At 67.5% G+C, this 55,654-nt stretch carries 52 protein-coding genes (2 of these 52 only partly in view); 21 read left to right on the top strand and 31 right to left on the bottom strand.

Features of this window, described 5'->3' with window-relative positions:
* Both AVE30378_RS10525 and AVE30378_RS10520 read right to left on the bottom strand, forming a co-directional pair.
* Positions 1 to 260, bottom strand: partial view of an amino acid permease gene (locus AVE30378_RS10525; protein ID WP_165360148.1) — the 5' end (the start) only. It extends 1,228 nt beyond the left edge of the window; the window shows 260 of its 1,488 coding nt (coding positions 1-260); the start codon lies at positions 258 to 260; its stop codon lies beyond the left edge, outside the window.
* A 219-nt stretch (positions 261 to 479) separates the two neighbouring features.
* On the bottom strand, positions 480 to 1,979 hold the full coding sequence (locus AVE30378_RS10520) for an AMP nucleosidase (protein ID WP_422393612.1): 1,500 nt from the start codon (positions 1,977 to 1,979) through the stop codon (positions 480 to 482).
* 345 nt (positions 1,980 to 2,324) lie between these two features.
* On the opposite strand from AVE30378_RS10520, the gene AVE30378_RS10515 reads away from it, so the two are divergent.
* On the top strand, positions 2,325 to 2,924 hold the full coding sequence (locus tag AVE30378_RS10515) for a C40 family peptidase (protein WP_129240796.1): 600 nt from the start codon (positions 2,325 to 2,327) through the stop codon (positions 2,922 to 2,924).
* A gap of 76 nt (positions 2,925 to 3,000) precedes the next feature.
* On the opposite strand, the gene AVE30378_RS10510 is transcribed toward AVE30378_RS10515, so the two are convergent.
* Complete coding sequence (locus AVE30378_RS10510) at positions 3,001 to 3,771, bottom strand: SDR family oxidoreductase (RefSeq protein ID WP_129240795.1); 771 nt, start codon at positions 3,769 to 3,771, stop codon at positions 3,001 to 3,003.
* 205 nt (positions 3,772 to 3,976) lie between these two features.
* Here AVE30378_RS10510 and AVE30378_RS10505 point away from each other — a divergent pair, with 205 nt between their 5' ends.
* The 5 genes from AVE30378_RS10505 (at position 3,977) to AVE30378_RS10485 (ending at position 8,877) form a co-directional block, all read left to right on the top strand.
* Positions 3,977 to 4,669, top strand: coding sequence for a c-type cytochrome (locus tag AVE30378_RS10505; RefSeq protein WP_129240794.1), 693 nt, complete (start codon positions 3,977 to 3,979; stop codon positions 4,667 to 4,669).
* The gene (locus AVE30378_RS10500) at positions 4,666 to 5,586 is read left to right on the top strand and encodes a c-type cytochrome (protein ID WP_129240793.1); all 921 of its coding nucleotides are present in this window, start codon (positions 4,666 to 4,668) and stop codon (positions 5,584 to 5,586) included. Before AVE30378_RS10505 ends, AVE30378_RS10500 begins: the two co-directional genes overlap by 4 nt.
* Positions 5,587 to 5,679: 93 nt before the next feature.
* Positions 5,680 to 6,312, top strand: coding sequence for a guanylate kinase (gene gmk, locus AVE30378_RS10495; RefSeq protein WP_129240792.1), 633 nt, complete (start codon positions 5,680 to 5,682; stop codon positions 6,310 to 6,312).
* A 44-nt stretch (positions 6,313 to 6,356) separates the two neighbouring features.
* Positions 6,357 to 6,560, top strand: a complete 204-nt coding sequence (gene rpoZ / locus AVE30378_RS10490) for a DNA-directed RNA polymerase subunit omega (protein ID WP_006219679.1) — start codon at positions 6,357 to 6,359, stop codon at positions 6,558 to 6,560.
* A gap of 22 nt (positions 6,561 to 6,582) precedes the next feature.
* Complete coding sequence (locus AVE30378_RS10485) at positions 6,583 to 8,877, top strand: RelA/SpoT family protein (protein WP_129240791.1); 2,295 nt, start codon at positions 6,583 to 6,585, stop codon at positions 8,875 to 8,877.
* A gap of 166 nt (positions 8,878 to 9,043) precedes the next feature.
* On the opposite strand, the gene glnQ is transcribed toward AVE30378_RS10485, so the two are convergent.
* From glnQ to glnH, 3 genes are all read right to left on the bottom strand, one after another.
* Positions 9,044 to 9,772 (bottom strand): glutamine ABC transporter ATP-binding protein GlnQ, encoded by a 729-nt coding sequence (glnQ, locus tag AVE30378_RS10480; RefSeq protein WP_129240790.1) that lies wholly within the window; start codon positions 9,770 to 9,772, stop codon positions 9,044 to 9,046.
* Positions 9,769 to 10,425, bottom strand: coding sequence for a glutamine ABC transporter permease GlnP (gene glnP, locus AVE30378_RS10475; RefSeq protein ID WP_129240789.1), 657 nt, complete (start codon positions 10,423 to 10,425; stop codon positions 9,769 to 9,771). Before glnP ends, glnQ begins: the two co-directional genes overlap by 4 nt.
* An 88-nt stretch (positions 10,426 to 10,513) precedes the next feature.
* A complete protein-coding gene (gene glnH / locus AVE30378_RS10470) occupies positions 10,514 to 11,266 on the bottom strand; it encodes a glutamine ABC transporter substrate-binding protein GlnH (RefSeq protein WP_129240788.1) in 753 nt (250 codons plus the stop codon).
* A 165-nt stretch (positions 11,267 to 11,431) separates the two neighbouring features.
* Here glnH and AVE30378_RS10465 point away from each other — a divergent pair, with 165 nt between their 5' ends.
* Complete coding sequence (locus tag AVE30378_RS10465) at positions 11,432 to 12,472, top strand: C45 family autoproteolytic acyltransferase/hydrolase (protein ID WP_129240787.1); 1,041 nt, start codon at positions 11,432 to 11,434, stop codon at positions 12,470 to 12,472.
* Positions 12,473 to 12,649: 177 nt separating this feature from the next.
* On the opposite strand, the gene AVE30378_RS10460 is transcribed toward AVE30378_RS10465, so the two are convergent.
* The 3 genes from AVE30378_RS10460 to nudC form a co-directional block, all read right to left on the bottom strand.
* Positions 12,650 to 16,270: a hydantoinase B/oxoprolinase family protein gene (locus AVE30378_RS10460; RefSeq protein WP_129240786.1), complete on the bottom strand. Its 3,621-nt coding sequence runs from the start codon at positions 16,268 to 16,270 to the stop codon at positions 12,650 to 12,652.
* Positions 16,271 to 16,363: 93 nt separating this feature from the next.
* Complete coding sequence (locus AVE30378_RS10455; RefSeq protein WP_129240785.1) at positions 16,364 to 16,873, bottom strand: winged helix DNA-binding protein; 510 nt, start codon at positions 16,871 to 16,873, stop codon at positions 16,364 to 16,366.
* A gap of 130 nt (positions 16,874 to 17,003) precedes the next feature.
* Positions 17,004 to 17,774: an NAD(+) diphosphatase gene (gene nudC, locus AVE30378_RS10450; RefSeq protein ID WP_129240784.1), complete on the bottom strand. Its 771-nt coding sequence runs from the start codon at positions 17,772 to 17,774 to the stop codon at positions 17,004 to 17,006.
* A 278-nt stretch (positions 17,775 to 18,052) separates the two neighbouring features.
* Here nudC and AVE30378_RS10445 point away from each other — a divergent pair, with 278 nt between their 5' ends.
* The 4 genes from AVE30378_RS10445 (at position 18,053) to AVE30378_RS10430 (ending at position 22,231) form a co-directional block, all read left to right on the top strand.
* Positions 18,053 to 19,027, top strand: a complete 975-nt coding sequence (locus tag AVE30378_RS10445) for a TRAP transporter substrate-binding protein (RefSeq protein WP_129240783.1) — start codon at positions 18,053 to 18,055, stop codon at positions 19,025 to 19,027.
* 7 nt (positions 19,028 to 19,034) lie between these two features.
* Complete coding sequence (locus tag AVE30378_RS10440) at positions 19,035 to 19,535, top strand: TRAP transporter small permease (protein ID WP_129240782.1); 501 nt, start codon at positions 19,035 to 19,037, stop codon at positions 19,533 to 19,535.
* Positions 19,528 to 20,829, top strand: coding sequence for a TRAP transporter large permease (locus AVE30378_RS10435; protein ID WP_129240781.1), 1,302 nt, complete (start codon positions 19,528 to 19,530; stop codon positions 20,827 to 20,829). Before AVE30378_RS10440 ends, AVE30378_RS10435 begins: the two co-directional genes overlap by 8 nt.
* 331 nt (positions 20,830 to 21,160) lie before the next feature.
* Complete coding sequence (locus AVE30378_RS10430) at positions 21,161 to 22,231, top strand: porin (protein ID WP_129240780.1); 1,071 nt, start codon at positions 21,161 to 21,163, stop codon at positions 22,229 to 22,231.
* A 262-nt stretch (positions 22,232 to 22,493) separates the two neighbouring features.
* On the opposite strand, the gene AVE30378_RS10425 is transcribed toward AVE30378_RS10430, so the two are convergent.
* The 13 genes from AVE30378_RS10425 to AVE30378_RS10365 form a co-directional block, all read right to left on the bottom strand.
* On the bottom strand, positions 22,494 to 23,201 hold the full coding sequence (locus tag AVE30378_RS10425) for an ABC transporter ATP-binding protein (protein WP_129240840.1): 708 nt from the start codon (positions 23,199 to 23,201) through the stop codon (positions 22,494 to 22,496).
* Positions 23,202 to 23,205: 4 nt separating this feature from the next.
* The gene (locus tag AVE30378_RS10420) at positions 23,206 to 23,928 is read right to left on the bottom strand and encodes an ABC transporter ATP-binding protein (RefSeq protein WP_129240779.1); all 723 of its coding nucleotides are present in this window, start codon (positions 23,926 to 23,928) and stop codon (positions 23,206 to 23,208) included.
* Positions 23,909 to 24,898, bottom strand: a complete 990-nt coding sequence (locus tag AVE30378_RS10415) for a branched-chain amino acid ABC transporter permease (RefSeq protein WP_129240778.1) — start codon at positions 24,896 to 24,898, stop codon at positions 23,909 to 23,911. Before AVE30378_RS10415 ends, AVE30378_RS10420 begins: the two co-directional genes overlap by 20 nt.
* A gap of 1 nt (position 24,899) precedes the next feature.
* Positions 24,900 to 25,751, bottom strand: a complete 852-nt coding sequence (locus AVE30378_RS10410; protein ID WP_129240777.1) for a branched-chain amino acid ABC transporter permease — start codon at positions 25,749 to 25,751, stop codon at positions 24,900 to 24,902.
* A 48-nt stretch (positions 25,752 to 25,799) separates the two neighbouring features.
* Positions 25,800 to 27,047, bottom strand: coding sequence for an ABC transporter substrate-binding protein (locus tag AVE30378_RS10405; RefSeq protein ID WP_129240776.1), 1,248 nt, complete (start codon positions 27,045 to 27,047; stop codon positions 25,800 to 25,802).
* A gap of 237 nt (positions 27,048 to 27,284) precedes the next feature.
* Positions 27,285 to 28,091, bottom strand: coding sequence for a putative hydro-lyase (locus tag AVE30378_RS10400; protein WP_129240775.1), 807 nt, complete (start codon positions 28,089 to 28,091; stop codon positions 27,285 to 27,287).
* A 107-nt stretch (positions 28,092 to 28,198) separates the two neighbouring features.
* Entirely contained in the window at positions 28,199 to 29,104 is a 906-nt protein-coding gene (locus AVE30378_RS10395; protein ID WP_129240774.1) for a LysR family transcriptional regulator, read from the bottom strand.
* A 48-nt stretch (positions 29,105 to 29,152) separates the two neighbouring features.
* Positions 29,153 to 30,502 carry an amidase gene (locus tag AVE30378_RS10390; protein WP_129240773.1) on the bottom strand — a complete coding sequence of 450 codons (1,350 nt, stop codon included), beginning with the start codon at positions 30,500 to 30,502 and terminating at the stop codon, positions 29,153 to 29,155.
* An 86-nt stretch (positions 30,503 to 30,588) separates the two neighbouring features.
* The gene (locus AVE30378_RS10385) at positions 30,589 to 31,272 is read right to left on the bottom strand and encodes a DUF2848 domain-containing protein (RefSeq protein ID WP_129240772.1); all 684 of its coding nucleotides are present in this window, start codon (positions 31,270 to 31,272) and stop codon (positions 30,589 to 30,591) included.
* 75 nt (positions 31,273 to 31,347) lie between these two features.
* A complete protein-coding gene (locus tag AVE30378_RS10380; protein WP_129240771.1) occupies positions 31,348 to 32,631 on the bottom strand; it encodes a TRAP transporter large permease in 1,284 nt (427 codons plus the stop codon).
* Positions 32,628 to 33,248 (bottom strand): TRAP transporter small permease subunit, encoded by a 621-nt coding sequence (locus tag AVE30378_RS10375; RefSeq protein ID WP_129240770.1) that lies wholly within the window; start codon positions 33,246 to 33,248, stop codon positions 32,628 to 32,630. The genes AVE30378_RS10380 and AVE30378_RS10375 overlap by 4 nt, the downstream gene beginning before the upstream one ends.
* A 162-nt stretch (positions 33,249 to 33,410) precedes the next feature.
* Complete coding sequence (locus AVE30378_RS10370; protein WP_129240769.1) at positions 33,411 to 34,457, bottom strand: TRAP transporter substrate-binding protein; 1,047 nt, start codon at positions 34,455 to 34,457, stop codon at positions 33,411 to 33,413.
* Between the two features lie 357 nt (positions 34,458 to 34,814).
* Complete coding sequence (locus AVE30378_RS10365) at positions 34,815 to 35,720, bottom strand: LysR family transcriptional regulator (protein WP_129240768.1); 906 nt, start codon at positions 35,718 to 35,720, stop codon at positions 34,815 to 34,817.
* Between the two features lie 86 nt (positions 35,721 to 35,806).
* Between AVE30378_RS10365 and AVE30378_RS10360 the strand changes: the two genes are divergently transcribed.
* Both AVE30378_RS10360 and fabV read left to right on the top strand, forming a co-directional pair.
* Complete coding sequence (locus AVE30378_RS10360) at positions 35,807 to 36,766, top strand: DMT family transporter (protein WP_129240767.1); 960 nt, start codon at positions 35,807 to 35,809, stop codon at positions 36,764 to 36,766.
* Positions 36,767 to 36,869: 103 nt separating this feature from the next.
* On the top strand, positions 36,870 to 38,060 hold the full coding sequence (gene fabV, locus AVE30378_RS10355; protein WP_129240766.1) for an enoyl-ACP reductase FabV: 1,191 nt from the start codon (positions 36,870 to 36,872) through the stop codon (positions 38,058 to 38,060).
* Between the two features lie 15 nt (positions 38,061 to 38,075).
* On the opposite strand, the gene AVE30378_RS10350 is transcribed toward fabV, so the two are convergent.
* The 3 genes from AVE30378_RS10350 to AVE30378_RS10340 all read right to left on the bottom strand — a co-directional run bounded on the left by AVE30378_RS10350 (position 38,076) and on the right by AVE30378_RS10340 (position 40,117).
* A complete protein-coding gene (locus AVE30378_RS10350; RefSeq protein ID WP_129240765.1) occupies positions 38,076 to 38,381 on the bottom strand; it encodes a hypothetical protein in 306 nt (101 codons plus the stop codon).
* A 77-nt stretch (positions 38,382 to 38,458) separates the two neighbouring features.
* Complete coding sequence (gene serB / locus AVE30378_RS10345) at positions 38,459 to 39,193, bottom strand: phosphoserine phosphatase SerB (RefSeq protein ID WP_129240764.1); 735 nt, start codon at positions 39,191 to 39,193, stop codon at positions 38,459 to 38,461.
* Between the two features lie 15 nt (positions 39,194 to 39,208).
* On the bottom strand, positions 39,209 to 40,117 hold the full coding sequence (locus AVE30378_RS10340; protein WP_129240763.1) for a LysR substrate-binding domain-containing protein: 909 nt from the start codon (positions 40,115 to 40,117) through the stop codon (positions 39,209 to 39,211).
* A 245-nt stretch (positions 40,118 to 40,362) separates the two neighbouring features.
* On the opposite strand from AVE30378_RS10340, the gene AVE30378_RS10335 reads away from it, so the two are divergent.
* The 3 genes from AVE30378_RS10335 to AVE30378_RS10325 are packed head-to-tail and all read left to right on the top strand — an operon-like array spanning position 40,363 to position 44,105.
* Positions 40,363 to 41,439, top strand: coding sequence for an ABC transporter ATP-binding protein (locus tag AVE30378_RS10335; protein WP_129240762.1), 1,077 nt, complete (start codon positions 40,363 to 40,365; stop codon positions 41,437 to 41,439).
* 13 nt (positions 41,440 to 41,452) lie between these two features.
* A complete protein-coding gene (locus tag AVE30378_RS10330; RefSeq protein WP_129240761.1) occupies positions 41,453 to 43,099 on the top strand; it encodes an ABC transporter permease in 1,647 nt (548 codons plus the stop codon).
* Between the two features lie 22 nt (positions 43,100 to 43,121).
* Complete coding sequence (locus AVE30378_RS10325) at positions 43,122 to 44,105, top strand: ABC transporter substrate-binding protein (RefSeq protein WP_129240760.1); 984 nt, start codon at positions 43,122 to 43,124, stop codon at positions 44,103 to 44,105.
* Between the two features lie 121 nt (positions 44,106 to 44,226).
* Here AVE30378_RS10325 and AVE30378_RS10320 read toward each other — a convergent pair whose 3' ends face one another.
* Positions 44,227 to 44,904, bottom strand: a complete 678-nt coding sequence (locus AVE30378_RS10320; protein ID WP_129240759.1) for an ABC transporter ATP-binding protein — start codon at positions 44,902 to 44,904, stop codon at positions 44,227 to 44,229.
* Between AVE30378_RS10320 and AVE30378_RS10315 the strand changes: the two genes are divergently transcribed.
* Entirely contained in the window at positions 44,903 to 45,550 is a 648-nt protein-coding gene (locus AVE30378_RS10315; protein WP_165360144.1) for an arylesterase, read from the top strand. The two genes, AVE30378_RS10320 and AVE30378_RS10315, sit on opposite strands and share 2 nt — an antisense overlap.
* 214 nt (positions 45,551 to 45,764) lie before the next feature.
* Here AVE30378_RS10315 and AVE30378_RS10310 read toward each other — a convergent pair whose 3' ends face one another.
* Positions 45,765 to 47,726: a SurA N-terminal domain-containing protein gene (locus AVE30378_RS10310; protein ID WP_129240758.1), complete on the bottom strand. Its 1,962-nt coding sequence runs from the start codon at positions 47,724 to 47,726 to the stop codon at positions 45,765 to 45,767.
* A gap of 353 nt (positions 47,727 to 48,079) precedes the next feature.
* Between AVE30378_RS10310 and AVE30378_RS10305 the strand changes: the two genes are divergently transcribed.
* Genes AVE30378_RS10305 through AVE30378_RS10295 form a run of 3 tightly spaced genes read left to right on the top strand, consistent with a single transcriptional unit; the run spans position 48,080 to position 51,073 of the window.
* Positions 48,080 to 49,372, top strand: coding sequence for a M20/M25/M40 family metallo-hydrolase (locus tag AVE30378_RS10305; RefSeq protein WP_129240757.1), 1,293 nt, complete (start codon positions 48,080 to 48,082; stop codon positions 49,370 to 49,372).
* 47 nt (positions 49,373 to 49,419) lie between these two features.
* Positions 49,420 to 50,169, top strand: coding sequence for a glycerophosphodiester phosphodiesterase (ugpQ, locus tag AVE30378_RS10300; protein ID WP_129240756.1), 750 nt, complete (start codon positions 49,420 to 49,422; stop codon positions 50,167 to 50,169).
* A 13-nt stretch (positions 50,170 to 50,182) separates the two neighbouring features.
* Positions 50,183 to 51,073 carry a 23S rRNA (adenine(2030)-N(6))-methyltransferase RlmJ gene (locus AVE30378_RS10295; protein ID WP_129240755.1) on the top strand — a complete coding sequence of 297 codons (891 nt, stop codon included), beginning with the start codon at positions 50,183 to 50,185 and terminating at the stop codon, positions 51,071 to 51,073.
* Between the two features lie 297 nt (positions 51,074 to 51,370).
* On the opposite strand, the gene AVE30378_RS10290 is transcribed toward AVE30378_RS10295, so the two are convergent.
* The 3 genes from AVE30378_RS10290 to AVE30378_RS10280 all read right to left on the bottom strand — a co-directional run bounded on the left by AVE30378_RS10290 (position 51,371) and on the right by AVE30378_RS10280 (position 54,108).
* Positions 51,371 to 52,807, bottom strand: coding sequence for a dihydrolipoyl dehydrogenase (locus AVE30378_RS10290; RefSeq protein WP_129240754.1), 1,437 nt, complete (start codon positions 52,805 to 52,807; stop codon positions 51,371 to 51,373).
* Between the two features lie 200 nt (positions 52,808 to 53,007).
* Positions 53,008 to 53,736 (bottom strand): glutathione peroxidase, encoded by a 729-nt coding sequence (locus tag AVE30378_RS10285; RefSeq protein ID WP_129240753.1) that lies wholly within the window; start codon positions 53,734 to 53,736, stop codon positions 53,008 to 53,010.
* A 171-nt stretch (positions 53,737 to 53,907) separates the two neighbouring features.
* Positions 53,908 to 54,108: a heavy-metal-associated domain-containing protein gene (locus AVE30378_RS10280; protein WP_129240752.1), complete on the bottom strand. Its 201-nt coding sequence runs from the start codon at positions 54,106 to 54,108 to the stop codon at positions 53,908 to 53,910.
* A gap of 124 nt (positions 54,109 to 54,232) precedes the next feature.
* On the opposite strand from AVE30378_RS10280, the gene cueR reads away from it, so the two are divergent.
* Entirely contained in the window at positions 54,233 to 54,625 is a 393-nt protein-coding gene (cueR, locus tag AVE30378_RS10275; protein WP_129240751.1) for a Cu(I)-responsive transcriptional regulator, read from the top strand.
* 22 nt (positions 54,626 to 54,647) lie between these two features.
* Here the strand turns inward: cueR and rlmD are convergent, their stop codons facing one another.
* Positions 54,648 to 55,654: the 3' portion of a 23S rRNA (uracil(1939)-C(5))-methyltransferase RlmD gene (gene rlmD, locus AVE30378_RS10270; RefSeq protein WP_129240750.1), read on the bottom strand. The gene runs 436 nt beyond the window's last position; the window shows 1,007 of its 1,443 coding nt (coding positions 437-1,443); its start codon lies off the right edge, out of view; it ends in the stop codon at positions 54,648 to 54,650.

Below are 55,654 nucleotides of genomic sequence, written 5' to 3'. Positions count from 1 at the left end.
CCCAGCGCGAAGCCGAAGCCGTCCTCGACGTAGCGGGCGCCGTAGGTGGAAAAGGATCCGGACACCGGCATGGCCGCGGCGAGTTCGCCCAGGCTGGTCATCAGGAAATAGACCATGATGCCGATCAGCACGTAGCCCAGCAACGCGCCGCCCGGGCCGGCTTTGGCGATGGTCGCGCCGGAAGCCACGAACAGCCCGGTGCCGATGGAGCCGCCCACCGCGATCATGGTCAGGTGCCGCGCGGACAGGGTGCGGCGCAGTTCGGACGGCCGGCCGGCCTCCGCCCCGCGCGTGCCGCCGGCGCGGCGTTCATCGTGTTCCGATGGTGCCAAAATGCATTCCTTCAGGTCATGAAGGCACGGGCGCGTTGCGCGCCGGGTGCCTTGGGATTTCCAAGCAACCGGCGAGAATAGCGCAAGAGGCCCTGACAGGCGAAATCCGGGCACCTGGGGGACGGATCAACCGGCCCCGACGCCAGCCTACTGGAAGGCCGTCTCCATGAAGGTGCGCAGCTTGCGCGAATGCAGCCGTTCCGGCGGCATGCCGCGCAGGCGCTCCAGCGCCCGGATGCCGATTTCCAGATGCTGGTTGACCTGGCGCCGGTAGAAGGCGCTGGCCATGCCGGGCAGCTTCAATTCGCCGTGCAGGGGCTTGTCCGACACGCACAGCAAGGTGCCGTAGGGCACCCGGAAACGGAAGCCGTTGGCGGCGATGGTGGCGGACTCCATGTCCAGCGCGATCGCCCGGGATTGCGCGAAGCGCTCCACCAGCTCCAGGTGGTCGCGCAGTTCCCAGTTGCGGTTGTCGATGGTGGCGACCGTGCCCGTGCGCATGATGCGCTTCAGGTCCCAGCCCGACAGCCCCGCCACCTCTTCCACCGCCTGCTCCAGCGCCACCTGCACTTCGGCCAGCGCGGGCACCGGCACCCAGGTGGGCAGATCGTCGTCCAGCACGTGGTCTTCCCGCACGTAGCCGTGCGCCAGCACGTAGTCGCCCAGCCGCTGCGAATCGCGCAGGCCGGCGCAATGGCCCAGCATCAGCCAGGCATGCGGCCGCAGCACGGCGATGTGGTCGGTGATCGTCTTGGCGTTGGACGGACCCACGCCGATGTTCACGAGCGTGATGCCGGAGTGGTCGCCGCGCACCAGGTGGTAGGCCGGCATCTGCGGCAGGCGGACCGCCTGGTCCTCGTCGCCCGGACCGCTTTCGCCGCGCCGCGTGATCCGGTTGCCCGGCTCGACCAGCATCTCGTAGTCTTCGTTGCCGCTGGCCATCAGGGCGCGGGCGCGCGCGCAGAATTCGTCCACATAGAACTGGTAATTGGTGAACAGGACGAAGTTCTGGAAGTGCGCCGGCGCGGTCGACGTGTAGTGCTGCAGGCGGTGCAGCGAATAATCGACGCGCTGGGCGGTGAACGGCGCCAGCGGCTTGGGCTCGCCTTCTTTGCCGCGCCAGGACCCGTTCACGATGGCGTCGTCCGTCACCGCCAGGTCCGGCACGTCGAACAGGTCGCGCAAGGGGCGCTTGAGCGCCTCCAGGTGTTCGCCTTCGACGTACGCGCCTTCGGGAAAGGCGAAATGCAGGGGGATCGGCGAATCGGACTCGCCCACTTCCACCGCCACGCGGTGGTTCTGCAGCAACTGGCTCACCTGCTCGATCAGATAATCGCGAAACAGCGCCGGCTGCGTGACGGTGGTCTGGTAGATGCCGGGCTCGGCCACGTGGCCGTAGGAAAGCCGAGTATCGATCGGGTCGTAGGTTTCCACGACGATGCGGATGGCCGGGTAATAGGCGCGGGCCCGCTCGCGGCCGTTGCTGGCGCCTTTCAGGACGTCGCGGAAGGCGGCGCGCAGGAAAGCGGTGTTGCGCGCGTAGATTTCGATCAGCCGATCCACCGCCGACACGGCGTCCTGGAAAGGCGCGAAGGGCATGGGATCGGGCCGGTTCATGGAGGACAACGGGTGTACTGCGTTCATCATCGAGCTTTGCTCCGCTTTCTTATGCGTGTTTCAGCGGCCGTTCCCGGCTTGCCATGCCGGAGGGGCCGTTCCCGCCGATTATGCCCGACCCGGCGGCGGAAGAAGCGTCACATTCCGGCGCCCGTGCGCCGGTTTCGCCCCGCCCGCAGCGGCCGCTTCGGGAGCGGCGGCGTTCCGCGATGGCGACGGGCAAGAATGCTGCATTGCACTACAAATGTAATGAAACATTATTCTATTACAATGCCATGGCATTCTGGGTCATGCGTCCCGGGACAGCCCCCTTTCCGCCGGCTTGCCTGCCCAGGCAAAGCCATGCCGCCCACTCCGAATTCCTGAAGTGACGTAATGACGCCGCCCACGCGAAAAGCCCGAATTGCCAATTTCCGCATTCCCGTATTCCTGTCAGCGCCCATCATCGCGCTGACCCTCTCCTGGATTCCCGACGCCGCCCAGGCGTCCCTCCGGTCCGAGCAGGCCCGCCCCACGCTCAACGGCCTGCGCCTGGCGCAGGAGCCCACGGTCCCCACCCTGCGCGACCGCGTGGTGCAAGCGGGCCTGGAAGCGATCGGCACCCCCTATAGCTGGGGCGGAGACGACGCCGAAGGTTTCGATTGCAGCGGCCTGGTGCTGTACGTATTCCGCGAGATCGCCGGACTGGAACTCCCCCGCACCGCCCGCGCCCAGCGCACCGCCGGCGAATCCGTCGGCAACAAGAAGGAACTGCGTCCCGGCGACCTGGTGTTCTTCGCCACCCGCGGCCGCGGCGTGACCTCGCACGTGGGCATCTACATCGGCCAGAACAAGTTCGTCCATGCGCCGCGCCGCGGCACCAAGGTCCGCGTGGATGAAATGCAGAATTCCTATTGGACCAAGCGCTACGTCGGCGCGCGGCGCTACCTGGATACGAAACAGGGCCAGATGCTGGCGCAGGCCTCTCCCCGCTGATACGGCGCCCGGGGCGGCACCGCGGCCTGCCGCGGCTCGTCCATGACTGACGGGCCGCCGCAGGCCGGAGGCGTTTTCAGCCCCGCCCGACAAAGGGCATGTTGGTGGCCATGATGGTCATGAACTGCACGTTGGCTTCCAGCGGCAGGCGCGCCATCGCGGCGACCGCCTGCGCCACGTGCGCGACGTCCATGCGCGGCTCCACCTTGGTGCTGCCGTCCGCCTGCAGAATGCCGGCCGCCATGCGCTCGGTCATCTCGGTCGCCGCGTTGCCGATGTCGATCTGGCCGCAGGCGATGTTGTAGGGACGGCAATCCAGCGAAATCGACTTGGTCAGCCCCGTCACCGCATGCTTGGTGGCGGTATAGGCAATGGAGAACGGCCGGGGCGCATGCGCGGATATCGAGCCGTTGTTGATGATGCGGCCGCCGCGCGGGCTTTGAGCCTTCATCACCCGGATGGCGGCTTGCGCGCACAGGAACATGCCGGTCAGGTTGGTGTCCACCACCTCGCGCCAGACGGAGACGGGCAGCTCTTCGATCGGCATGGCCGGCGCGCCGCGCCCCGCGTTGTTGAACAGCACGTCCAGGCGGCCGTATTCGCGCTGCGTGGTGTCGAACAGATCGCGCACGGCCTGCTCGTCGGATACATCCGTGGGCACCACCAGCGCCCGCACGCCGTCCTCGCCCGCCGCGGTGCGAGTCGCTTCGAGCGGATCGCGGCGGCGGCCGGCCAGCACGACCCGATAGCCTTGCGCCAGGAATTCCAGCGCCACCGCGCGGCCTATGCCGGTGCCGGCGCCAGTGACCAGCGCTACGCGCGGGGGTTCGATCTCGTTCGTCTGCATCGGATTCTCCCTGTTATCGATCCGCGAAATGCTACCCGAATCGCCTGTCCGATGCTGCAAGCGAAGGTACCAGCCGCGACACACTTTTCACGCGCTGCGCGCAAGCAAAAATTTCATCTTCGTATTGATCGGCCGCAAGTATTTATATAATTTCCGGAAATTAGCTTATTACCAAAAATCCAATAAACAATCCGGAGCAGATTCCATGACCCCACGGTCCCTCCCCGGCGCGCTCGCCCTGGGCGCGCTGTTCGCCGCCGCGGCCGGCGCCCAGCCCGCGCCCGACGGCAAGCAGATCAGCGCGCAGGGCGCGAACGGCGCGCCCGCCTGTATGACCTGCCACGGCGCCCGCGGCGAAGGCAATCCCGCCGCCGGTTTCCCGCAATTGGCGGGCATGGGCGGCCGGTACCTGGAGGAACAGTTGAACGCCATGGCCAACGGCTCGCGCGTCAGCCCCCTGATGGCCGCCACGGCCAAGGCGCTGGATCCCGCGCAGCGCCTAGCCGTGGCGCGGTACTACGCCGCGCTCCCCTCGCCGCTGGACACCGACCGGCTGGCCGCGACCGCCATGCATCCGGCCAGGCCGGCGGACGCCGGCGCCTGGCTGGCCACCCGCGGCGCCTGGGACAAGAACGTGCCGGCCTGTAATCAATGCCATGGACCCGGCGGCATCGGCGTGGGCGAAAACTTCCCCGCCCTGGCCGGGCAGCCCGCCGCCTACATCGCGGGCCAGTTGCGCGCCTGGCGCCAGGGCCAGCGCCCGCCCGGCCCGCTGGGCCTGATGCCGGCCGTGGCCACCCGTCTGTCCGAGGACGAAATCGACGCCGTGTCCGCCTACTACGCCGGCCTGCCCAAGACGGCGGAATCCGCCAGCGCCTCCGCAGGAGCCAAGCAATGACCGCCATCCGCCTGCGCCTCCTGTTCGCCGCCGCCGGCCTGGCCGCGTCCGCGTCCCTGCACGCCGCAGAACCGCGCCCCGCCTTCACCCCGCCGTCGGCCGCTTCCCTGCCCGACACCGAGTTCGGCAAAACCGTGCGCGAGGGCGAGCAGATTTTCCTGCACACGCCGCAACTGGCCGGCAAGTTCGTCGGCAACGACCTGAACTGCGCCAGTTGCCACCTCGACGCGGGCCGCCGGCCCGATTCGGCGCCGATGTGGGCGGCCTACGTCCTGTACCCCGCCTACCGCGCCAAGAACGGCCACGTCAACACGCTGGCCGAGCGCCTGCAAGGCTGCTTCCGCTTCAGCATGAACGGCAAGGCGCCGCCGGCGGACGACCCCACGCTGACCGCGTTGCAGACCTATATGTTCTGGCTGGCGAGCAAGGCGCCCACCGGCGTGGCGCTGGAGGGCCAGGGCTACCGCAAGCTGCCGCCGCCCGCCCGCAAGGCCGACTACCTGCGCGGCGGCGAAGTCTACGCGCAGTACTGCGCGGTCTGCCACGGGGCCGAAGGCCAGGGCCAGAAGAACGGCAAGCACTGGGTCTTCCCGGCCCTGTGGGGGCCGGATTCCTTCAACTGGGGCGCGGGCATGCACCAGATCGGCAACGCCGCCGGCTTCATCAAGGCCAACATGCCGCTCGGGCAGGCCGGCATGCTGAGCGACCAGGAAGCCTGGAACGTCGCCTACTTCATGAACGCGCATGAACGTCCGCAGGATCCGCGCTACGCGGAGTCGGTCGCCGCGACCCGCGCCAAGTACCACGACTCCGACGACTCCCTGTACGGCATCGAAGTCAACGGCCACCTGCTGGGCAGCGGCGCGCCCGCGCCGGGCGGCAGGCTGAACGCGGCCGCCTCCGGGGCCGGCGGCTGACGACGCATCGCGCGGCGCGGCGGGGTTTTCCTCCTGCCGGGCCGCGCGATTTGCTATCCTTGCAGTCTCAGCATTACGCCTCAGTCACAATCCATGCACGCCAACCCCGGAAACGTCTTCATGGTCGTCGCGCCCAGCGGCGCCGGCAAGTCCAGCCTGGTCAAGGCCTTGCTGCAGCAAGACCCCTCCATCCTGCTTTCCATTTCCAGCACCACCCGCGCGCCCCGCCCCGGCGAAGAAGACGGCCGCGAATACCGCTTCGTGTCCACCGAGGAATTCCAGCGCCTGCGCGACGGCCAGAACCTGCTGGAATGGGCGGAAGTGCATGGCAATTTCTACGGCACGCCGCGGGACCGCATCGACGAAGCCACGCGCGCCGGGCGCGACGTGCTGCTCGAAATCGACTGGCAGGGCGCGCGCCAGGTCAAGCAGCGTTTCCCGGGCGCGATCGGCGTATTCGTGCTGCCGCCGTCCATCGAAGAACTCGAAAGCCGGCTGAAGGCGCGCGGCCAGGATGAACCGCAAGTCATCGCGCGCCGGCTGATGGCCGCGGGCGGCGAAATCGCCCACGCGCCTGAATGCGAATATGTTATTATTAATCAAGAATTTAGCGTAGCCTTGTCGGAACTGACTCAAATCGTCAGCGCCGCGCGGCTGCGTTTTTCGTCTCAGGCCGCCCGCCACAGCCAGTTGTTCTCGCAACTCGGCATCCCGGCCGAACACTGAGCCGAACGCATTCTCCCTATCCTCCATCAGCACCAGGTGTCCTAATGGCTCGCATTACCGTCGAAGACTGTCTGAATCAAATCCCCAATCGTTTCAAGCTCACGCTGGCCGCAACCTACCGCGCTCGCGAGCTGGCGCAAGGCCATGCCCCGCGCCTGGACAGCAAAGACAAGCCCACGGTCACTGCCCTGCGCGAAATCGCGGGCGGCCTAACCGGCGTGGAAATGCTGCGTAAAGTTCCCACCTGATCATCTCCGGGGGGCGGCAAGCATGGCTTTTCCCGGGCTGAAGTACGCTTCCTCTGGTCTGCTTGCCGCGCTGCGCGCCGGCTCCCGCCTTGGGCGCCGTACGGGCAAGAAAGACAAGAATCCCCCCGCGCCGCCGTCCGTCGCCGCCCAGGAAGCGGCGGACGCGACCGCCTCTCCGGTCGCTTCGCTGGCGCCGCTGACCGAAATCATCGGCAGCTATCTCGACAAGAAAGATGTAGAACGCGTGCGCGAAGCCTACCGCTTCGCGGACCAGGCGCACCTGGGCCAGTTCCGCGCCAGCGGCTCGCCCTACATTTCGCATCCCATCGCCGTCACCGAGATCTGCGCGGGCTGGAAGCTCGACGTGAACGCCTTGTCGGCCGCCCTGCTCCACGACGTGATGGAAGACCAGGGCATCGCCAAGCACGAGCTGGCCGAGAAATTCGGCCCTGAAGTCGCCGAGCTGGTCGACGGCCTGTCCAAGCTGGACCGCCTGGACTTCGCCACCAAGGCCGAACAGCAGGCCGAAAGCTTCCGCAAGATGCTGCTGGCGATGGCCCGCGACGTGCGCGTCATCCTCATCAAGCTGGCCGACCGCCTGCACAACATGCGCACGCTGGACGCGGTCAACCCCGAGAAGCGCCGGCGCATCGCGCGCGAGACGCTGGACATCTACGCGCCCATCGCGCACCGCCTGGGCCTGAACCTGCTGTTCCGCGAACTGCAGGACCTGTGCTTCGCGGCGATGTACCCGAACCGCTACCAGGTGCTGTACAAGGCCGTGCTGGCCGCGCGCGGCAACCGCCGCGAAGTCATCACCAAGATCGCCGATTCGGTGCGGGCCGCGCTGCCCGCCGCCGGCATCGAGGCCGAAGTCACCGGCCGCGAAAAGACGCTGTTCGGCATCTACCGCAAGATGGTCGACCAGAAAAAGTCGTTCTCCGACGTGCTCGACATCTACGGCTTTCGCGTCATCGTGCACACGCTGCCCGAGTGCTACCTGGCGCTGGGCACGCTGCACCAGTTGTACCGGCCGGTGCCCGGCAAGTTCAAGGACTACATCGCCATTCCCAAGGTGAACGGCTACCAGTCCCTGCACACCACCCTGGTCGGGCCCTACGGCACGCCGGTGGAATTCCAGTTCCGCACGCGCGACATGCATCACGTGGCGGAAGAAGGCGTCGCTTCGCACTGGCTCTACAAGGGCGCCGACCTGACGCTCAACGACCTGCAGAAACGCACGCACCAGTGGCTGCAATCGCTGCTGGACATCCAGAGCCAGACCGGCGATTCCGGCGAATTCCTGGAACACGTCAAGGTCGACCTCTTCCCCGACGCGGTCTACGTGTTCACGCCGCGCGGCAAGATCATCTCGCTGCCCCGCGGCGCCACGCCGGTCGACTTCGCCTACGCGATCCACACCGACATCGGCAACCAGGCGGTGGCGGCCAAGGTCAACGGCGAGTTCGTGCCGCTGCGCACCGAACTCAATAGCGGCGACACGGTGGAAATCGTCACGTCTCCCGCCTCGCGGCCCAACGCGCAGTGGCTCAACTATGTGCGCACCGGCCGCGCCCGCTCCGAGATCCGCCACTATCTGCGCACGGTCAAATACGAGGAATCGGTGGCCTTCGGCGAGCGCCTGCTGGGCCAGGCGATGCAGGAACTGCACATGCCGCTGCCCGCCACCGACGACCCGGCCTGGCAGAAGCTGGCGCGCAGCACCGGCGCCAGTTCGCGCGAGGAAATCTTGGCCGACATCGGGCTGGGCAAGCGCCTGGCGGCCGTCGTGGCCCGCCGCTTCGCTCCGGAACACCAACTGGTCGCCACCACGGCCGCGGCCGTGGACGAACTGACCTCGGCGCGCAGCGCCCCCATCCTCATCCAGGGCAACGAAGGCCAGGCCGTGCAATTGGCGCCTTGCTGCGGCCCGCTGCCCGGCGACCCCATCGTCGCGGGCATGCGCATGGGGCACGGGCTGGTGGTGCATACGGCCGACTGCCCCGTCGCCCTGCGCCAGCGCCTGCGCGAACCGGAACGCTGGATCAACGTGGGCTGGGACGCCCACACGGCCAAGCACCTGGCCACCCGCCTGGACATCGTCACGCGCAACGAACGCGGCGTGCTGGGGCGGCTGGCCGCGGAAGTCACCGCGGCGGACGCCAACATCATGCACGTCACCATGCACGACGACGCGGTCTCGACCGTATCCCTGCATCTGACGATCCAGGTGGACAGCCGCAAGCACCTGGCGCAGGTCATCCGCGCCATCCGGCACGTGCCGCAGGTGCAGAAGATCGTGCGGGTGAAGGGGTAGTTTTTTGTTGTGGGGGTGTCAGACACCCGGGAAACGTTGTTGCTACTTGAAGGCCGTCTCGTAGGGGTGTCAGACACCTTGACGGGGTGGCCAGGTGTCTGACACCCCTACGAGACGCCGCTCCAAGCCGAGCATACGCCCACGGGTGTCAGACACCCATCCGACCTCAAGCCACGTGCTGCAAGAAATCCTTCAACCGCTGGCTCGGCGGATTGCTCAGCAGTTCGGCCGGCGGGCCGTCGTGGGCGATCTTGCCGGCGTCGATGAAGATCAACCGGCTTCCCACTTTGCGCGCGAATTCCATTTCGTGCGTCACGACCACCATGGTCATGCCCTCTTCCGCCAGATCGCGCATGACCTTGAGGACTTCGTGGCGCAGTTCGGGGTCCAGCGCCGAAGTGGGCTCGTCGAACAGCATCAGCTTGGGCTTGATCGCCAGCGCGCGAGCGATCGCGACGCGCTGCTGCTGGCCGCCGGAGAGTTCGGCCGGATAGTGGTTCATGCGCTCGGCCAGCCCGACCTTGGCCAACAGGCTCTCGGCCAGCTTGCGCGCTTCGGCGCGGCCCTGGCCGCGCGTGTGCACCGGCCCGAACATGACGTTTTCCAGCGCCGTCATCTGCGGAAACAGGTTGAACTGCTGGAACACCATGCCCGCTTCGCGCCGGATCTCGCGCACTTGCGCCGCCCCGCCCTTCACGCTCAGACCATCGACCAGCAGGTCGCCGTCGTTGATGGTCTCGAGCACGTTGATACAGCGCAGGAAAGTGGACTTGCCGGATCCGGACGGGCCGACCACCACCACGACCTCGCCCGCGTCGATGTTCAGCGAAATGCCGTCGAGCACCGTGGATTCGCCGAAGCGCTTGGTGACGTTGTGGAATTCAACCATGCTCATAGTATGCGCATCCTCTTTTCCACCAGGTGCAGGCCCAGCGCCATCAGGCCCGTCAGGATCAGGTAGACGATGGCCACCGCGGACCAGATCTCGACCGCGCGGAAGTTGCTCGCCATGATTTCCTGGCCCTGGCGGGTCAGTTCGGCCACGCCGATCACGATGAAGAGCGAGGAATCCTTCAGGCTGATGATGCACTGGTTGCCCAGCGGCGGAATCATGCGGCGAAACGCCACCGGCCCGATGATGTGGAAGAGGATTTTATGGAACGGCAGCCCCATGGCCTGCCCGGCTTCCTTCAGGCCCTTGTGCACCGACAGCAGCGAGCCGCGCACGATCTCGGAAATGTACGCGCCCGAATTGATGATGAGCGTGGCGATCGCGGCCCATTCCGCGTCCACCCGGATGTCGGCCAGCAAGGGCAAGGCGAAGTAGATGAACATCACCTGCACGACTATCGGGGTGCCGCGGATGACCGCGACGTAGATCTGCGCGATCGCCGACAGGATGGGATGCCCGTAGGCGCGCGTCACGCCCGACAGCGCCCCCAGCAGGAAACCGCCGAACAAGCCCCAGAAGGTGATCTTGATGGTCATCAGCGTACCCTCGAGCAGATTGGGTAGCGCGTCTCTGATTACAGCCCAGTCGAACTCCACGATGTTCCCCCCTGGTTCCGGCGTTGCGGCCGGCTACGGCCGGCGCCCGCGGAAGGCGGGCGCCCCGAAAGCGATTCGAACCCGGCGGTCAGGGCTTCTTGCCGAACCACTTCTCGTAGATGGCGTCGTACTGGCCGTTGGCCTTCAGCGTGGCGAGCGCCTTGTTCACTTGCGGAACCAGGTCGCTGCCCTTGGGGAAGGCGATGCCGTAGAAGTCGCCGCTCTTGACCGATCCGATGACCTTCACGCGGCCCTTGCCCGCCGTGTTGGCGTAGTACTGGACGTTGGGGGTGTCGTGCACGGCGGCGTCCACGCGGCCCGTGGCCAGTTCGAGATAGGCGTTGTCGATGTTCGGGAACAGCTTGAGCTTGGCTCCCGGCACCTGGGCCTTCAGGAAGTCCACGGTGGCGGTGCCGGTCTTGACGGCGACGGTCTTGCCGGCCAGGGACGCGGCATCCTTGATGTCGGTGTTCTTCTCGCCCACCAGGATGGCCAGGCCGCTTTCGTAGTAGGGGTCGGAGAAGTCGATGACCTTCTTGCGGTCGTCGCGGATCGTGATGCCGGCCAGCGCGGCGTCGATGTTCTTGGTCTGCAGGCCGGGAATGATGCCGGCGAAGTCCATCGGCTGCAGCTTGTACTTCAGGTTGAGTTCCTTGGCGATGGCCGCCCAGAGATCCACGTCGAAGCCCGTATAGGTGTTGCCCTGCTTGAATTCGAACGGAACGAAAGCGGTATCGGTGGCCACCACCAGTTCCTTGCCCTGGGCGTGGGCGCCGGAAACGGCGCCGAACATGGCCACGGACAGGCCGACCAGCGCGGCGGCGACTTTGCGTTTGATCATGAAACTCTCCTCTTGGGGACCGTCGGCACCCCGGGGTTGTTGTAGGGCATGATTCCTGGGCCGCGCCGGGATCTCCGGAGCAACTTACCGGGAATCTTAACGCATCCGTCCCCACCCGGCAGAGCTTAGAAAAATTACAATCCGCAGGACACCCGGAGAATCCCCATGGCCTACAAGTACGTACGCATCGCCGGAAACCGGCGCCAGGTCGGCCTGGCGCTGGGCAAGCTTGCCCGCCCCATCATGTCCGCGTATCTGGAGCAAAGCGGCGCCTGGGAGGCCCTGCGGCCATGGCGCGGCCACCCCTTCCTGGAGGAACTCGCGCAGCAGGCGCGGGCGGCGCTGCCCGCCGTCTGGGAAGAGCTGGAGGGGCTGGCCGAAGGACTGCGCCTGCCGGTCGAGGACGTGCTGCTCTGGCACTGCCGCGGCGACCTGCTGCACAGCACGGCCGACGGCTGCACCTCGGTGGCGCTGAAGACCGCGGACGGCGCGCGCTGGATCGCGCACAACGAAGACGGCGACCCGTATCTGCGCGGGCGCTGCCATCTGGTCGACGTGGCGCTGGACGACGCGCCCGGCTACCTCAGCTTCTACTATCCCGGCTCCCTGCCCGGGCACACCTTCGGCGCGAACCGCGCCGGCCTGGTCCAGACCATCAACAACCTGCGCACGCGGCAACGGCATCCCGGCGTGCCGCGCATGCTGCTGGCGCGCGCGGCGCTGGATTGCGCCACGCTGGACGACGCCCTCGCGCTGCTGCGCGACCTGCCCCACGCGGGCGGCTTCCACCATCTGCTGGGCGCCGCCGGCGATCCCCGGCTCTTCAGCGTCGAGACCGCGCCGGGCGCCATCTCCATCCTCGAAACCGGCACCCGCTACGGGCACGCCAACCACATGGTGCACGCCGAGACCCGCGGGCTGGCGCAGATCGTGACCGATTCGTCGCGGGCGCGGCAAAACCGCATCGAAAGAATCGTGGACGGCTGGTCGGCCGGGACCGGCAGCGCGGACCTGCTCGCCGCGCTGCACGATACCGAAGGCGAACTGCCCATCCTGCGCACCGCGCCGGACGACCCCGACGACGAGAACACCCTGGCCACCGCGGTCTTCGAGATCCGCGACGACGAGGTCACGCTGCGGGTCTACGACCGCAAGGACAAGGCCGACATCGCTCTGGACGTGATGTCCGACCCGGATGAGGCGTAGGATGGGTGGAGCGCGAGAGTTCTTAAGCAAGAACTCCGATGCTCAACGCGCGAAACCCATGCTGCCGTGGGCAGACTGTTTTTTGGCCGATGACCAACACAGTCTATTTCCTGCCGCATGGGTTTCGCGCGTTGAGCATCGGGGTTCTTACCCAGGAACTGCCGCGCTCCACCCATCCTACAGCCCGTACCCGCCGCCTCCCGGTGTTTCGATCACGAACACGTCGCCGGGCCGCAGTTGCGCGCTGTCCTGCGGGCCCAGTTCCTCGACGGTGCCGTCGGCGCGCTCGACCGAATTGCGGCCCATCGCGCCGGGCTGCCCGCCCGCCAGGCCGAACGGCGCATAGCGGCGGTTGTTCGACAGGATGGCGGCGGTCATGTCCTCCAGGAAGCGGATGCGGCGCACGCCGCCCTCGCCGCCGGGATAGCGCCCCGCCCCGCCCGAGCCCTTGCGGATCTCGTAGGATTCCAGGCGCACCGGGAAGCGGAACTCCAGCACTTCCGGATCCGTCAGGCGCGAGTTGGTCATGTGCGCCTGCACCACCGACGTGCCGGCGAAGCCCTCGTCGCGCGGACCCGCGGCGTCGATGCGGACCGGGCCGGCGCCCGTGCCGCCCGAGATGGTCTCGTAGTACTGGTGGCGCGCGTTGCCGAACGTGAAGTTGTTCATCGTGCCCTGGCTGGCGGCCAGCACGCCTAGCGCGCCGTACAGCGCGTTGACGATGCACATCGACGTTTCCACGTTGCCCGCCACCACCGAAGCCGGCGGGTTCGGGCGCAGCATCGAGCCTTCCGGCAGGATGATGGACAGCGGCACGAGGCAGCCGTCGTTCAGCGGGATGTCGTCGTTGACCAGGGTGCGGAACACGTACAGCACCGCCGCCACGGCGATCGCGCCGGGCGCGTTGAAGTTGTTGTCCAACTGCGGCGACGTGCCGGTGAAGTCCACCACGGCGCTGCGCGCCGCGGTGTCCACCCGCACCGCCACGCGGATCACCGCGCCGTTGTCCAGCGGGTATTCGTAGCTGCCGTCCTTCAGCACCGAGATCACGCGGCGCACGGCCTCCTCGGCGTTGTCCTGCACGTGCCCCATGTAGGCGCGCACCACGTCCAGGCCGAAGTGGTCGCACATGCGCAGCAGTTCCTGCACGCCCTTCTCGTTGGCGGCGATCTGCGCGTGCATGTCGGCGATGTTCTGGTCCGGGTTGCGCGCGGGCCAGCGGCCCGAGCCCAGGATGTCGCGCGCGGCCTGTTCGCGAAACTCGCCGTTCTTCACGAGCTGGAAGTTGGTGAAGAGCACGCCTTCGTCTTCCACCGTCTTCGAATCGGGCGGCATGGAACCGGGCGTGGTGCCGCCGATGTCGGCATGGTGGCCGCGCGACCCCACGTAGAACAGGATCTCGCGCCCGCCGCGGTCGAACACCGGCGTAATGACCGTCACGTCGGGCAGGTGCGTGCCGCCGTGGTACGGGTCGTTCACCACGTAGGCGTCGCCCGGCATCATGCGGCCGGCATTGGCGTTCATGACCGTGCGCACCGACTCGCCCATGGAGCCCAGGTGCACCGGCATGTGCGGCGCGTTGGCGATCAGGCGGGCCTGGGCGTCGAAGATCGCGCAGGAGAAGTCCAGGCGCTCCTTGATGTTCACCGAATAGGCCGTGTTCTGCAGGCGGTAGCCCATCTGCTCGGCGATCGACATGAAGAGGTTGTTGAATACCTCCAGCATGACCGGATCGGCCTGGGTGCCGACGGCGCGGCGTTCCGGACGGGCCTCGACGCGGCGGATCACGAAATGGTCCTGCCGCGTCAGCTCGGCCTGCCAGCCGGCCTCGACCACCGTCGTCTGGTTGGGCTCCGAGATGATGGCGGGCCCCGCCACCACGTCGCCGCCCGCCATGTCCTCGCGCACGTACAGCGGCGTGTCGCGCCAGGCGCCGCCGCTGTACATCTGGACCTTGCGGCGGGCGGCAAGCGCGCCCTCGCGCACGCGGGACGCGGCGGCTTCGGCGACGCGTTCGCCGCCGCCGGTGGCCTCGACCGAAATGGTCTCCACCACCAGCTCGCGGTTCGGCATCAGGAAGGAATAGCGCTGGCGGTAGGCCGCCTCGAAATCCTTGCGCGCCTGCTCCAGGTCCGAATAGGCCACTTCCAGCGCCGTGTCGGTGCCGCGGTACTTCAGGTGCAGGCGGCGCTGGACGCCGATATCGCTTTCGGCCACGTGCTGGCGGCGCAATTCGCCGACCGCCTGGCCCGCCAGTTCGTCCAGTTCGCCCTCGAGCGCCCGCATCAGATCCGCGTCGAGGATCTTCTCGACCGTCTTCTGCCGCATGTCGGTCTGGTCGGCCAGGCCCATGCCGTAGGCCGACAGCACGCCGCCCAGCGGATGCGCGAAAACCGTGGTCATGCCCAGCGCATCGGCGACCAGGCAGGCGTGCTGGCCGCCCGCGCCGCCGAACACGGTCAGCGCGTACTCGGTCACGTCATGGCCGCGCTGCACCGAGATGCGCTTGATGGCTTCGGCCATGTTGCCCACGGCGATTTCGAGAAAGCCCTCGGCCAGTTGCTCGGGCGTCATGTCGCGGCCGGTGGAGGCGCGCACTTCGTCGGCCATGGCCTGGAAGCGCTGGACGACCGCGTCGCGGTCCAGCGGTTCGTTGGCGTCCGGGCCGAAGACCTTGGGAAAGAAGTCGGGCTGGATCTTTCCCAGCAGCACGTTGCAGTCCGTCACGGCCAGCGGGCCGCCGCGGCGGTAGCACGCCGGACCGGGGTTCGCGCCCGCGGAATCGGGCCCCACGCGCAGGCGCGCGCCGTCGAAATGCAGGATCGAGCCGCCGCCTGCGGCCACGGTATGGATGCTCATCATCGGCGCGCGCATGCGCACGCCGGCCACCTGGGTTTCGAATTCGCGCTCGAACTCGCCGGCATAGTGCGACACGTCGGTGGAGGTGCCGCCCATGTCGAAGCCGATGACCTTCGGAAAACCCGCGGCCTCGCTGGTGCGCACCATGCCGACGATGCCGCCGGCTGGCCCGGACAGGATCGCGTCCTTGCCGCGGAAGCGGTGCGCGTCCGTCAGGCCGCCGCTCGATTGCATGAACATCAGCCGCACGCCCGGCAGTTCGCCGGCCACCTGGTCCACATAGCGCTTCAGGATGGGCGACAGGTAGGCGTCCACCACCGTGGTATCGCCGCGCGAGACGAACTTGATCAGCGGGCTGACCTCGTGCGAGGCCGACACCTGCGGAAAGCCGATATCGCGGGCGATGCGGGCGGCGCGCGCCTCGTGTTCGGGCGTGTGCCAGGCATGCATGAAGACGATCGCGACGGCGCGGATGCCCGCGTCGTAGGCGGCCTGCATGCCGGCGCGCAGGCCGGCCTCGTCCAGTTCGCGGATCACCTCGCCGTCGGCCGCCACGCGCTCGTCGGCCTCGAACACCGACTCGTACAGCATTTCGGGCAGCATGACATTGCGGTCGAACAGGCGCGGCCGGTTCTGGTACGCGATGCGCAGGCCGTCCCGGAAGCCCCGCGTGGTCACCAGCAAGGTGCGCTCGCCCTTGCGTTCGAGCAGCGCGTTGGTGGCCACCGTGGTGCCCATTTTCACGCATTCGACCTGATCGGCCGGCACCGGCTGCCCGGGCGCGATGCCCAGCAGCTTGCGGATGCCGGCGACCGCCGCGTCGCGGTACTGCTCGGGGTTTTCCGACAGCATCTTCGCGGTGGTGGTGGTGCCGTCGGGCTGGCGCGCCACGATGTCGGTAAAGGTGCCCCCACGATCAATCCAGAATTGCCACTTCATAGGTGTCCTCGAGTACAAGAGGCCGCCGCGGCGCGCAGGGCCGCGGGCGGGTTGCTGATGACGGGGCATGCCCCGGATGTTGATGAATGCAGCTCAGAGAGAGGTGGCCGCCCGCGCCGCCTGGTCGTACAGGCCCGACAGCGCGCGCAGCGTATGCGCCAATTGGCGGCTGAATTCCAGCCCGCCCCCGCCCGGCGCGTCCAGGCCGGAGGTCAGGCATTGCTCGCGGATTTCGGCATAGCGCTTGAGGACGGCCGCGCCCTCGTCCGTCACGCTGTAGAACACTTCCTTGCTGCTGCGTTCGCCCTTGACCACGCCGATGCGCTCCAGTTTCTTGAGCGCATAGTTGACGATGTGGGTGTCTTCGACGTTCAGCGTGAAGCAGATGTCCGCCAGCTTCTTGGGACGCTGGCGGTGGTAGACGTGATGGAACACCATCACGTCGGTGGGCGTCAGGTCGGGCAGGCCCGCCGCCGCCATGCAGCGCACGGTCCAGCGGTCGAAGGCGTGGCTGGCGATCATCAGCCCGAACTCCACCTCGGACAGGTCGGGCGCGCTGCCGCCGGCGAGGTGGGCCGAGGATGCGATCAAAGCGGAGGTCATAGGAGGCGCAAACCGAGTTTATCTGCGTGAAATACTAATAATTTATCTATATTTCATCAATAAAAAATTAGCACGAGGCAGCAGAATTCCCCTCTTTCGAGGGAATACCCCTAGGACCAGGAAGGCGGTCTTACGGCGCGGACCAGCCCATGGGCAGGTTGGCGCGGATGAGCGACCCCGCGATCGAGATGCGCGCGGCGATCTCGGGCATGGGGTCGCCCGGGCCGAACCAGCGCGCGTCGGCGATCTCGTCCTCCTGGACGCGGATGTCGCCGGACACGTAGTCCGCCGTGAACGCCACCATCAGCGAATGGGGGAACGGCCAGGACTGGCTGCCGAAATACTGGAGATTGCCGACCTTCAGGCCGACCTCTTCGTAGACTTCGCGGTGAATAGTTTGCTCGATGCTTTCGCCCGGTTCGACGAAGCCGGCCAGCGCCGTGTAGCGCGCCGTGGCCGTGGTGGTGTGCCGCGCCAGCAGGATGCTGTCGCCCTTGCGGATCAGCACCATCATGGCCGGCGAAATGCGCGGATACGCCGAGAAGCCACAGGACGGGCAGCGCAGGCAGAATTCCGTGGGCACGCGCTGCGCCGGCGTTCCGCAGACGCCGCAGAACCGGTGCGTGCGCGCCCATTCCGCGATCTGGTAGGCGCGGCCGGCCAGCGCCATGCGTTCGTCGTCCAGCACGCCGAACAGCGAGCGCAGTTTCCGGAACGCATAGCCCTGGGGCGCGTCGACGCCGGGCTCGACGTGCACGGTGCGGTGGGGAGATTCGGGCAGCGCCCATATCGGCTGCAGGATCTCGGCCCGCAGGCCGATCCGTTCGCATAGCGCCATGTCCGGCAGGACGCTGGACGCCTCTTCGATCAACAACTCGTCACGACGGAAAACGAAATTCACGCAAGCCTCGGCACATGCACTCGATAGCGCAATCTTAGAAGAAAAACGGCCGCTCCGGCAGGCGCGAACCGGCCTTGCGCAAAGATTGAACCCTCAAGCATCGTCCGCGTCCTCACCCCTAGGAATAACCCGTAAAAACGCGATTTCCCGCGCCCCGCTGCCGCGCGGCAACTTAGAATGGCACGGCTTTTCAGCTACGCGTCATCGACGCGGCGCGCTCTTTCGCAATGCCTAACGGGCACAACCCGGCGTTACCATTCGCAAAGAAGGACCATCCCATGCACAAGAAAATCTCCCTGTTGGCTGGCAGCATCGTCCTGGCGTTCAGCGCGGGCGCCCAGGCCCAGACCAAGTGGGACCTGCCCACCGCCTACCCGGCCAGCAACTTCCACGTCGAGAACCTGACTTCCTTCGTCAAGGACGTGGACACCCTGTCCGAAGGCAAGCTGAAGATCACGCTGCACAACAACGCGTCGCTGTACAAGGCGCCCGAGATCAAGCGCGCGGTGCAAGGCAACCAGGCCCAGATCGGCGAAATCCTGCTGACCAACTTCGCCAACGAAGACCCGATCTACGAACTGGACGGGCTGCCCTTCCTGGCCACCGGCTATGACGCTTCGTTCAAGCTGTATCAGGCGCAGAAGCCGTTCCTGGAAAAGAAGCTGAACGCGCACGGCATGACCCTGCTGTATGCCGTGGCCTGGCCGCCCCAGGGAATTTTCGCCAACAAGGACATCAAGCAGATCTCGGACATGAAGGGCCTGAAGTGGCGCGCCTACAGCCCGGTGACGGCGAAGATCGCCGAACTGGTCGGCGCGCAGCCGGTCACGGTGCAGCAGGCCGAACTGGCGCAGGCCATGGCCACGGGCGTGATCGACTCCTATATGTCCTCGGCGTCCACGGGCTACGACACCAAGACCTACGAGTACATCAAGAAGTTCTACGACACGCAGGCCTGGCTGCCCAAGAACGCCATCATCGTGAACAAGAAGGCGTTCGACGCATTGGACCCCGCCTCGCAGGCCGCCCTGAAGAAGGCCGGCGCGCAGGCCGAGGAACGCGGCTGGAAGCTGTCGCAGGAAAAGAACAAGTGGTACCAGGAAGAACTGGCCAAGAACGGCATGGAAACGGTCAAGCCCACCGTCGAACTGCAGGAAGGCCTGTCGGTGATCGGCAAGCGCATGCTGGACGACTGGCTCAAGAAGGCCGGCGCGGACGGCCAGGCGATGATCGACACCTACAAGAAGCAGTGATCTCCCCATGCGCCGCTTCCTAGATGGTCTTTATGGCGCGGCCGGCCTGCTGGCCGGCCTGTGCACGATCGGCGTGCTGGTGTCGGTGCTGGCCGCGATCATCGCGCGCCAGCTTGGCTTGAACATCCCCGGCACGGATGCCTATGCCGGGTACTTCATGGCCGCCGCCGGCTTTCTGGCCCTGTCCAGCACCTTCAAGCACGGCGAGCACATCCGCGTGACGCTGCTGCTCAATTCGCTGCGGCCCGCCGCGGGCCGCAGGCTGGACATCTTCGCCCTGTCGGTCGGCTGCCTGCTGGCCGCCGCCTTCGCGTTCTTCAGCATCAAGCTGACCTACGACTCCTGGCAGTTCAACGACATCTCCACGTCCAACGACGCCACGCCGCTGTGGATTCCGCAGATCGGCATGGCCGTCGGCACGGTGCTGTTCCTGGTCGCCCTGATCGACGAACTGATCCGACGCTCACGCGGCCTGGCCGCCGCCACTTCGCAGCAAACCCATGAATGAACTTCTCGTCATTACCCTATTGGTCGTCTCGATCTTCGTCCTGCTGGGCTGCGGGGTCTGGGTCGGCCTGACCCTGGCGGGAACGGCGTGGATCGGCATGGAGATTTTCTCCAGCCGCCCCGCGGGCGACGCCATGGCCGTCACCATCTGGGGCGCGTCCTCGAGCTGGACGCTGACCGCCCTGCCGCTGTTCCTGTGGATGGGCGAAATCCTGTTCCGCACGCGCCTGTCCGAGGACCTGTTCAAGGGGCTCGCCCCCTGGCTCAACCGCCTGCCCGGCCGCCTGCTGCACACCAACGTCATCGGCTGCGCGATCTTCGCGGCGGTCTCGGGCTCTTCCGCGGCGACCTGCGCCACGGTGGGCAAGATGACCATCCCCGAACTGACGCGCCGCGGCTATCCCGAAGAGAAGATCCTCGGCACGCTGTCGGGCGCCGGCACGCTGGGCCTGCTGATCCCGCCCTCGATCATCATGATCGTGTACGGGGTGGCGGCGGACGTCTCCATCGCCAAGCTGTTCATCGCCGGCATCGTGCCCGGGATCGTGCTGGCCCTGCTGTTCATGGGCTACATCGCCTGGTGGGCGATCCGCAATCCGGGCCAGGTGCCGCCGGCGGACCCCGGCCTGACCTTGATGCAGAAGCTGTCGCGCTCTCGGCACCTGATCCCGGTGATGCTGCTGATCGGCGCGGTGCTGGGCTCCATCTATACCGGCATCGCCACCGCGACGGAAGCCGCGGCGGTCGGCGTGGTGGGCGCGCTGATCCTCTCGGCGCTGCAAGGCTCGCTCAACCGTTCCACCTTCATGCAATCGCTGCTGGGCGCCACCCGGCTGTACTGCATGATCGCGCTGATCCTGGCGGGCGCGCAGTTCCTGACGCTGGCGATGGGCTACATCGGCCTGCCGCGCGCGCTGGCGGAATGGATCGGCGGCATGGGACTGTCCCAGTTCTGGCTGATCATGGCGCTGATGGTGTTCTTCATCATCCTGGGCTGCTTCCTGGACGGCATCTCCATCGTGGTGCTGACCATGGGCGTGCTGCTGCCGACGGTGCAGGCCGCGGGCATCGACCTCATCTGGTTCGGCATTTTCATCGTGTTCGTCGTGGAAATGGCGCAGATCACGCCGCCGGTCGGCTTCAACCTGTTCGTGCTGTCCGGCATGAGCGGCAGGGAACTGCCCTACATCGCGCGCGCCTCGCTGCCGATGTTCTTCCTGATGATCCTGGCCGTGCTGCTGCTCTATGCCGTGCCCGGCATCGCGACGTGGCTGCCGCTGCACATGACGCTGTAGCCCCGCCGCGGCGCCGCTGCACGAGAAAACCCCGTTTCCACAACGGGGTTTTTTCATTTTTCTCCGGGGCCCGCGCCTGTTTCCGCGTTCTGTAAACCCGGGAAAACGCCGAACGGATCGCGCCCTGATCCCCCTCCAACTTTTCTAGAATCCCCAAGCGCCCATACGCCGCACCGGCATGGCGCATTTTGTGCAACCGAGGCTGCCGCCCGGACCCGCGCTCACCCGAAGCGTCGGAGCGGCGGCCCGCCGCCTGGCAACCCGCCAGGCGCAACAGGCCGGGCCAAAAGCCCGGCACAGCCAAGAACAGCTACACCTGGAGGAGCCCCGCATGAAACGCATTACCCTATCCCTCGCCCTCGCCGGCCTTGGCCTGGCCGCCGGCACGGCCTCCGCCGAAACCAGCATCACCCTGTACGGCATCGCGGACGTCAGCATCCGCTACCTGAACACCAGTTCGGGCGCGGTGGGCGAGAACGGCAGCCGCGTGTCGATGGAGAACGGCGCCATTTCCAACAGCCGCTGGGGCCTGCGCGGCTCGGAAGACCTGGGCGGCGGCAACCGCGCCTTCTTCCGCCTGGAAAACGGCATCAACCTGCAGAACGGCATGGGTTCGGGCACCGACAAGGCGTTCAGCCGCCTGGCCTACGTGGGCCTGGACGGCGGCCAGGTCGGCACCTTGACACTGGGCCTGCAGAACACGCCGATGTTCGACCTGCTGGCCGACTATTTCGACCCGCTGACCGTGGGCAACTACGATCAGAACGCCTGGCTGCCCGCCGCCATGTCGCGGGTTCGCACGAACAACATGACCAAGTACGCCAACACGTTCGGCGACCTCTCCGTCGTGCTGTCGTGGGCCAACGGCGAAGACTGGGACGACCACAAGGCCGGCCAGCAATACGGCGCCAGCCTGCGCTACGCCATCGGCCAACTGGGCCTGGGCGCGGCCTACCAGCAGACCTACGACGGCACGGACTCCGACCTGCGCCAGCGCGTGTGGAACCTGAACGCGTCCTATCAGTTCGACGGCGCCAAGGTGTTCGCCGGCTACTACAACGGCCGCGACGAAACCGGCTGGGTCAACGGCGTCATGGGCGGCGCCACCACCGCCAACCTGGACCGCAAGGACAACGGCTATTTCGCCGGCGTCACCTGGCAGGCCACGCCGCGCTGGGCCATCACCGGCGCCGCCTACTACGACCAGAGCAAGAACGTCGAGGAAGACGGCGACAAGGGCAAGCGCTACGCGCTGGTCGCCGTGGCCGAATACTCGCTGTCCAAGCGCTCGCAGCTATACGGCACCGTCGACTGGAACAAGGTCAGCGACGCAGCCAGCGGGGAAATCGCCGGGAAGAGCAGCCAGGTTGGGGCGGGGGTGGGGTTTAGGCATATTTTCTAAACCCCGCGTGTCTGACACCCCGAGGAGACGGTCGGCGGGCTGAAGCCAGTGCTCATGGGGTGTCAGACACCGGCCGTATCTGACCCCCCCCCACGTGTCTGACACCCGTACGAGACGCCCGTGAAGCTGAAGTGGGCGGTCCCGGGTGTCTGACACCGGCTGACTTTGGGAGGCCGTCCAGATTCAGCCGGTGTCAGACACCCCGCGGACACTGGCTTCAGCCTGCCGACCGTCTCCTCGGGGTGTCAGACACTCAGAGGGTTTACATTCCCAAATAAGCCTTCCGCACCTCATCCGATGCCGCCAACTCCGCGGCCTCGCCCGACAACGCCACTCTGCCGCTTTGCATGACATAGGCCCGCGCCGCGACTTCGAGCGCTTGCGCCATGTTCTGCTCCACCAGCAGCACCGACAGTCCGTCGTCGCGGTTCAGCGCCGCCAGCGCATCGAATACCTGCTCCACCAGCAACGGCGACAAACCCAGGCTGGGCTCGTCGATCAGGAGGAGCCGCGGGCCGCTCATCAGGGCGCGGCCGATGGCCAGCATCTGGCGTTCGCCCCCGGACATGGTGCCGGCCAGTTGTTCGCGCCGCTCCTTCAGGCGCGGGAACAGCGTATAGACCCGCTCCAGCCGATCGCGGTAGACGCGCTCGTCGCGCACCGTATAGGCGCCCAGGCGCAGGTTCTGTTCCACCGGCTGGCGCGCGAACACGCGCGCGCCCTCGGGGATCATGGAAATGCCCTGCGTCACCAGCTTGTCCGGCGGCGTGCCGGTGATGTCCCGCCCTTCGAAGACCACGCGGCCTTCCTTGGGCTTGACCGCGCCCACGATGGCCAGCAAGGTGCTGGACTTGCCCGCGCCGTTGGCGCCCAGCAAGGCGGCGATTTCGCCCGGCCGGACTTCCAGCGACACGCCGCGCACCGCCTGCACGCCGCCGTAGGCCACGTTCAGGTTCTCGACTTTCAGCATCGCATCAGGCACGGTGCTTTCTCCCCAGATAGGCTTCGATGACGGCGGGATTGCGCACGATCTCCTGCGGTTCGCCCTCGGCGATCATCTGCCCGAAGTTCAGCACCAGCACCCGCTGCGCCAGGCGCATGACCACCTCCAGCACGTGCTCCACGATGATGAGCGTGACGCCCGCGGCATGGATGCCGCGCAGGATCTCGGTCAGGGCGATGGCCTCGGCCGGGTTCAGGCCGCCGGCCACTTCGTCCAGCAGCAGCATGCGGGGTTCCGTCGCCAGCGCGCGGGCGAGTTCGACCCGCTTCTGTCCGGCCACGTTGAGCTCGGCCGCGCGCACGTCCGCGCGGTCCGCCAGCCCCACCAGTTCCAGCACCCGGGCGGATTCCCGGCGCGCGTCGGGCAGCCGCGGATGGCGCAGCAGCGCGCCGACCATGGCGTTCTCCAGCACCGTCATCTGCCCGAAACTGCGGGGTATCTGATAGGTGCGGACCAGGCCCATGGCCGCCACCTGTTCCGGCCGCCTGCCGATCATCGACTGGCCGCCGAAGCTCACCGTGCCCGAGGTGGGTTCGTGGTGCCCCACCAGGCCGTTGAACAAGGTGCTCTTGCCCGCGCCGTTGGGGCCGATGATGGCGACGATCTCGCCGGCGTCCACCGACAGCGAAATGTCCTTGTTCGCCACCAGCCCGCCGAAGCGCTTGGTCAGGTTCTTAACGTCCAGCAGAGCCACGGCGCCTCCTCAATGTCACCAGTCCGCCCGGCAGGAACAGCGTGACCAGCAGAATGGCCAGGCCGAAGACCAGCAGGTCCAGCCCCATGCCCGAACTGCCCCACAGCACCCGCGTGCCCTCGGACAGCGGCAACAGCACCGCCGCGCCCAGCCAGGGACCCACCAGCGTGCCCACGCCGCCCAGGATGGTCACCAGCACGACCTGCACGGACATCGTCAGGTTGAACATGGACTCCGGGTCGATGAAACCCACATACATGGCGAAGAATCCGCCCCACACGCCGGTCATGCCCGCGGAAATCACGAAGGCGAGCATCTTGTAGCGGTCGGCCGGCACGCCCAGGCTGCGCGAGGCGGCCTCGTCGCCGTTGATCGCGCGCCAGTAGAACCCGGTCTTGGAGTGCACCAGGAAGAACGTGGCGCAGAAGGTCAGGAACGCCAGGGCCACCGCGATCCAGTAGTACGGCACCTTGCTGCGGAACAGCAGCATCCAGGCGGCGTCCCCGATGGGCGCCTCCAGCCCCACCGCGCCGCCCGCCCATTCCCAGTTGATCAGGAGCAGCAGGCCGATCTGCAACAGCGCGATCGTGGCCATCGCGAAGTAGTGGCCGGACAGCCGCAGCGTGGGCCCGCCCACCAGCCAGGCCAGCCCCGCGCTGATCAGCCCGCCCAGCGGGATGCCCAGCAGCGGCGTGAGCTTCAGGTGGTGCAGCAGCAGCAGGGTGGTGTAGCCCCCTACTCCCACGAACACGCTGTGGCCGAAGGAGATCCGCCCCAGGAATCCGCCGACGAGGTTCCAGCACGCGCCCAGCGCGCCGAACATGATCGCCAGCAGCAGCACCTGCAAGGTGAACGAATCCGTCACCGCCAGCGGGACCAGGGCCATCACGATGGCGGCCGCGGCGGCGGCCGCGACGGGCCATTTGGGCACGCCCGAGGACGTGGTATCGATTTTCGGTCTCGTGTTCATATCACCACCGCCCGAACAGGCCGCGCGGCCGATACCAGAGGACCAGGATGAACAGGATGTACACGCTTACCGTCTTCATCGCGGGCGCGACGAAGTAGCCGGTCATGGCCTCGATGATGCCGATCAGGATCCCCGCGATGAAGGCGCCCGGCAGCGAACCGAAGCCGCCCATGCACACCGCCACGAACGCCAGCAGGCCGAACACCGTGCCCACCGACGGGAAGACGTAGAAGAAGGTGGTCAGCAAGGCGCCGGCCAGGCCGACCGCGGCGCTGCCCAGCATCCAGACCTGCGCGTTGACGCGGTCGGGGGAAATGCCCACCAGCGCCGCCACCTGCCGGTCCTCGGCCACCGCCTGCAGGGCATGGCCCCAGCGGGTGCGGTACACCAGCACGAACAGCGCCGCCACGACCACCAGCGCGATCAGGCCGGTGACCACCTGGGGCCGTCCCAGCGAAATGCCCGCCATCGTGACGCTGCCGGACACCAGCGTGTCGGGCAGGCTGCGGTAATCGGGGCTGAAGGCGATGAAGGCGATCTGGCGCAGCACCAGCCCCAGCCCGAAGGTGGCCAGGATGACCGCCATCGCGGGCCCCTTCTGCAGGCGCCGGATGATCAGCGCGTAGGTCAGGAATCCGACGAAGGCGAGCGCGACGGCCACCAGCGGCGCCGACAGCGTGGGATCGATATGACCCAGGGTATAGAGCCAATAGGCGGCATACATGCCCAGCATCAGGAATTCGCCGTGGGCGAAATTGATGACGTCGGTAATGCCCCAGATCAGCGCCAGCCCCACCGCCACCGCGGCATAGATCAGGCCGTTGAACAGGCCTGCCGAGAGAGCTTCGAACATGAAGTGCTCCTGTGGCGGGCCCCGCGGCCCGCCACGTCAGACTGAGGGTTACTTCCAGGCGAACGGCAGCGTGGGCAGGCTCTTGTCCGTGCGGTATTTTTCCGGCCACACCGTCTGGTAGGACGCTCCCTTCAGTTCCAGGATCAGGCCCGAGCCCTTGGTGTTCTGCCCCTTGGCGTCGAACTGCACGCCGGCCCAGGGCATGGCCACCTGCGCTTCGCCCAGGTCGGTCGCGGCGAGCGCCTTGCGGATGGCTTCGGGATCGGTGGAGCCGGCCCGGTTGATCGCGTCCGCCAGCACCAGCACCCCCTGCATCGAGCGCGCGTTGTTGCCGTTCAGGTCCTTGCCCGTCTTGGCCTTGTACATGTCGTTGATCTTCTTCAGGCCCGCCTTGGCGGCGGCGACGTCGTTGCCCCACACGTCGCGAGTGAGCACGCCCTGCACTTGCGGCCCCACCTCCTGCACGAAGCGCGAGTCGATGAACCCGGCGTCGTTGGCCAGCAGCACCGGCGGCGCGTACTTGCTTTCGCGCATGGTGCGCACGAACAGCATGGCGTCCGAGGTGTAGCTGGCGAAGATGGCCACGTCGGGCTTGGCGGCGGCCAGCTTCTGCACTTCCGCCGTCACCGACGCCGAACCCGCGCTGTAGGCGATGTTCGCGACCAGTTCGCGCTTGTACTGCTTGGCGAACTTCTCGACGGCCTTGTACGTGTTCACGCCGAAGTCGGTGTTCTCGTACACCACGGCGATCTTGGCCGTCGGCACGGCTTTCACGCCGTCCAGGAACTGCATCATGTTCTCGACGAAGGTGTCGTCGTTGGGCGAGGTGCGGAAGAACCACTTGTAGCCGCGCTCGGTGAGGTCCGGGCTGCTGGATTCGCCGTTCACGTAGGGGATGCCGCGCTGCTCGGCGATGCGGCTGGCCGTCTTGGTCACGGCCGACTGGTAGGCGCCGGTCAGCGCCACCACCTTCTCCTGGTCGATCAGGCGCTGGGCGTCGGCCAGGCCCACTTCGGGCTTGCCCTGGGAATCGCCGAACACCACTTCGATCTTGGCGCCGCCCAGCGCGGGCAGCCCGCCGCCGGCGGCCAGCGGTATCCCTTCAAGCTCGGGATGCGGATTGTTGACGATGTCCACGGCCAGCTCGACGGCCGCCTTGATTTCCGAACCGGTCGACGCCAGCGCGCCTGACAGTGGATAGATCGCGCCGATACGTACGGCCTTCTGCGCCTGGGCAGGCATGGCCGCCATCAGCGCCAGACTCGCGGCGACACCCGCAATGAGCTTCATCTTCATTACTAGACTCCTGGATTGGTCCGGCTAGGTGAGAAAACAATGCAAATCCACGGGCCGCGGCGCGCCAGACCGGCGCGCGCGGACCCGCAATGGCCCGGCGGCCTCCGATCGGGAGTTGCCAGGCCCTGAACTGTTGTCGCCATTTCCCCTTGTCCTTTGATGGATCGTTTTGGTGGCACAACCGGTACTGCTGAAACGGGTCTTCCAATCGCTGCCCGCGAGCGGGCGGCGGCGCGGTCAGAACACCGCCATCCTGCTGTTGACGAGATCCGTGACCAGCATGTGGCCCGGGGCGTGGGTAATGCAGAACTCCGGGCGCACCGCCGCGACCACGGACTGGGGCGTCACGCCGCAAGCCCAGAACACCGGCATTTCGCCCGCCCGTATCTCAACGGGATCACCATAGTCCGGGCGGCCGATGTCGGCAATCCCGATCAACGCGGGGTCTCCGATATGCACGGGCGCGCCGTGGACCGAAGGAAAGCGCGAGGTGACCTGGATGGCGCGGATCGCGTCGGCGGCCTTCAAGGGACGCATCGAGACGACCAGCGGCCCGCTGAAGGCGCCCGCGGCATGCGTCGGGACGTTGGTGCGGTACATCGGCACGTTGCAGCCCTGCTCGATGTGGCGCACGGGCAAGCCGTTGTCCAGCATCGCTTCCTCGAACGAGAACGAGCAGCCGATCAGGAAGGACACCAGGTCGTCGCGCCAGACGTCGCGCACGTCGGTGGGCTCGGCCACCAGCTCGCCGTTCTTCCAGACGCGGTAGCGCGGGATGTCGGTGCGGATGTCGATGTCGCGGCCCAGTTCCGGCAGCGCGGGATCGCCCGGCTCGGACATGGCCAGCAGCGGACAGGGCTTGGGATTGCGCTGGCAGAAATGCAGGAAATCCGCCGCCAGCGCGCGCGGCAGGATGGCCAGGTTGGCCTGGACGTGGCCGGGCGCCAGGTTCGCGGTGGGGCCGGTCAACTTGCCGCTGCGGGCATCCAGCCGCGCCTGCCGGGCCAATTCCACGCTGGCGCTCGCCGCTGGATTCGAAACCATGCCTATCCCCTCGATGACGATGTCGGTATAGAGACATTGCACAGGAACCGCGGCCCGCCGTCCAATCACAAGTTGCGATAAACCCCGATCAAAATTCCTTATCAGGGTTATGCCGGATGGCGCAACGCCTCTTCCCGGGCGATCTGCTGCGCCGCCTCGGCCACGGCGCGCGGAATCTGGCTGTCGGGCCCCTGCATCCAGCAGGCCGTGTAATGCAGCGGCGGCAGGACCGGCGCCTTGACGTCCAGGATGCGCAGTTGGCCCTGGGCCAGTTCCTTGTGCAGGATGACGGGCGCGATGACGGCCGTGCCGATGCCGTCCTGCGCCATCCGCACGATCACGCTCAGCGCCGAGCTGCCATACATGCGCGGGGCCTCCACGCCGGCCTGTTGCAGCAACTGGCGCACGGCGCGGTGCGGGTCGGTGGTGGAGGAATACGTGATGACGGGCCATTCGGCCAGCCGCTTCAGCGCAACGGGCTGGCGCCCCACCTTGAGCTTGGGGCTGGCCACCCATTGCAGGGGATAGTTGCACAGGTAGAGGTTTTCGACCCGCGGCTCCTCCATCGGCCCCAGCAGGAACGCCAGGTCGATCTGGCGCGACGCCAGTTGCGTCTTCAGCATCGTGGTGGTGTCCACCTGGATTTCGACCATCAGCGCCGGATAGGCGTCGTGCAGGTACTCCATCAGGGTGGGCAGCCAGGTGTGGACGATGGTCTCGGACACGCCCAGCCTGAGCGTGCCGCTCATGACGCTCTTGGCCCGCGCGGCCTCCTGCATGTCGCGCCGCATCTGCAGCATGCGTTCGGCATGCGACAGCAGTTCGCGGCCCTTGCCGGTCAGCTTGATGCCGCGGGTGTCGCGGTCGAACAGCCGCACGCCCAGGTCCGACTCCAGCGAGGCGATGCGCTGGGAAATCGCGGGCTGGGTGGCATTGAGTTTCTCGGCGGCGGCGCGGAAGCCCCCGAGCGTGGCCACCCAGAAGAACGTCTCGATATTGCGCAGATCGATCATGGCACCGGCGTTCGGCTATGAAGCCGCCATCTTAGCGCCTGCCCGCCGTCACAGGCCCGCGAACAGTTCCTCGACCGACAGGCCGATGGCCAGGATGCGGCGGTCCGCGCCGTTGCTGCCGGCGATCATCAGGCCGACCGGCGCGGTGCCGGCCGCCTGGCAAGGCAGCGACAGCGCGCAGCCATCCAGGAAATTGATCAGCGTGGGATTGCGCAGGATGAGGCCGTTGGCGGCGTAGTACGCGTCGTCCGAGGCCTGCAGGTCGGCCACCGCGGGCGCCACGATCGGCGTGGTCGGCATGATCAGCGCGTCGTAGCCGGCGATGCGGCGGTCCACCGCCGCGACCCAGGCCTCGCGGGCGTCCAGCAAGTCCAGGTAGTCGGCCGCGCTCATGTCCTTGCCGCGGATGATGCGCGACACGACCCGGGGATCGTAGCGCTTGCCGGCGCGCGCGATCAGGTCCCGGTGCCAGGCCCAGGCCTCGGCGGCGGTGAAGCCGCCCTTGGAATTGATGGCCGCCAGTTCGGCGAACTCCGGGACCGCGATCTCGTCGACCAGGGCGCCCGCGCTCTTCAGCCGGGCCACCGCGGCCGCGAAGCTCTCGGCCACGTGCTTGTCGATGGCGTCCAGCGCCAGCGTGGTCGGGACGGCCAGGCGCAGGCCGCGCAGCGGCATCGCCTCCGGCACGGGGCCGCCGTCGCCCGACAGGATGGCGTCGAGCTCGGCGCAGCAGCGCACGCTGGCGGCGATGGGGCCGATGGAATCCAGGTTGGCCGACAGCGGCAGCACGCCGGCCATGGAAACGCGCCAGGCGCTGGGCTTGAAGCCGGTCAGGCCGCAAAGCGCCGCGGGGATGCGCACGGAACCGCCCGTGTCCGAACCGATGGCGGCCGCTGCCATGCCGTCGGAGACGGACACGGCCGCGCCCGAGGACGAACCGCCCGGAATGCGGCCGGTGGCGCGGTCGTAGGGATTCAGGGGCGTGCCGTAATGGGGGTTGATGCCCAGGCCCGAATAGGCGAATTCGGTCATGTTGGTGCGGCCGATGACGACCGCGCCGGCGGCGATCAGGCGCTGCACGACTTCCGCGTCCGCGTCGGCCGCCGGTTCGCCTTCGCGCGCCACCGAGCCGGCCATCGTGGTTTCGCCTTCGACGTCGAACAGGTCCTTGATGCTGATGGGCAGGCCGTCCACGGCCGAGCGGACGATGCCCGCCGCGCGCAGCGTGTCGGACGCGCGCGCCTGCGCCAGCGCCGACTCGGCGTACAGCCGGGTGAAGACGCGGGCGCCCTCGCCCGCTTCGTCCTGCGCCCGGGCCAGGGCGGCTTCCGTAAGCGCCACGGAACTCGTTCGGCCCTCGCGCAGGGCCAGATTCAGATCATTCAGGGTCGAAACCATAATCATCCCAGTGCCGCCGGGCGGCGTAAGTGCGAATGGGCGCGCCCGGCATGGGCGCGCCTGGCGATCAGCGCCGGGGGCCTGGCTCAGGCCACCACGGGCAGCGTCTCGACATGATAGCGGTGACGCAGGCTGCGCTGGCGGCGCGGATCGTGCAATTCCATCGTGAAGTCGACGGACGGCCGGATGCCGCCGATCGCGCCCACCGTGCCGCAGGTCATGCCGGCGCCTTCGGGCAGCGCGTCGGCGCCGCCGGTGTAGCCGGCGATCAGGTCCCGCGGGGTGCGCAGCGACGCCAGCGGGCCTTCCTGGTACAGGACTTCCACGCCGTTCTCGACGATGTACGAACGGATGACCAGTTCGTCCCAGTAGTCCGCCACGTCGGCCAGGCGCCATGCGCTCCTGGCCACGGGCTTCACGCAGACCTGCTTGGACATCGCCACGCTGTAGGTCTCGAGCTTGCGGTCGGTGTGGTCGGAGGCGATGCTGACGTACATCTCGCCGTCGGCCGCGAACACGAAGGTCTCGACTTCGCCCGAGGACTCCTCGCCCAGCGCCTGCACGGTCTCGTCCTGGGTCAACTGGTTGGCGGCGATGCGGTAGTACAGCGGCACGCTGCTGGGGCGCGGCACGCCGATGGCGGCCAGCTCTTCGATGTGGTGCTCGATGGCGGCCATGTCGCGGCCGGCCCAGCCGGCGACGATCACGGTGTTGAACTCGACCGCCACCTGGCGGGGCTGCGATCCTTCGATCTGGAATACGGCTTTCATATCTGTCCTGCGAAAACTAGGAGGTAAACGGCGCGGCGGCCCGCCGCGCCCGGAAGGTGTCCGTGGAAACGCGCGTCAACCGAACACGCGCGGCAGCCACAGCGCCAGGTCGGGCCAGAACGCCAGCAAGGCCAGCATCACGAACATGGCCGCGACGAACGGCAGGCTGCCGACGATCACCGCGCTCATGGAACCGCTCTTGCGCAGGCTGTGCACCACGAACAGGTTCAGTCCGACCGGCGGCGTGATCAGCGCGGCTTCGACCAGAACGATGATCACGATGCCCAGCCAGATGGGGTCGAAGCCCAGCGCGATCATGATCGGCGCCACGATGGGGATCGTCGTGATCATCATGGACAGCGTTTCCATGAAGCAGCCGAGCACCAGGTAGAAGACGATCACGATCAGCAGCATCCACCCCGGCGACATGCCCAGGCCGGTGATCGACCGCGTCAGCGCGTCGGTCAGGCCGGTGGCGGACAGGACGAAGTTCAGGAAACTGGCGGCGATGACGATCAGCATGATCATGGCCGTCGAACGCATGGTGCCTTCCATCGCTTCGCGCAGCATCGACCAGGACAGGCGCCGGAACCACGCGGCCAGGACCAGCGCGCCCAGCACGCCCAGCGCGGCGGCCTCGGTCGGCGTCGCCAGCCCGGCGTAGATGGATCCCACCACCAGGAGGAAGATGCCCAGGGGCGGCGCCAGGTGCACCAGGCTCCTGAAGCGCTCGCCCCAGGTCGCGTGGATCTTCTTGCCGCCCCACTCCGGCTTGGCCAGGCAGGAGATCCCCACGGTCAGCATGAACAGCGCGGCCATGACCAGGCCCGGGATAATGCCGGCCAGGTACAGCTTGGGCACCGATGAATTGGTCAGTACGCCATAGATGACCAGGTTGATCGAGGGCGGAATCAGGATGCCCAGCGTGCCGCCGGCGGCAAGGCTGCCCAGGAACAGGGGTTCGTTGTAGCCGTACTTGCGGATCTGCGGAATCGCGACCGTGCCCACGGTGGCCGCGGTGGCCACGCTGGAGCCGGAGGTGGCCGAGAACAAGGTCGACGCGCCGATGTTGGCGTGCATCAGCCCGCCCGGCAGCCACGACAGCCACAGGCTCATCGCGCCGTACATGCGCTCCGCGAATCCCGCGCGCAGCAGGATTTCGCCCAGCATGATGAACAGCGGGATCGCGACCAGCAGGAACTCGTTGTTCGCGGACCAGGAAAGTTCGCCGATCGCGCGCGACAGCGGCAGCATCGAAAACAGCGGGTCCAGCATCAGGCCCAGCACGCCGAGCGCCGCGCCCACGGGAATGGACATGCCGATCAGCACCAGCAGCAGAATCAAGGCGGTGGCGATCATGCGGCTTCTCCTTTCACCATGCGTTCGCCGGCGGCGGCTTCCTCGTCGGCCTCTTCCTGCGCCGAACGCACGCCGCAGATCTGCTTCACCAGTTCGATATCGCCCGTGACCAGCGCGGCGGATGCGCGCACCAGCATCAGCGCGACGGTGATGCACATCCAGACCAAGCCCAGCATCCAGAGGCCCTGCGGAATCCACAAGGGCGTGGCCAACGGCGTATTGGCGGCGGATTTCTGCACCCAGGAAGTCTGCACCACGTCATAGGCGTAATAGGTCAGGAACACCATGAAGACGGCCAGCGCCACCACGGAAATCCAGTCCAGCACGGCCGACACGCGCACCGGCAGATGCTGATAGACCACGTCCACGCGCACGTTGGCGCGCTGCAGCGTGGCGAAGGCCAGCGCCCAGGACGTGCTGATGGCGAAGGCGTAGCTGGACAGCTCGTCCGCGCCGCCCGTCGTGAAGCCCAGGAACTTGCGGGCCAGCACGTCGAACGAGATCAGGAGCACGCTGGCCACCGTCAAGGCGCCGCCGGCCCAGACGGCCGCGCGAGAGAAGCTCTCGGCGCGCCGCAATAAAGCGCCGAGCAGGCGGAAGTGTTCGGATTGAGTCATGAATGGAACCTTTGCGGGGCGAGGCACGCATCGCCTCCCCATCGATGTAACAAGCGGCCCCCATCGGGATGCCGCGGAGCCGGCTTCGCCGGTCCGCAGGCATGCCCCCCTGGGGGGGAAGCGCGAAGCGCTTCCGGGGGGGGCCTACTTTCGGGGGGGGACCTACTTTTTGGCGGTCACACCCAGCGTCTTGCCGATGGTGGCGTTGAAGTCGCTCACGCATTGCGCGGAGCAGCGGGCCGCCCACTTGGGCAGCACGGCGTCCTGCGTGACCTTCTTGAGCAGTTCGCGATCCGCGTCCGTGGGCTGGACCAGGACCATCTTGCCCTTGACCGGGTACGGGCACTCGGCGGCGCCCGTGTTGCAGTCATAGCCCTCCTGGGTCTGGCGCGCCGCGGCGTCCCAGATGTTGTCGACCAGCGTCTTCACATTGGTCTGCAGGAAGGTGCGCACCTTGGGATCCAGCTTGTCCCAGGCCTTCTGGTTCACGGCATGGATCTGCTGGTTCCAGTTGATCGGCAGGGCCACCAGGTGCGTGGACACCTCGTACCACTTGGCCGAGTAGCCCGACAGCGAACCCGTGATGGCGCAATCGACCACCTTGTTCTGCAGGGCCGGCACGACTTCGCCGAACGCCATGGTCACGCTGGAGCCGCCCAGCGCCTCGACGAACTCGGCGGTGGTGCGGCTGCTGGTGCGCACCTTCTTGCCCCTGAGGTCGGCCAGGCCCTTGATCTCGGCGTTGCAGAACAGCACCTGGGCGGGATAGGTGGAAATGCCCAGCAGCTTGACGTTGTTGCCTTCGCCGTACAGCTTGGCGTAGACCGGCTCGAAGGCGTCGGTCACGGCGCGCGCGGTCTTGGCGTCCGGCGCCAGGCCGGCCAGGTCGATCGCTTCGTTGATGGGGTTGTCGCTGGCGAAGTACGACAGGGTGGCGGTGCCGAACTCCACCACGCCCTGCGACATCAGGCGCAGCAGTTCGGGGCCTTTCAGGCCCATTTCGTTGAAGCCCTTGATATCCGCCGTGATCTGTCCTTTGGACTGCTCGGGAACGGTCTTCGTCCAGAACGGCTTTTCGTAATCGTTATAGGCGGTCAGGTTGCTCAATCCCCCCACGACCTTCAAGTGGGTCTTGGGCAGGTCCTGCGCCTGGGCCGCGCCGGCCAGCAGGCTGGCGGCGACGGCGGCGAAAACCAGAGACTTTTTCATGGACAAAACTCCTAGCTGGCGGGATGGTATGCCGCGCGCGGGATCCCGTTATCCTCGTCGCGCGCGGATGGCTGCCGGGAAGTCAGGAGCCCCGCGATCATTGTTGGTGCGCCGCCATTGCATCCTCAGGGCCCTGGGGCGTCCAATCGTATGTTGCGATACGGGGGTATAAATATTTCTTGGGTCTCGCCGGCGCGGCGCGCGGCATTTTCCGCAAACGACGCGGCAGCGCGGCTTTGCGGGCCGCGGCGGCGGCCCGCTCGAATGCGCCCGGATGGCCCACGATTGAAAAAGGGGCATCGTCTGCTGGGGAAAACACCTAGGGCCCGCGGCCTTCGGAAGCGCCCCGCGCAGCCCCTAGAGGGGTGTGCCGCCGTCGGCCTGGCCGGCCACTTTCTGCGCCATCTGCGCGATGATGCGCACGGCGTGGCTGTCGGGCCCCTGGACCCAGGTCGCCGTGAAACTCAGTTCCGGCAAGGGGTCCGCCTCCACCCGCAGGATGCGCAGCTCGCCCCGCGCCAGTTCCTTGCCCAGGAACACCGGCGCGATGACGCTGGTGCCGATCCCGTCCTGCGTCATGCGCACCACCATCGACATCGACGCGCTGCCGTACATGCGCGGCGCGGTCACGCCGGCCCGCGTCAGCATGTCGCGCACGACGCGGTACGGCGCGCTGTTGGACGGATAGGTGATGATGGGCAGCCTGCCGATCCGCTCCAGGGTCAGCGGTTCAGGCCCCAGGTCCAGCGCGGGGCTGGCCACCCAGGCCAGCGGATACGTGCACAGCGCCAGGTTCTCGACCCGCGCCTCCAGCACGGGCCCCATCAGGAAGGCCAGGTCGATCTGGCGCGACATCAGGTGCGAACGCAGCACGTGGGTGGTGTCCACCTCGATCTCCAGCACCAGCGCCGGATAGGTCGTGTGGATCAGTTCGATCAGCGTGGGCAGCCAGGTCTGCACGATGGTCTCGGCCACGCCGATGCGCACGGTGCCGGTCATGACGTTCTGCTCCCGCGCGGCCTCGAACATGTCGCGCCGCACCTGCAGCATGCGCTCGGCGTGCGACAGCAGTTCGTGCCCCTTGCCGGTCAGCTTGACGCCGCGCGCGTCGCGCTCGAACAGGCGCACGCCCAGGTCCGCCTCCAGCGAGGCGATACGCTGCGATACCGCAGGCTGCGTGGTGTTGAGCTTTTCCGACGCGGCGCGAAAGCTGCCCAGCGTGGCCACCCAGAAAAAAGTTTCTATGTTGCGTAATTCGATCATGAGCCTGTTCCCCCGGCGCGATGAGCGTATCATGTCAGCCGCCCGTCAGTGCCCTGGAACAGTGCCCCAAACTAAGGAGTTTTCCGATGACCCCGGCCGATAACGGTCGTCCGCGCTCCGGCGCGCCCGCCGCCCGCGGCCCGATGGTCGGGGTGCTGTTGCTGGTGCTTTCGATGTGGACCCTGTCCTGCCTGGACGCCAGCGGCAAGTGGGTAATGAACGCGGGCGTGCCGCTGCTGGTGCTGTCGTGGTTCCGCTACGCGGTGCACCTGCTGCTGGTGCTGGCCCTGGTGCTGCCCGCGCGCGGGCTGGGGGTATTGCGCAGCAACAAGCCGCGCGAGCAGATCATCCGCGGCGGCTCGATGTTCCTCGCCACGCTGATGTTCTTCACGACGCTGAGCTACATTCCGCAGGCCGAGGCCACCGCCATCAACTTCCTCGCGCCGCTGCTGGTGCTGTCCGCCGCGCCCTGGGTCCTCAAGGAACCGGCGCGCCTGTCGCGGTTCATCGCCGCCGGCGTGGCCTTCATCGGCGTGGTCATCGTGATCCGCCCGGGCGGCGGGCTGCATCCGGTCGGCACGATCTTCGGCCTGATCACCGCCTGCTGTTTCGCGGTGCAGTTCATCGCGACCCGGCGCGTCGCGGGCGACGACCCGTTCACCTCGCTGATCTGGAGCGGCGCGGTGGGCACCGCCTTCCTGACGCTCGCCCTGCCCTTCATCCTGCCGCCCGCCCTGCCGGTGCTGCGGGCGCTGGCGCCGATGGACTGGGTCCTGCTGATTTCCACCGGCATCACCGGCGGCCTGGGCCATCTGTTCCAGATCGCGGCCTATCGCCGCGCCCCGGCCTCCACGCTGGCGCCCTTCGTCTACCTGCAGATCATCAGCGCCACGTCGGTCGGCTGGCTGGTGTGGGGCCACTTCCCCGACGCGCTGACCTGGCTCGGCATCGCCATCATCTGCGCCAGCGGCATCTGCATCGGCGTGGTGGAATGGCGCCGCGGCCGCGCGCCGGCCGCGCCCCTGGCGGACGCCCGCGCCCGCTGACCGGGCGGCGGGCGTCCCGCGGGCGCCTCCCGTACAATGCGGGTCGCTCTTGCGCTCAGCGGCAGGGGCTCCTCCCCCCGGCATCCCCCGAATCGAGGCCTTCATGATCATCAAGCCCCGTGTGCGCGGTTTCATCTGCGTGACCACCCACCCCGTCGGCTGCGCCGCCAACGTCAAGAACCAGATCGACTACGTCAAGGCGCAGGGGCCGATAGCGGGCGGGCCCAAGCGCGTCCTGGTGATCGGGGCGTCGACCGGCTACGGGCTCGCCGCGCGGATCAGCGCGGCGTTCGCCTGCGGCGCGCAAACCCTGGGGGTGTTCTACGAGCGGCCGCCCGAGGACGGCAAGCCCGCCACGGCGGGCTGGTACAACACCGCCGCCTTCCACGAGCACGCGCACGCCGAAGGGCGGTATGCGCAGAGCATCAACGGCGACGCCTTCTCGGACGAGATCAAACAGAAAACCATCGACACCATCAAGCGCGACCTGGGCCAGGTCGACCAGGTGGTCTACAGCCTGGCCGCGCCCCGCCGCATCCACCCCCGGACCGGCGAGGTCTTCAATTCCACGCTCAAGCCCATCGGCGCCCCCGTGAGCCTGCGCGGCCTGGACACCGGCCGCGAAGCGGTGAAGGATTCCGTGCTGGAACCGGCCACGCAGGCCGAAATCGACGCCACCGTCGCGGTCATGGGCGGCGAAGACTGGCAGATGTGGATCGACGCGCTGCTTGCCGCCGGCGTGCTGGCCGAAGGCGCCACGACCACGGCGTTCACCTACCTGGGCGAGAAGATCACCCACGCCATCTACTGGAACGGCTCGATCGGCGCGGCCAAGAAGGACCTGGACCAGAAGGTCCTGGACATCCGCGCCAAGCTGGCCGCGCGCGGCGGCGACGCCCGCGTGTCGGTGCTGAAAGCGGTGGTGACGCAAGCCAGTTCGGCGATCCCGATGATGCCGCTGTACCTGTCGCTGCTCTTCAAGGTCATGAAGGAGCAAGGCACGCACGAAGGCTGTATCGAGCAGGTATACGGCCTCTACCGCGACAGCCTTTGCGGCCCGGCCCCGATCCTGGACCAGGACGGCCGCCTGCGCGCCGACCGCAAGGAACTCGATCCCCAGGTGCAGGACCGCGTGCAGGCGCTGTGGAACCAGGTCTCGAACGACAATATCTACCAGGTGACGGACTACGCCGGCTACAAGCAGGAATTCCTGCGCCTCTTCGGTTTCGAGATCGACGGCGTGGACTACGAGGCCGACGTCGAGCCGGCCGTGGAGATCCGCGGCCTGGTCTGACCGGATCGGGTTGCGTCAGAAGTATTCGAGCGTCACGACCTTGTGCCGCCGCACGCTGCCGTCCGGCCACGGAACCGGCGTCGAGACGCTTGTGCTGACTTTGACGCGGTTCCCGGCGGGCGTGGCGGGCCGGTCGGCGGACGCCCAACAGCTCACCCGGGGAACCCCCTTCCCCCCGGTATTGCCCTTCATTTCGACCTTGCATGCCGCGGGCTCCACGATGGCGCCGGTGAAGCGGATCATGCCGCTCTGGGCGCTGGCGACGACGGGAACCAGCAACGAGATAACAGACAACGCACGCGTCAAAGTGTGAATAGTCATGACGACTCCTGAGCGCAGGCAAGTCCGGAAGGCGGGTTCACCTTCCTTACTTCTGATTACGGCGTCGTCTTGAAAAACTATACGTCGGGAAAACAACTACTCGGCCGGAATAATTCCAGCAGCCGGTCCAGGCCGCCGGTATCGATCGCCACGTTCACCTCCTGGCGCACCGCCGGCTTGGCGCGATAGCCCACCGACAGGCCGGCCGCGCGCATCATCGGCAGGTCGTTGGCGCCGTCGCCCACGGCGATGGCGCGCTCCGGCCCCACCCCCAGGGCCGCGCACACTTCCAGCAGCTTGCGGCGCTTTTCCTCGCCGTCGCAGATGTCGCCCCAGGCTTGCGGCAGCAGCCTGCCCGTCAGGCGGCCGTCCTCTACCTCCAGCACATTGGCGCGCACGTCGTCCAGCCCCAGGCGCACGCGCAGCCGGTCGGTGAAGCAGGTGAAGCCGCCGGTCACCAGCAGGCAGGTCAGGCCGGCCGCCTTGCACGCCGCGATCAGCGTCTCGGCGCCCGGGTTGATGCGCAGCCGCTGTTCGTAGACCTCGTCCAGCGCGGCCTCGGGCATGCCGGCCAGCAGCGCCACGCGCTCGCGCAGGCTCTGCTTGTAGTCCACGATCTCGCCGCGCATGGCGGCCTCGGTCAGCGCCGCCACCTCCGCTTTCCTGCCCATCAGGTCCGCCATCTCGTCCAGCGTCTCGATCGAGATCAGGGTGGAGTCCATGTCGAAGGCGATGAGCCGGTAGTCCGACAACGCAAGCGGCGGCTCGATGCCGCGCCAGTGCAGGCCGGGGGTCGTCTTGGGCAACAGCATGGGGAAAGTCCTTGTCTATCCGGGTTGGGAAGGGCCGCGCCCTTGCGCGCAGAGCCATTCGATGAACAATTGCGCCGACGCCGCGGCCGGGCCGTCGGGCCGGTACAGCGCATGGATGCCGGCGTTGGGCAGTTGCGGTTCCGTGAACAGCGGCCGCAGCCGGTCGGCACGGATATCGTCGTCCAGCAGGCACCAGGGAGCCAGCGCGATGCCCAGATCGTTCATGGCGGCCTGCATGCACAGGAATTGATGGTCGAAGACCGGTCCGGGCAATTGCGCGGGCACGTCCACCTTCGCGAGCGCGAACCAGCGCGGCCAGTGGTCCATGCCGCCCGATATCTTCAGCAGCGGATGCCCCAGGCAGTCCGCCGGCGCGGCCAGCCGGTTGCGCTCGATGAAGCGCGGCGACGCCACCGGCACGTGGAAGTCGTCCAGGCAGTGTACGCAGGCCAGCTCCGAATGCGCCATGTAGCCGTGGCGGATCAGCACATCGCTGCCGGTATCGCCGCCCCGGTCGAGGAACGGGCGCCCTTGCGTGGTCAGTTGCACGTCGATGCCCGGATGCCGCGCCTGGAACGCCGACAGCCGCGGAATCAGCCACTTCATGGTCAGCGACGGCGTGGCGCACACGCGCAGCACGCCGCCGTAGGCGGGCGATTTCAGCTTCGCGGTGGCCGCCGCGATGCGTTCCAGGCTGGCCTGGACCTCGGGAAAATACGCCTGGGCGCAGGGCAGCAGCGCGACGCCGCGCGCCTCGCGCGCGAACAGGGGCTGCCCCACATACTCTTCGAGAATGCGGATCTGCTGGCTGACCGCGCTGTGCGTGATGCTCAGTTCGTCGGCGGCCGCGGTGAAACTACGCAGACGCGCCGCGGCTTCGAACACCCGCAAGGCCTTCAGCGGCGGCAGGCTCGGCCCCGCCATCTCAGGCCAGGCCCGCCCGGGCGCCCGCCCGGCGCCTCGCTGTGCTGCTCTTTCCCACGTTTACCCTTGTCGTCTATTTATTGTCGGCGCGCCATTGCCGGCGCGCGCGCCCTGTCCAGCCGCATTCTAGGGGATAGGCCGGCCGCCGACCTCTTAGAAAATCTAACGCCACGCCTTAAAAAACACTGCTGGTCGCCGGGCGGGCCCCTTCCTATGATGCCGACAACCCCAGGCAGGAACCCAACATGGCATCAATCACGGTAGACGGCATCGTCAAGACCTTCGGCGGGCAGCAGGTGCTGCGCAATCTGTCCCTGCACATCCCGGACGGCGCGTTCTATACGCTGCTGGGCCCCAGCGGCTGCGGCAAGACCACCCTGCTGCGCTGCATCGCCGGCTTCTACGCGCCCGACGGCGGACGCCTGCTGTTCGACCAGGACGACGTGACCCATGTGTCCGCGCACCGCCGCGACATCGGCATGGTGTTCCAGGACTACGCCTTGTTCCCCGACAAGAGCGCCTTCGACAACGTGGCCTACGGCCTGCGCGCCCGCGGCGTGGCGCGCGCCGAGACCGCGCGGCGCGCCAACGAAGCCCTGGACAAGGTGGGACTGCTGGCGCTGGCGGACCGCTACCCCGCGCAGATGAGCGGCGGACAGCGCCAGCGCGTGGCCCTGGCGCGCGCGCTGGTGATCCGGCCGCGCGTGCTGCTCATGGACGAGCCCCTGTCCAATCTCGACGCCAAGATGCGCCTGCAGATGCGCGACGTGATCCTGGACCTGGTGCGCGAAGCCGGCATCACCACGGTCTTCGTGACGCACGACCAGGAAGAGGCGCTGGCGATGTCGGACCGGATCGCGATCATGGACCACGGCGACATCGCCCAGTTGGGCACGCCCGAGGAACTCTACGGCACGCCGGTGAACGCCTACGTGGCGGACTTCATCGGCTCGGCCAACGTGATTCCCGTGCCGGCCAGGAACGGCCAGGCCGGCGCCCCGGCCGGCCACGTCCGCTACGAACTCTGCGGGCTGGGCTTCGACGGCATGCAAGGCAGCGAGCGGCTGGGAGAGAACGGCGTGCTGATCGCGCGTCCCGAAGAGCTGGCCCTGATGGCCCCCACGCCCTACGTGCCCAACACCCTGCCCGGCAAAGTGCTGCGGCGGCAGTACCTGGGCTTCAAGACGGCCTACCGGATCGCGCTGGACAACGGCGCCGAGATCCGCGTCGAACTGCATGCCGGCAACATGGTGGCGCAGTTCCAGCCGGGCGAGGCCGTGCAGGTGCTGATCCCGGCCGACAGCCGCGTCGTCAACGCCTGAGGACGCGCCCGCCATGAAAATCCAATGGTGGCCCTGGGGCATCCTCACCGCGATCAGCCTGGCCCTGCTGCTGTTCTTCGTGCTCTATCCGCTGGGCGTGCTCTTCGGCAACAGCGTCACCGGGCAGGACGGCGGCTTTTCGCTGGAGGGCTTCCAGGCCCTGCTGGCCGACTCGCAGTACGTCGAGGCTTTCGGCAATACGCTGATCCTGGGCCTGGCGGTCACGGTCTGCACGGTGCTGGTGGGCGTGCCGTTCGCCTACATGGTGGCGCGCTACGACTTCCCGCTGAAGAACCTGGTGGCCATCCTGCCGGTGCTGACCATCGTCATCCCCGAGATCATCGTGGGCCAGTCCTGGCTGCTGATCCTGGGCAACAACGGCATCCTGACGAACCTGCTGGGCGATGCCGGCATCTCGCTGCCGTCGTTCTACGGCTGGACGGGCATGCTGTTCTCCATGACGCTCGTCTACTACACCTACATCTACCTGGGCGTGCTGGCCGCCTTGCGCGGCTTCGACGGGCAACTGGAGGAAGCGGGCCTGAGCCTGGGAACGCCGCCGTTCCTGACCAAGCTGCGCGTGCTGGTGCCGGTGCTGCTGCCCGCGGTGCTGGTCAACGCGCTGGTCGTGTTCACGCTGGTGGTGGGCAACTTCGCGCTGGCGATGCTGCTGGGCAGCCGCGTGCCGCTGCTGTCCGTCATGACGTACAACACCTTCGTGAGCGAAATGGGCGGAAGCCCGACGCTGCAGAGCGCGATGTCGGTGGTGTCCATCGCCATCGTCGCCATCGTGCTGTTCTTCCAGAAGCGCGTGGTCGAGCGCAAGGTCTACACGATGACGCAGGGCCGCGCCCCGGCCGCCGTGCGCGTGCGGTCCTGGAACGCCATGCTGTATACCGGCGGCGTGGGCCTGGTGATCTTCATTTCGCTGCTGCCGCTCATCGTCGTCTTCATCGCGGCGTTCACCAAGACCAGCGGGCCGGTCATGCAATGGGGGCAATGGTCCCTGGCCAGCATGCAGCGCGCGCTGCACGGGGCGCCGGAACCCATCCTGAATTCGCTGAAGTTCGCGTCCCTGGCCACGGTGCTGGGCGTCGCTTTCGCGGTGCTGGTCAGCTACCTGACGATCAAGAAGCGCAGCGCGTCCACGCAGGTGCTGGACTACATCGTGGTGCTGCCGCTGACCATCTCCGGCACGGTGCTGGGCATCGCCCTGGTGCAGACCTTCAACACCGGCTGGCTCGTGCTGGCGGGCACCTCCGGCATCATGGTGCTGTGCTACACGGTGCGGCGCCTGCCCTTCGCGGTCCGCAACGCCTCGTCGGTGCTGTTCAACATTCCCGAGTCGATCGAGGAAGCCTCGATCAGCCTGGGCGTATCCCCGCTCATGACCTTCTTCAAGGTGGTCCTGCCCGCCATGAAGGCGTCGATCATCTCGGCGGCCATCCTGATGTGGCTGACGACGATCTCCGAGCTGTCGGCCTCCATCGTCGCCTACAGCGGCGGCCTGGAGACGATGCCCATCGCCATCTTCCGCCAGGTCGACGGCGGCAGGCTGGGCATGGCGTCGGCCTACGGCGCGGCGCTGGTCACCGTGATCGTGCTGCCCATCATCGTGTCGGTCAAGGCGTTCCGCATCAAGCTGTTCTCCGGCAAATAACCCACTCGCACAGAGGCTACCCATGCAACTCAAGCACCTCCTTCAGTACAGCGTCCTGGCCGCGGCCCTGGCAACCGGCGCCGCCCATGCCCAGAATGTCGTGCTCTATTCGTCCAACAATACGGAAACAATCGAAACCGCGCTGGACGCGGTGAAGATGAAGTCGCCCAAGCTGAACGTGCAGCCGGTCACCGGCGGCACGGGGACGATGATGAAGCGCATCGAGGCCGAGTCGCAGAATCCGCGCGGCGACCTGTTCTGGAGCGGCGGCTTCGGCACGCTGGGCGCGTACCGCCAGCACCTGCAGCCCTACCGTCCGGCCGACCTGGACAAGGTCCCGGCCGAATTCCGCGGCCCGGACGACCTGTGGGTGGGCACGAACGTGCACGTCATGGTGATGATGGTCAACGAGCGCCAGCTCAAGGGCCTGCCCGCGCCCGCCACCTGGTCCGACCTGATGCAGCCGCAGTGGAAGAACAAGTTCGCCATCACCGATCCGTCCAAGAGCGGCACGGCCTACATGCTGGTGTACGGCCTGTACAAGCAGTTCGGCCAGGAAGGCCTGGACAAGATCGCGGCGAACGCGGTCGTCACCGCCTCGTCCGGCACCACCTACAAGGGCGTGGCTGCCGGCGAGTACGCCGTGGGCATGACGCTGGAATACGCCGCGCAGGAGTACGTGGCGGGCGGCCAGAAGGAAATCAAGCTGGTGTACCCGACCGAAGGCAGCTACCTGGCGCCCGAAGGCATGTTCATCATCAAGGGCGCGAAGAACCTGGACGCGGCCAAGGCGCTGTACGACGGCCTGCTGAGCAAGGAATCTCAGGAAGCGCAACTGGTGAAGAACTTCCGCCGCCCGACGCGCACCGACGTGGCGGTGGCCAGCCTGACCACCCTGCCCGACCTGAAGACCATCAAGATCTTCCCGGTCAGCCAGGAAGCCGCGGCCACCGAGTATGAGGCGGTAGTTGCAGCTTGGAACCAGGCCGTCGCGAAAGCAAAGTAAGAGAAGCCCCACGCCGCACTCGCTTCGCTCGCTTTGCCCCACCTTGGGGCGGCCCGGCGGCGGGGCGGCTATTTTTGCGCTGCGCGGGCTTGCAGCTCCCCTAGAAGGACCGCCCGCGGTGTCAGGCGCCGTCGGCCATCCGGCCCGCGGCCAGCACCAACTGGCGTCCGCAGCGGGCGGCGAGGTCGGGATCGTGGGTCACCAGCACCAGCGTGGTGCCGTGCTCGCGGTGCAGGTCGAACATCAGGTCGATGACCGTCACCCCGGTGGCGGCGTCCAGGCTGCCGGTGGGCTCGTCGGCGAACAGCAGGTCGGGCCGCACCACGAAGGCGCGGGCGAGCGACACGCGCTGCTGTTCGCCGCCCGACAGGGTGCGCGGGTAATGATGCAGGCGCGCGCCCAGCCCCACCCGCTCCAGCATGGCCTGCGCCGCCTCGCGGGCGGGCTGCCCGGCCAGCTCCAGCGGCAGCATCACGTTCTCCAGCGCGGTCAGGTTGGGCAGCAACTGGAAGGACTGGAACACGAACCCCACGTGATTGGCGCGCAGCCGCGCGCGGCCGTCCTCGTCCAGGGCGAACAGGTCCTGCCCGGCCAGGCGCACGCTGCCCGTGCTGGGAACATCCAGCCCCGCCAGCAGTCCCAGCAAGGTGGACTTGCCCGAACCGGAGCTGCCGGTGATGGCCACCGCGCTGCCGGCCTCGACCGTAAAATCGATGTCTTCCAGGATAGACAGCGTCCCGCCGGCATCGGCCACCCGTTTGCCCAGCCCTTTCACCTCGATCGAATTCTTGCTATCCATGCGCCTATTTTCCCGTCTGCTTCTTGTGTCCGCCGCGGCCTTCGCGGCCGTGGTTCCCGCCCACGCTCAGACCGCCGCGGCGGCCCAGGGTTCCGCGCCGCGCACCGTCCTGGTCCTGGGCGACAGCCTGTCGGCCGAATACGGCCTCAAGCGCGGCACCGGCTGGGTGCCCCTGCTGTCGGCCCGCGTGTCCGAACAATACCCCAACTACCGGGTCGTCAATGCGAGCATCAGCGGCGACACGACCAGCGGCGGCGTCGCGCGCCTGCCCGCCCTGCTGCGCCAGCACGCGCCGGCCGTGGTGGTGCTGGAACTGGGTTCGAACGACGCGCTGCGCGGCCTGCCCCTCGCGATGACCGAACAGAACCTGCGCGCCATGGCGCAGGCCGCCCGCCAGGCCGACGCCCGGGTCCTGATCGTCGGCATGCAGATCCCGCCCAACTACGGCCGGGACTACACCCAGCGCTTCGCCCAGGTGTTCCCCACGGTCGCCAAAGACGAAAACGCCCGGCTCGTGCCCTTCCTGATGGAAGGTATCGCAACGAACCGGGCGATGTTCCAGGCTGACGGCATCCATCCCAACGAGGATGCCCAGCCCCAATTGCTGGACAACGTGTGGCCGACGCTGCGGCCGCTGCTGGACTGAGGCGCCGGGCTCGCCGGTGTCAGGCACTTTCCGGATGGTGTCTGACACCCCATGCACGGCGTCTCAGGCTGAAGGGCGTCTTTCCAGGGGTGTCAGACACATGCCTACAGCGCTGAGACCGGCGCCATTCGCTGGTGTCTGACACCCTGGGCCCGGCATCTCATGCCGAAGCGCCTCTACCCTGGGTGTCAGACACTTTCCGGAAGGGCCGCGATCAGCCCGCGGCCGGCTGGTCGCCGCGGATGACCTCGGCGGCGGCGGGCAGCACCTGCACCTTGTACTCCTCGCGCAGCATGCGGATCATCGCTTCGTTCTCGGCCTGGCCCCAGGCGCCCGACAACTGCTGCGCCAGGCGCTCCTTGTCGGCCGGGTCGACCTTGCCGGCCTCGACCTTCTCCAGGCGCACCAGCGTGTAGTCCGCGCCCGACTGCACGCCGGTATAGGCGGGCAGCGTGCCGGCGGACAGGCGCATCACGGCGTCCAGCACCGGACGCGGCAGGTCCTTGGGATCCTGGCGCGACACGGCCACGGGCGCGGCGAAACCTTCCGGCGCGGCGGCCGGGTTGGCCTTGTCCTCGGACAGGGCGGCCTCGCCGGCCTTCTTGGCGGCTTCCGCCGAGCGCTCGTCCAGCAGCCTGGCGCGGATCGACTCGGCGACCTTGTCCAGCGGCGGCACGTGCGCCGGCTCGACCGCGGCGACGCGCACGGCCAGCATGGTGTCGGGCGACAGTTCGATCACGCCCGAATTCTGCTTTTCGCGCAGCACGTCGGGCGAGAACAGCACCTGGCGCACGCGGGGATTGTCCAGCAGCGCGGCGTCGGGGCTGTCGGCGGCCGAGCCCGGGCCGGCCTTGTCGGCGGGCAGCAGGCCTTCGCGGGTCACGCCGGACGCGGTGCGCAGCTTCAGGCCGACGGTGTCGGCGGCGGGCTGCAGGCTGTCGCGCTGGTCGTAGACCTGCTTGTTCAACTGGCTGGCCATCTCCGAGAAACGCACGGCCGCGATCTGCTTGCGGACTTCGGCGGTGATCTGGTCCTTGACCTCGGCCAGCGGCTTGACGGCGGCGGGCTGGATTTCGGTGACCTTGACGATGTGCAGGCCGGACGGGCTTTCGATCACGCCCGAGACCTGGTCCTTGGCCTGGCCGAAGATGGCTTTCTCCAGCGGGCCGGACAGCATGCCGGGAGCGAGCCAGCCCAGGTCGCCGCCATTGGCGGCCGAGCCCGCGTCCTGCGAGTTCTTGCGCGCCAGTTCGGCGAACTGCGCCGGGTCGGCGGCGGCCTGCTTCGCCAGGTCTTCGGCCTTGGCGCGGGCGGCCTTGCGGGCCTCTTCCGTCGCGCCGGGAGCCAGCTCGATCATGATGTGGCTGGCGCGGCGGCGTTCGGGCTGGCCGAAGCGGTTCTTGTTCTGTTCGTAGTAGGCGGCGAGATCCTCGTCCTTGACCTGCACGCCTTGCGTGGCGGCGGCCTCGTCCAGCACCACGTACTGGACCTGGACCTGTTCGGGAACCTGCAACTGCTGCTTGTTGGCGTCGTACCAGGACTGGATGTCGGCCGGGCTGACGCTGACCTGCGAACGGTAGTCCGAGGCCGCGAAGCGGCGAAGCTGCACCGTGCGGATCTGGGTCAGGGCCGTTTCGAGCGAGGCCACGACCTCGGCGGGCGCGCGGGCCGACTGGCCGACGGGCTCCAGCACGCGGGCGACCGCCAGGTCGCGGCGCAGGCCGGCTTCGAACGACGTGGGCGACATGCCCTGCGCGGCCAGCACCTGGCGGTAGCGCTCGGCCGAGAAGCGGCCGTTGTCCTGGACTTCCGGAATCGCGGCGATGGTGTTGCGCAGCGTTTCATCGGACACCGAGAAACGGTTGTCGATGGCGACGTTGGCCAGCAGGCGCTGATTGATCAACTGGTTCAGCAGGCCTTCGCGCAGCGCCGGCGTGTCGATCACGGCCGGGTCGAACTGCGCGCCCAGGCGCTGGCGGAACTGCTCGAGCTGGTTGCGGTGCGCCTGGTCAAACTCGGCGCGCGAAACCGGCTGCCCGGCGACCGTGGCCAGTTCCGGCTCCTGCCGCATGAAACTGTCATAGCCTTGAATCCCGACCAGGAAGAAGGACGGCACGATCAGAAGCAGCAGAATGAGCTGCATCCAGCGCCGATGGCTGCGAATAAATTCGAACATGGAATCCCTGTTGCCGCGCCCCGGGGGGTATCCGCCCGGAGCCGCACGAAAACGCATAAAAAAAGGCGAACCCGATTCGCCCTATTCCCATACCGGTCATGACCGGATCAGCGGGCGGATTTTAGCATTTCTCATTCGTCCTGGAGGCCCGACGGCGCTCGGGGCCGGTTCCCCCGGGCAGAAGCCCCGCGCGGGCACGCGATCGGCCCGGAAACCCGGCCCGGCCCGCATGGAATCGGGGCGCCGTCAACCCGGGGAATCACCATTTCCGCGGCCCCGCCCGCCCCGTATCGTGGCCTGTCAGGGTTTGCCCGAAGCCGGGCCCCGTCCCCCACGCACAGAGGTTACCGCCGATGCCGCTCCCGTCTCTTCGCCCGCTCGTCCTGCGCGCCTGTACCGCCCTGGCCTTCCTGGGCGGCGCCCACGCCGCGCTGGCCGCGCCGGTCGCCGCCGTCCATGAAGCCGCCCAGGCGCAGCGGCAAGGCATGCTGGACACCATGCGCGACCTGGTCGGCATCGAATCGGGCAGCAAGGACGTCGAAGGCGTGGAACGCATCGCCGGACTGATCCGCGACCGCCTCAAGGCGCTGGGCGGTACCGTCGAGATCCTGGCCGCCACCGACGTCTTCCGCCTGGACGACACGCCCGAGAAGGTCGGGCCCATGGTCCACGCCGAGTTCAAGGGCAAGGGCGACAAAAAGATCATGCTGATCGCCCACATGGATACCGTCTACCGCAACGGCATGCTGAAGGACCAGCCCTTCCGCATCGACGGCGGCAAGGCCTACGGGCTGGGCATCGCCGACGACAAGCACGGCGTGGCGCTGATCCTGCACACCGTCGCCCTGCTGCAGAAGCTGGGCTTCGCGGACTACGGCACTCTCACCGTGCTGATCAACGGCGACGAGGAAATCAGCTCGCCCGGCGCGCGCAGCACCATCACCCGCCTGGGCGCCGACCAGGACGCCGTCTTCTCGTTCGAAGGCGGCGGGGCCGAGGCGCGCCTGACGCTCGCCACCAGCGGCATCGGCGCGGCCTACCTCACGGTGCAGGGCAAGACCTCGCATGCCGGCGCCCGCCCCGAAGGCGGCGTCAACGCGCTCTATGAACTGGCGCACCAGTTGCTGCAACTGGACAAGCTGTCCAAGCCCGAGGAAGGGCTGAAGCTGAACTGGACCGTGGCCCAGGCCGGCACCAACCGCAACGTCATTCCGGGCCTGGCCACCGCCCAGGCCGACGCCCGCGCGCTGCGCGTCTCCGATTTCGACGCGCTGTCGCGCAGCCTGGAGGAAGGCATCCAGAAGAAGCTGCTGCCCGAATCGAAAGTCAGCGTGAAGTTCGAAGTCCGCCGCCCGCCGCTGGAGGCCACCCCCGCCTCGCGCGCCCTGGCCCGGCACGGCGTGGAGATCTACAAAGAACTCGACCTGCCCCTGAAAGTGGTGGACCGCGCCAGTGGCGGCGGCACCGACGCCGCCTTCGCCGCCCTGAAGGCGCGCGGCCCCGTGATCGAGGGCATGGGGCTGAGCGGCTTCGGCGCCCACTCGAACGACGCCGAGTACATCCAGATCGACAGCATCGTGCCGCGCCTGTACCTGGCGGCGCGGATGATCATGGACGTCTCGCAGGGCAAGGCGCCCGCGAAGTAGGAGTATCCTTGCAACCCTGTCCAAAAGAACCTGATAGCAACACCCCCATGAGCGCAACCCTCCCCTCCTGGCCCTATTCCCGCTACATCGCCCACCGCGGCGGCGGCCGGCTGGCCCCGGAGAACACGCTGGCCGCCATGCGCGTCGGCGCCGAGCACGGTTTCACGATGTTCGAATACGACGTCAAGCTGAGCAGCGACAACGTGCTGGTGCTGATGCACGACGACGACGTGGACCGGACCTCCAACGGCACGGGCCCGGCGGCCGCCAAGACCTACTCGGAACTGGCCCAACTGGACTTCGGAAGCTGGCACTCGGCCGCCTATGCGGGAGAGCCGCTGCCCACGTTCGCCGCGGCCGCCCGCTATACGGTCGCCAACGGCATCGCCAGCAACGTCGAGATCAAGCCCTGCCCGGGCCGCGAAGCCGAAACCGGCCGCGCCGCGGCGCTGGCGGCCCGCCAGTTGTGGCAAGGCGCCGCCACGCAGCCGCTGCTGTCCTCGTTCGCCGAGGAGTCGCTCGCGGCCGCGCGCGAGGCCGCGCCGGAACTGCCGCGCGCCCTGCTGGTGGAAAAAGTCCCCGCCGACTGGCGCGAGCGCCTGGCCAAGTACGAATGCGTGGCGCTGAACATCAACCAGAAGGACGCGACCCGCGAACTCATCGATGCCGTGCACGCCGCCGGCTACCGTATCGCGGCCTGGACCGTCAACGACCCGGAACGCGCGCGCCTGCTGCTCGACTGGGGCATCGACGGCATTTTCACCGACGAGCTGGCCGCGATCCGGCCGGCCGCCTGAGGCAGAGCGCCCCGTGTTCAGCTATCGCCACGCCTTCCACGCCGGCAACCACGCCGACGTGCTCAAGCACGCCATCCTGGTCCACACGCTGGATTACTTCAACAAAAAGGACGCGCCCTATTGGGTCGTGGACACACACGCGGGCGCCGGGCTGTACAGCCTGGACAGCGACTGGGCGTCCAAGACCTCGGAATTCGCGGACGGTATCGGCCGCCTCTGGGAAGCCCAGGACCTGCCCCCGATCCTGGCGGACTATGTGGCGCGCGTCCGCGACTACAACACCAACGGCCGCCTGAAGCGCTATCCCGGTTCGCCGTGGCTGGCGCTGGACGCCATGCGTCCCTCCGACCGGCTGCGCCTGTTCGAAATGCATCCCACCGAGATCGACACGCTGGTCTCCAACCTCGAGCACCAGGGCCGCACGGCGCTGCGCCAGACCACGATCTACGGCGACGACGGCTTCGAGGGCGTCAAGGCGCTGCTGCCGCCGCCCACCCGCCGCGGCATGGTGCTGATCGACCCTTCCTACGAAGACAAGAACGACTACCGGCGCACGCTCATCACCGTCAAGGAATGCGTCAAGCGCTTCGCCACCGGCACCATCGCCATCTGGTATCCGCTGGTGCAGCGCCGCGAGGCCAGCGAAATGGCGCGCCACTTCGAGAACCTCAAGGTCAAGAGCTGGCTGCACGCCACGCTGACGGTCAAGAAGGCCGCCATCGACGGCTACGGCCTGCACGGCAGCGGCATGTTCCTGATCAACCCGCCCTGGACGCTGCACGACGCCCTGAAGCCGGCCATGCCCTATCTGGCGCGCACGCTCGGCCAGGACGAGCGCGCGGGATTCACGCTGCAATACCGCGAGAATCCCTTCCCCGTTCCCAAGAAGCACGCGGACGAGTAAGTCCGGCGCGCGGCATTGCGGCAAGTGTCAGACACCCGGGAGGCGCCGTGACGAGATGACGTGCGTCCCGTACGGGTGTCAGACACCTGGATATACCCATCGCTGCGGCAAGTGTCTGACACCCTTGTGAAATGCCGGCCCAGGTGGAGACGGCCTTGCCGGGTGTCTGACACTGGGTTGCGGGTGTCTGACACCCGGGAGGCGCCATAACAAAATGACGTGCATTTCGTACGGGTGTCAGACACCTGGACCCGTGCCGAGCGCCCGACAGCCATCGCGGTCCGGCCTTTACTCCCATCAAGCCAATTCGCTTTCCGGTTCCTCGCGGCGCAGCGCTTCCTGCGCCCGTGCCAGCTTGGCCGCGGCGTCGCGCAGCGCGGTGCGCAGGCCCTCTTCGATCACGGGGTGATAGAACGGCATTTCCAGCATGCGCGCCACAGTCAGTTCCTGCTGAACCGCCCAGGCCAGCAGGTGGCCGATGTGCTCGGCGCTGGGGCCGACCATCTCCGCGCCCAGGAAACGCCCGGTCTCGATGTCCGCGTAGACGTGCAGCATGCCTCGGTTCTTCAGCATGACGCGCGAACGTCCCTGGTCGCCGAAGTCCACCTCCCCTGTCACGAAGGTGCCCGGGATCAGCCGCGCGTGGCCCTTGCCGGCGAGCGCGATCTGCGGGTCCGAGAACACCACGGCCAGGGGCGCGCGGCGCAGGCCCTGGCGCACTTCCGGGTAGCGGGCCGCGTTCTCGCCGGCGATGCGGCCTTCGTCGGCCGCCTCGTGCAGCAGCGGCGCGTCCGCGTTGGCATCGCCCGCGATGAAGATGGGCGAGTCGCCCGCCTGCATGGTTTCGCGGTCGAACACCGGCACGCCTTGCGCGTTCAGCGCCAATGAGGTGTTCTCCAGGCCCAGCCCGTCCACGTTGGCGCGGCGGCCCGTGGCGACCAGCGCGTAGTCGAAGCGCTCGGTGCGCTCGCTATTGTCCAGCGCCACGTAGCGCACTTCGACCTCGTCGCCCACGCGGGAGGTCTCCAGCACCCGGGCGTCCGGATCCAGATAGAACTCGCGCTGGAAAACCTTGCGCGCGGCCAGGCGGACCTGGGGATCGCTGATGCCTCCCAGGCTGCCGCTGACCCCGAACACGCGCACGTCCACGCCCAGCCGGGCCAGCGCCTGTCCAAGCTCCAGGCCGATCACCCCGGGGCCGAACACCGCGACGCGGCGCGGCAGGTCGTCCCACGCGAACACGTCGTCGTTCACAACCAGCCGGTCGCCCAGCGCGCGGAACGGCGGCGGCACCGAAGGGCGCGAGCCGGTCGCGATGACGACGCGGGAGGCATGCACCTCGGTATGCTCGTCGACGCGCAGCACGGTGTCGGACAGGAAGCGGGCGTAGCCGCGCAGCTTGTCTTCGGCGGGAATGTTCTCGACGCCTTCCAGCACGAAGCCGACGAAACGGTCGCGTTCGCGCTTGACGCGGTCCATGACCTCGGCGCCGTCCACGCTGATTTCGCCGTTGACGTGCACGCCGAAGGCTTCCGTGTGGGCGGCGCCGTGGGCCGCCTCGGCGGCGGCGATCAGCAGCTTGGACGGCATGCAGCCCACTCGGGCGCAGGTCGTGCCATAAGGGCCGCCCTCGATCAGCAGCGCGCGCTTGCCCGCGGCCTTGGCCGCGCGGTAGGCGGCCAGGCCGGCGGTGCCGGCGCCGATGACGGCGATATCGGTATGCAGAGTCTTCATGTCTGGGTATCTCCCGGTATGTCGTGGAGCAGGATTTGCAAGGCGCATTCCGCCTTGTTGCGCATCCTCGGGACGAACGCCGTCCCGCGGCGCCGTCGGGGGCCGCGCGAAGATGCGGAACAAGGGAAATTCGGGGGATGCCGGGCCGCGGGGCGGCCCGGCCGGCGGACAGGGGCTGGCGCCCCTGCCCCGCCAGGCGCTTAGGCGAAGTGCGCCTTCAGGTCTTCCAGGCCGCCGACCAGCGAACCGTTGATGAACACCTGCGGAGCGGTGCCCTTGCCGGACACGGCGCCGATCACGCGGCCGCGGACCTTGTTTTCCAGCGGGATCTCGATCGAGTCGTAGCCCTTGGCGTCCAGCAGCGCCTTGGCTTCGACGCAGAACGGGCAGCCCGGCTTGGAGAACACGACCACCTGGTCGGGCTTCTTCGCCGACGGCGCGAAGTGGGCCAGCATGGTGTCGGCGTCCGACACTTCGAACGGGTCGCCTTCCTTTTCCGGCTCGATGAACATCTTCTGGACCACGCCGTCCTTGACCAGCATCGAATAGCGCCAGCTACGCTTGCCGAAACCCAGGTCGCTCTTGTCGACCAGCATGCCCATGCCTTCGGTGAACTCGCCGTTGCCGTCGGGCAGCAGCGTGATGTTGGCGGACTCCTGGTCCTTCGCCCACTCGTTCATGACGAAGGTGTCGTTGACCGACACGCACACGATGCTGTCCACACCGGCGGCGAAGAAGGCGGGCGCCAGTTCGTTGTAGCGCGGCAGGTGGGTGGAGGAGCAGGTCGGCGTGAAGGCGCCGGGGAGCGAAAAGACCACGACGGTCTTGTTCTTGAACAGATCGTCCGACGTGACCTTCTTCCAGGCATTTTCCTGGCGGACGGGGAACGTTACGTTCGGGACACGTTGGCCTTCGCGGTTTTGCAGCATTCAAACTCTCCTTGGGTTGCGGGGTCTTGTTCAACCACCATGGAAAGAATGATAAATCTTAACTATCAATTAATCAAATTTAATAAACTAAATTGATTAATAGTTTTAAACAATGAAGAAAATAAGGCCGCCAGACGCCAACTATCATAACGCGGCCGGCGGCCAGGGAGACTACACGCGCGACGGCGCGTAGCCGGCCTCGCGGATGGCAGCCTCGATCTTGTCCGCCTCGCCGGCGCCCGTCACGGTCACGCGGTGCGACGGCAGGTCCACGGTCACGGTCGCGCCCGGCGCGGCCTGGTTCACCGCGCCGGTGATGGTCTTGACGCAATGGCCGCAGGTCATGTCGGGCACTTGGAACTCGATGCTCATGTCTATCTCCAGAGGAATTCAGGACAGGCGGACGCGGTTCCGTCCACCGTGAACACAGCTTAAACCTTCCAATTGTGTCAAGGTCAAGCGTAGAATGGGCCGTACCGACGACAGGAGTCCCGCCATGAATATCGGCCAGGCAGCGAAAAGCTCCGGCATTTCCGCCAAGATGATCCGCTACTACGAAGGCATCGGCCTGATCGGGCCCGCGGTGCGCACGGATTCGGGCTATCGCGTCTACAGCGAGCACGACCTGCACACGCTGCGCTTCGTGCGCAGGGCGCGGGACCTGGGTTTTTCGGTGGAACAGATGAACGAGCTGCTGGCGCTGTGGAAAGACCGCAGCCGCGCCAGCGCCGACGTCAAGCGCATCGCACTCGAACACGTGCAGGAACTGGAGCGCAAGGCCGAGGCGCTGCGCGACATGGCGGCCACGCTCAAGCACCTTGCCCAGCACTGCCACGGCGACGACCGGCCGGACTGCCCCATTCTCGACGGCCTGGGCCGCTCGCACTGACGCGGCGCCCAGGCCCGCCGGATCAGCCTTCGGCCGGCACGGCGGCGGCGGCTTCCGCCGCGGCCGCGGCGGCCAGCTTGGCGGCTTCGTCGGCGGCGGCCTTGGCGGCGCGCTCGCGCGCCCGTTCCTTCACGTCGCGCACGCCCTCCGCGTCCAGCGACTCGAACACGGCGATGGATTCCACGTGGCCCGTGTGCGGGAACATGTTGATCACGCCCGCGCTCTTGAGCACGTAGCCGCCTTCATGCACGAGGATGGCGGCGTCGCGCGCCAGCGTGGCCGGATTACAGGACACGTAGACGATGCGGCGCGGGCGCTCTTGCGGCGCCAGTTCCGACAGCGCCTGCGACACCGCGTGCGCCCCTTCGCGCGGCGGGTCGATCAGCATGCGGTCGAAATAGCCCAGGCCGCGCAGCCAGTCCACGTCCACTTCGAACAGGTTCAAGGTCGCGAAGCTGGTGCGATCGCCCAGGCCGTGGCGCGACGCCGCGTCATGGGCGCGGTCGGTCAGCGCCTTGCTGCCTTCCACGCCCACGGCCTCGCGGGCCTGCGTGGCCAGCGGCAGCGTGAAGTTGCCCAGGCCGCAGAACAGGTCGGCCACGCGATCGGTCGGCTGCACTTCCAGCAGCGTCAGCGCGCGCGACACCATCGCGCGGTTGATGGCGTGGTTGACCTGCGTGAAGTCGGTGGGACGGTACGGCATGCGCAGGCCGAATTCCGGCATGGTGTAGGCCAGCGTGTCGTCGTGCTCGCGCTCGAGCGGATGCACCGTGTCCGGACCCTTGGCCTGCAGCCACCACTGCACGTTATGCCTGGCGGCGAAGGCACGCAGGATGGCGATGTCGCCGTCGGTCAGCGGCAGCAGGTGGCGCAGGACCAGCGCGGTCACGCCTTCGCCCAGCGACACTTCGATCTGCGGCATGCGGTCCGGCGCCGACATGGAGGCGATCATCGCGCGCAGCGGCAGCAGCAGGTCGCTGACGTGGCGGGGCAGCACGTGGCATTCGCGCATGTCGGCCACATAGCTGC

The organism is Achromobacter veterisilvae (genome assembly GCF_900496975.1).
In the GTDB taxonomy this organism is placed as follows: Bacteria; Pseudomonadota; Gammaproteobacteria; order Burkholderiales; family Burkholderiaceae_B; genus Achromobacter; species Achromobacter veterisilvae.
Note: the sequence above shows the minus strand (reverse complement) of the source record. Positions and strands in the feature narration are given on the sequence as shown.

What these genes read in the sequence shown, in the direction of transcription:
- AVE30378_RS10325 (WP_129240760.1), top strand. Translation starts at nt 43,122, where the DNA reads ATGCAACTCAAGCACCTCCTTCAGTACAGCGTCCTGGCCGCGGCCCTG.
- AVE30378_RS10390 (WP_129240773.1), bottom strand. Translation starts at nt 30,502, where the DNA reads ATGGTTTCGACCCTGAATGATCTGAATCTGGCCCTGCGCGAGGGCCGA.
- AVE30378_RS10415 (WP_129240778.1), bottom strand. Translation starts at nt 24,898, where the DNA reads ATGAACACGAGACCGAAAATCGATACCACGTCCTCGGGCGTGCCCAAA.
- AVE30378_RS10410 (WP_129240777.1), bottom strand. Translation starts at nt 25,751, where the DNA reads ATGTTCGAAGCTCTCTCGGCAGGCCTGTTCAACGGCCTGATCTATGCC.
- AVE30378_RS10360 (WP_129240767.1), top strand. Translation starts at nt 35,807, where the DNA reads ATGACCCCGGCCGATAACGGTCGTCCGCGCTCCGGCGCGCCCGCCGCC.
- AVE30378_RS10510 (WP_129240795.1), bottom strand. Translation starts at nt 3,771, where the DNA reads ATGCAGACGAACGAGATCGAACCCCCGCGCGTAGCGCTGGTCACTGGC.
- AVE30378_RS10515 (WP_129240796.1), top strand. Translation starts at nt 2,325, where the DNA reads ATGACGCCGCCCACGCGAAAAGCCCGAATTGCCAATTTCCGCATTCCC.
- gmk (WP_129240792.1), top strand. Translation starts at nt 5,680, where the DNA reads ATGCACGCCAACCCCGGAAACGTCTTCATGGTCGTCGCGCCCAGCGGC.
- AVE30378_RS10520 (WP_422393612.1), bottom strand. Translation starts at nt 1,979, where the DNA reads ATGATGAACGCAGTACACCCGTTGTCCTCCATGAACCGGCCCGATCCC.
- AVE30378_RS10460 (WP_129240786.1), bottom strand. Translation starts at nt 16,270, where the DNA reads ATGAAGTGGCAATTCTGGATTGATCGTGGGGGCACCTTTACCGACATC.
- AVE30378_RS10385 (WP_129240772.1), bottom strand. Translation starts at nt 31,272, where the DNA reads ATGAAAGCCGTATTCCAGATCGAAGGATCGCAGCCCCGCCAGGTGGCG.
- ugpQ (WP_129240756.1), top strand. Translation starts at nt 49,420, where the DNA reads ATGAGCGCAACCCTCCCCTCCTGGCCCTATTCCCGCTACATCGCCCAC.
- fabV (WP_129240766.1), top strand. Translation starts at nt 36,870, where the DNA reads ATGATCATCAAGCCCCGTGTGCGCGGTTTCATCTGCGTGACCACCCAC.
- AVE30378_RS10340 (WP_129240763.1), bottom strand. Translation starts at nt 40,117, where the DNA reads ATGGCGGGGCCGAGCCTGCCGCCGCTGAAGGCCTTGCGGGTGTTCGAA.
- AVE30378_RS10375 (WP_129240770.1), bottom strand. Translation starts at nt 33,248, where the DNA reads ATGACTCAATCCGAACACTTCCGCCTGCTCGGCGCTTTATTGCGGCGC.
- AVE30378_RS10465 (WP_129240787.1), top strand. Translation starts at nt 11,432, where the DNA reads ATGGCCTACAAGTACGTACGCATCGCCGGAAACCGGCGCCAGGTCGGC.
- AVE30378_RS10310 (WP_129240758.1), bottom strand. Translation starts at nt 47,726, where the DNA reads ATGTTCGAATTTATTCGCAGCCATCGGCGCTGGATGCAGCTCATTCTG.
- cueR (WP_129240751.1), top strand. Translation starts at nt 54,233, where the DNA reads ATGAATATCGGCCAGGCAGCGAAAAGCTCCGGCATTTCCGCCAAGATG.
- AVE30378_RS10445 (WP_129240783.1), top strand. Translation starts at nt 18,053, where the DNA reads ATGCACAAGAAAATCTCCCTGTTGGCTGGCAGCATCGTCCTGGCGTTC.
- AVE30378_RS10370 (WP_129240769.1), bottom strand. Translation starts at nt 34,457, where the DNA reads ATGAAAAAGTCTCTGGTTTTCGCCGCCGTCGCCGCCAGCCTGCTGGCC.
- rpoZ (WP_006219679.1), top strand. Translation starts at nt 6,357, where the DNA reads ATGGCTCGCATTACCGTCGAAGACTGTCTGAATCAAATCCCCAATCGT.
- AVE30378_RS10335 (WP_129240762.1), top strand. Translation starts at nt 40,363, where the DNA reads ATGGCATCAATCACGGTAGACGGCATCGTCAAGACCTTCGGCGGGCAG.
- AVE30378_RS10285 (WP_129240753.1), bottom strand. Translation starts at nt 53,736, where the DNA reads ATGCTGCAAAACCGCGAAGGCCAACGTGTCCCGAACGTAACGTTCCCC.
- AVE30378_RS10380 (WP_129240771.1), bottom strand. Translation starts at nt 32,631, where the DNA reads ATGATCGCCACCGCCTTGATTCTGCTGCTGGTGCTGATCGGCATGTCC.
- AVE30378_RS10455 (WP_129240785.1), bottom strand. Translation starts at nt 16,873, where the DNA reads ATGACCTCCGCTTTGATCGCATCCTCGGCCCACCTCGCCGGCGGCAGC.
- AVE30378_RS10320 (WP_129240759.1), bottom strand. Translation starts at nt 44,904, where the DNA reads ATGGATAGCAAGAATTCGATCGAGGTGAAAGGGCTGGGCAAACGGGTG.
- AVE30378_RS10400 (WP_129240775.1), bottom strand. Translation starts at nt 28,091, where the DNA reads ATGGTTTCGAATCCAGCGGCGAGCGCCAGCGTGGAATTGGCCCGGCAG.
- AVE30378_RS10330 (WP_129240761.1), top strand. Translation starts at nt 41,453, where the DNA reads ATGAAAATCCAATGGTGGCCCTGGGGCATCCTCACCGCGATCAGCCTG.
- AVE30378_RS10280 (WP_129240752.1), bottom strand. Translation starts at nt 54,108, where the DNA reads ATGAGCATCGAGTTCCAAGTGCCCGACATGACCTGCGGCCATTGCGTC.
- AVE30378_RS10365 (WP_129240768.1), bottom strand. Translation starts at nt 35,720, where the DNA reads ATGATCGAATTACGCAACATAGAAACTTTTTTCTGGGTGGCCACGCTG.
- serB (WP_129240764.1), bottom strand. Translation starts at nt 39,193, where the DNA reads ATGCTGTTGCCCAAGACGACCCCCGGCCTGCACTGGCGCGGCATCGAG.
- glnH (WP_129240788.1), bottom strand. Translation starts at nt 11,266, where the DNA reads ATGATCAAACGCAAAGTCGCCGCCGCGCTGGTCGGCCTGTCCGTGGCC.
- AVE30378_RS10440 (WP_129240782.1), top strand. Translation starts at nt 19,035, where the DNA reads ATGCGCCGCTTCCTAGATGGTCTTTATGGCGCGGCCGGCCTGCTGGCC.
- AVE30378_RS10430 (WP_129240780.1), top strand. Translation starts at nt 21,161, where the DNA reads ATGAAACGCATTACCCTATCCCTCGCCCTCGCCGGCCTTGGCCTGGCC.
- AVE30378_RS10500 (WP_129240793.1), top strand. Translation starts at nt 4,666, where the DNA reads ATGACCGCCATCCGCCTGCGCCTCCTGTTCGCCGCCGCCGGCCTGGCC.
- AVE30378_RS10485 (WP_129240791.1), top strand. Translation starts at nt 6,583, where the DNA reads ATGGCTTTTCCCGGGCTGAAGTACGCTTCCTCTGGTCTGCTTGCCGCG.
- AVE30378_RS10405 (WP_129240776.1), bottom strand. Translation starts at nt 27,047, where the DNA reads ATGAAGATGAAGCTCATTGCGGGTGTCGCCGCGAGTCTGGCGCTGATG.
- AVE30378_RS10305 (WP_129240757.1), top strand. Translation starts at nt 48,080, where the DNA reads ATGCCGCTCCCGTCTCTTCGCCCGCTCGTCCTGCGCGCCTGTACCGCC.
- AVE30378_RS10425 (WP_129240840.1), bottom strand. Translation starts at nt 23,201, where the DNA reads ATGCTGAAAGTCGAGAACCTGAACGTGGCCTACGGCGGCGTGCAGGCG.
- AVE30378_RS10435 (WP_129240781.1), top strand. Translation starts at nt 19,528, where the DNA reads ATGAATGAACTTCTCGTCATTACCCTATTGGTCGTCTCGATCTTCGTC.
- AVE30378_RS10315 (WP_165360144.1), top strand. Translation starts at nt 44,903, where the DNA reads ATGCGCCTATTTTCCCGTCTGCTTCTTGTGTCCGCCGCGGCCTTCGCG.
- AVE30378_RS10350 (WP_129240765.1), bottom strand. Translation starts at nt 38,381, where the DNA reads ATGACTATTCACACTTTGACGCGTGCGTTGTCTGTTATCTCGTTGCTG.
- glnQ (WP_129240790.1), bottom strand. Translation starts at nt 9,772, where the DNA reads ATGAGCATGGTTGAATTCCACAACGTCACCAAGCGCTTCGGCGAATCC.
- AVE30378_RS10395 (WP_129240774.1), bottom strand. Translation starts at nt 29,104, where the DNA reads ATGATCGATCTGCGCAATATCGAGACGTTCTTCTGGGTGGCCACGCTC.
- AVE30378_RS10290 (WP_129240754.1), bottom strand. Translation starts at nt 52,807, where the DNA reads ATGAAGACTCTGCATACCGATATCGCCGTCATCGGCGCCGGCACCGCC.
- AVE30378_RS10505 (WP_129240794.1), top strand. Translation starts at nt 3,977, where the DNA reads ATGACCCCACGGTCCCTCCCCGGCGCGCTCGCCCTGGGCGCGCTGTTC.